Origin of the sequence: Streptomyces sp. MH60 (genome assembly GCF_002939385.1) — a bacterium.
Lineage (GTDB): Bacteria > Actinomycetota > Actinomycetes > Streptomycetales > Streptomycetaceae > Streptomyces.
This window is the reverse complement of the sequence record NZ_MULI01000007.1, coordinates 54735-110844: the sequence shown is the minus strand read 5'-3', so window position 1 is coordinate 110844 and position 56110 is coordinate 54735. Positions and strand designations below refer to the sequence as shown.

Below are 56110 nucleotides of genomic sequence, written 5' to 3'. Positions count from 1 at the left end.
GGTGCCAGGCGGCGTCCAGGCGGAGCACCGACTCGGGCCTCGGGCGGCCGGTGACCACCGCGGCGACCGCGGTGTCCGCGAACAGCAGCCGGACGATCAGGGACTCCAGGGTGTCGTCCGCGGGCTGGTAGGTCGTACTCAGCGCCTCGGAGATCACCACCAGGACCACCCGGTCGGGGTCCGCCGCCACCAGGTCCGCCGCCAGTGCCAGGGAACGGGTCCCGGCCACGCAGGCCCACTGGGTGGCCGGCAGCAGCGTGGCGTCGCCGCGCAGCGGCAGCCGGTTGGCCAGGGCCACGTCCAGACCGGGCAGCGCCGGGGTGGTGGAGTTGCTGGTGATCAGGCAGTCGACGTCCGCGGCGTCCAGCCCGGCGATCTGCAGGGCCCCGCGCGCCGCACGTTCCCCGTAGGACTGGACGGCCTCCCAGGCCGGGGCGGTGCGTTCCTGGACGGTCTGCGGCGCGGGTACCGCCCCGAGGGCGGCGATCACGCGGTCCGCGTCCTGCTCGGTGAACCCGTCGCGGGCCAGCGCCGCCCGGGCGGCCCCGAGGTCGGCGGTTCCCAGGGCGCCGCCGTTGCCGGGCGCGACGGCGGCCTCCAGCGGAAGCATCCAGCCGCGGGTCTCGATGCCCGTGCTGGCCGCTATGCCGTCGATCCGCGGCGCCCACGCCGCGTCCGGGTGCCGGTCGCGCACTTCCGCCACGATCTCGCTGGTCTTCACGGAGTGCTCGCCGTGTATCACGGCGGGAGCGCACAGGTAAGCGGCCACGATCGGCACCTTTCTACGGGGTCTGCGGTGAGCGGGGGGCGCAGGTGGATAAGGGGAACGGCGGGGGAGGAGGGGGCTGCGTCACGAGCGCTGTGGCATGGCTCACTTGACTGCGACGCGACCAAGTCGACGGCGGTGCGCGCGACTTCGCGCGGTACCTCTCCCGTCGAGCATGGCTGCGAAAAGGGCATTTCCGCAGTGACCCACGCAACTTGGGCGGGCGTGGGATGCGTGAGACGGCGCACACGCCGAAGGCCGCCCGTGCGGCGGACGGTCGTGCCCGGTGCTACCGGCCGGGCCGGTGAAGTGCCGTGATGCCGGCCAGGACGAGGGCGATCCCGGAGAGGAACTGCTCGCGGTCGTCATGACCGCGTACCTGGTCCGCCACGGCCCGGGTGAACGGGTACTCGTCCGGGTCGAGCCTTTCCCATGCCGTCGACACGGTGTCCAGGAACTCGTCCCGGTCCACGTCGTGCCCCGACGGGCCGGCGCTCGCGGAGTTCGCCGCGTTCTGGCCGGCGGCGCCGAGGATGTAGTGCATCAGCGCCGAGGACGCCGTGAACCAGTCGGTCTCGGGGACGCCCATCGCCCGGACCTGGCGGCCGAGGCTCTCGAAGATCCGCGGCGCCACCGTCCCCCAGGGGGTGCGGGAGAGCTGCGTCGCGAGCTGCGTGGCCAGCCACGGGTGTGCTTCGGTCGCGTCGAACAGGCCGAGCGCGACGGCGCGGACCGCGTCCTCGGGCGAGTCGGCGGTGCCGGCGGGGTCGACGGTCACGGCGGCGGCGACGACCGCGTCCGTGGCGGCGGCGAGCAGTTCGGCCTTGCCCGTGATGTGCCAGTAGATCGCCCCGGGTCCGGTCGAGAGGCGCTCGGCCAGCGCGCGGAAGGTGAGGCCGCGCTCGCCCACGGTGTCGAGGAGTTCGACGGCGGCCCCGACGATGCGCTCCCGCGAGAGGGGTTCCTGCCGCCGTTCCGGACGACGCGACCTGGTTGCCATGCCCCACATCCTAGACCGTCTGGAACGCCGTTCCAGCTTGACAGGCAATGGAACGTCGTTCCACTCTGGACTCGCTGGAACGCCGTTCCAGTCCGGTCCGACTCCTCGGCTCCCCGGCCCCCCCGGGGACCGTGATCAGGAGGTATGCAGCATGACCACGCACGTCACGATCGTCGGCGCCGGACTCGGCGGCCTCACGCTCGCCCGCGTTCTGCACGTCCACGGAATCCCGGCCACCGTCCACGAGGCCGAGACCTCCCCGACGGCCCGCGCCCAGGGCGGGATGCTCGACATCCACGACGACAACGGCCAGCCCGCCCTGCGGACCGCGGGGCTGTTCGAGGAGTTCCGCGGTCTCGTCCTGGAGGGCCGTCAGGCGAGCCGGGCCCTCGCCCCGGACGGGACGGTCCTGTACGAGGAGGGCGACGACGGCACGGGCGGCCGCCCCGAGGTGATGCGCGGCGAACTGCGGCGCATGCTGCTCGACTCACTCCCGGCCGGCACCGTCCGCTGGGGCCACAAGGTCCGTGCCGCCCGCCCCCTCGGCGACGGCCGCCACGAGGTGGCGTTCGCCGACGGCACCTGTGTCGTCACGAGCCTGCTGGTCGGCGCGGACGGCGCGTGGTCCCGGGTGCGACCGCTGCTGTCCGACGCCGCACCCGAGTACGTCGGCATGTCGTTCGTCGAGACCTACCTGTTCGACGCCGACGTCAGGCACCCGGCCACCGCGAAGGCGGTCGGCGACGGTGCGATGTTCGCCCTCGCACCCGGGAAGGCGATCCAGGCCCACCGGGAGAGCGGCGGGACCCTGCACGCCTATGTGGCCCTGCGTAAGCCGCGGGAGTGGTTCGACGGCGTCGATCTCGCCGGGGCGGCGGGCGCGGCGCGGGTGGCGCGGGAGTTCGCCGGATGGGCACCGGAGCTGACCGCGCTGATCACCGACGCCGACGCCGCACCGGTCCTGCGTCCGCTCCACACCCTTCCCGCCGCGCACCGGTGGGAACGGGTGCCGGGAGTGACCCTGCTCGGTGACGCGGCCCATCTCATGCCCCCGTCCGGCGAAGGCGCCAACCTGGCCATGTACGACGGCGCCGAACTCGGCAGGGCGCTGGCCGCGCACCCCGGTGACGCGGAGGCCGCGCTCGCCGCGTACGAACGGGACCTGTTCCCGCGCGGTGCGGCGGAGGCCGCCGACGCGTCCCGGCTGCACGCGCTGATGTACGGCGACGACGCACCGTACGCCCTGATCGACATGTTCGCCGGATCGGAGTAGCCGGGGGGCGCGGCGGTACCGGGCGGCTGACCACCGCCCGGTACCGGTCGGGTCGGACTCAGGCGGACGTCGGCGTGTCCGTGGGCAGCGTCCGGGTGGCCCGTCCGCCGTCGTCACCCCGCCGTGGGCGGAGGCGGGAGGCCAGACTCCAGCGGCCCGGACCGACGGCGGCGACCAGGAGGAAGGACCAGCAGAACATGGCCGCCGACTCCCCACCGTTCTGGATGGGGAAGAGCCCGTCCGGCTGGTGCTCCACGAAGTAGGCGTACGCCATGGACCCGGAGCACAGGATGGCCGCGGTGCGGGTGGCGAGGCCGCACATAACCAGTGTGCCGCCGACGAGTTGCACCACGGCGGCCCACCAGCCGGGCCATGCGGCGAAGCCGGGCGCTGCTCCGTGCGGTCCGCCCAGGACGTCGAACAGGGTGGCCGCTCCGTGGCAGGCGAACAGCAGGCCTACGACGATGCGGAACAGTGCGATCACGTGCTCCCTGCGTTTTTCCAGCGCTTCCAACGGTGGTGCTCCTCTCTTGCGCAGCGGCCGCGGGTCGGGACCGGGCGGCCGGTGGGGATGGTGCGCAGCACGGGGGCTGGGTCCGAGGGCGTCCCGAGGGAGGGGGAGACGCACGACCCATTCGACCTTTAACCATCGCGGGCACGCTTGTCTAGACCAATAGCGCAACGAGTTGCGCGCCGGGGTCGCCGCGCCAAATGGGCGCTGCCTCTTGGTGGTTGATGTTGCACAGGCCCTTGACCGGACCGGCTTCGCCGCTATGGTCTAGACCTGAATTCGACGGCCACGGCGCACAGCCCGCCCCGGACGTGAGCCACCAGGTGAACTTCGGCGGCTTCACCGGCCGTCAGAAGGTACTGGCCGTCTGGAACGTGGCGGACACCGGAAACGCCTTCTACTCCTGCATCGACGTCAACATCGGCGGCAGCGGTGGGGGCGACGGCGACGGCGAGGGCGACCCGGGAGCCTGTGACGGGCCGGCGTGGAACGCCGGCAGCGTCTACAGCGGCGGCGACACCGTCTCCCACGGCGGACACGACTGGCGCGCCAAGTGGTGGGTGACCGGCGAGGAACCCGGCACCACCGGCGAATGGGGCGTCTGGGAGGACCTCGGAGCTTGCGCGGCCGCCTGACCGCGCGGGCGCCGGCGCGCACCGACCGCGGCGCGCGCCGCTCCCCGCCGCCCCCGTCGGCCCCCGGCGCTCGCCGGTGACGAACAGGTCCCCTTTTCCGGAAAGCCGGTAAAATAATTGAAACGCGGAAAGGGGGCCGTGATGGATCCGTGGCTGATCTGGCTGATCGTTTCGGCGGTCCTGATCGTGGCGGAGATCTTCACCCTGACCGCCGCGCTCGGAATGCTGGGAGTGGCCGCACTGATCACGTCCGCATCCGCGGCGGCCGGCCTTTCCACGCCTTTGCAATTCCTCGTGTTCACGGTCGTCTCCGCGGTCACCCTTCTCTTCCTCCGCCCCGTTGCGCTGCGCCACCTCGTCCAGCCCCAGACCCAGCGGTTCGGAGTGGACGCCCTGATCGGCCAGGCCGCCTACGTCGTCTCCGACGTGACCGGAAGGGACGGCCGGGTCCGCATCGGCGGAGAGGAATGGACGGCCCGTTCCTACGACGAGACGCTGGTGATTCCCCGGGGTGCGACCGTCGACGTCCTGGAGATCAGCGGCACCACCGCATTCGTCTATCCCCGGGAGTGACCATGGAAGCCACGGCTTTCCTCATCGCCGGTGTGATCGTCGCGCTTCTCGCCGTCTTCACCGTGGTGCGGGCGGTGCGCATCGTGCCGCAGGCCCGCGCCCGCAACGTCGAACGACTCGGCCGCTATCACCGCACGCTGAAGCCCGGACTCAGCGTGGTCATCCCGTACATCGACCGCGTCTATCCGGTGATCGACCTTCGCGAACAGGTGGTCTCCTTCAAGCCTCAGCCGGTCATCACCGAGGACAACCTGGTCGTCGAGATCGACACCGTGCTGTATTTCCAGGTCACGGACCCGCGCGCGGCCTTCTACGAGATCGCCAACTTCCTCCAGGCGGTCGAGCAGCTCACCGTCACCACCCTGCGCAACGTCGTGGGCTCCATGGACCTGGAGAAGACCCTCACCTCGCGCGACACCATCAACAGCCAATTGCGCGGGGTGCTCGACGAGGCCACCGGAAAATGGGGGCTGCGGGTGAACCGGGTGGAGATCAAGGCGATCGACCCGCCGCAGTCCATCAAGGACGCCATGCAGAAGCAGATGCGGGCCGAGCGGGACAAGCGGGCCGCGATCCTCGGCGCGGAGGGCCAGCGCCAGTCGCAGATCCTCACCGCCGAGGGCGACAAGCAGGCCGCTGTCCTGCGCGCCGAGGGCAACCGCACCGCCGAGATCCTCAAGGCGGAGGGGCAGTCCCGGGCCATCGACGAGGTCTTCCAGGCCGTGCACCGCAACGACCCCGACCCCAAGCTCCTCGCCTACCAGTACCTCCAGGTGCTGCCCCAGCTGGCGCAGGGCTCGGGCAGCACGTTCTGGGTCATCCCCAGCGAGGTCACCTCCGCGCTCCAGGGAGTGTCCCGCGCCTTCACCGAAGCGCTGCCGCAGTCGCCGGCCACCCGGGAGAACCCGTCGACGGACGAGGGAGCCGCCCAGGCGGCCAACGACACGGCGCAGGCCGCGGAGGCCGCCGCCCAGGCACTCGCCGACGCGGCCAGGGCCAACGGCGTGCCCACCGAGGGGATGCGGCCCGCCCCGGTGACCGAGGACCGCTGAGCCCCCATCCGTCGTGAGCGGCAGGGTACGGGGCGCCGTAAGGTGGAGGTACAGGCATGCGGAAGCTCTCACGAGCGTGGGTGTGGGCGTCATGAACGGTCAGACGCAGAAGACGACAACGACGCGGACCGCCACACGGCAGGTCGACGCGATGTACGAGGACACCTGCCCGGTCTGCGGCCACCGTGTCCCCGCCGAGATCCACCGGCACAAGACGCTGGGGATCTACGTACCGGCCTGGGGCCCCGGCACCTGCCGCAACCCGGACTGCGGAAAGCCCGACGGCGACACCGTCAGCCGAGCGCCGGGCCGGTGACGGCACGGCCCTCGGCGTCGTAGGGCCAGACGTTGGTGCGGCAGCCGTGCAGGCCCTTGATCTGCTGCATCATCACGGGCGCCGGACGCCCCGCCCCGGGGCAGCTCTCGTGGCCGTGGCCGAGGAAGTGCCCCACCTCGTGGTTGATGATCAGCGCCCGGTACGACGTCACGTCGTCCGCGTAGTACTGCGTGGCCAGCAGCCACCGTTTGAGATTGACCATGACGTCCTGGCCCACGTTGCAGTTGACCTCGCCACCGGTGTCCAGGCCGTACCGACCGCATATGTCGTCCACCGTCCCCGCCGTGGCGAGCCGTACCCGGAAGTCGGACGCGCCCCCGGACACCCGGCGGAACCCGACCTTCCCGTCGGCCGTCCAGCCCCGCTCGTCGGCCAGGACGCGCTCCACCTCGGCCGCGACGTCCTGCGCCGGGATCCCGATGCCGTCCTCGACCTGCACCACGTACGTCAGCGTCCGCTCGCTCCCGCCGACCCGGTCACCGCCGCCGCCCGCGGTGGCGAAGGTCCCGGGTCCGGACGCCGGAATCGAGTCGGGATCCGGCTTCTCCTCCTTCCCCTTCTCGTCCCCCTCCTCCTCCCTTTCCTTCTGCCTCTCCTTCTCCTTCTCCTTCGCCGGCGCGGCCGTGGGCCCGTCCTTCGGCGCCTCCTCCGTCCCGCCGGCCGTGGGCGACTCGGGCGCCCGGGTCGCCGCACCGGCCGTGTCGGTGGAGCCGCCGGAGGGCTCCGTGGCCCCCTTGAAGGCCAGACCACCGGCGAGCACCAGGACGGCCCCGGCCGCGAGCCCCGGCCACAGCAGGCGGGGGCGGTTACGGCCTCGGCGGCGGGAGCGGCTGCCGCCTCGGCGGCGGCCCGTGGCGGAGGACGGCGGGGGAGTCGGTCGACGGCGCTCGTTCATGATCACAAAGGGTGCCCGGAGCGTGTGATCGTCCGTGGACGGCTTTTGGACCGCTGTGTAACAGCCGTCACCCGCGCGTGGTCTCCCCTCCGTACGCACGCATACTGAGCTGCATGCCACGGGTCCTGATCATCGAAGACGACCGCGCCGTCCGGGACGGCGTGCGACTGGCCCTGCGCCGACAGGGGCACGAGGTCGCCGCGGCCGCGACCGGCGAGGACGGACTGGAGCAGCTCCGGTCGTTCCGTCCCGACGCGGTGGTCCTCGACCTGATGCTGCCGGGCATGTCCGGCCTGGAGGTGTGCCGTCGCATACGCGCCCACGACCAGGTGCCGATCATCATGGCCACCGCCCGCGGCGACGACACCGACATCGTCGTCGGACTGGAGTCCGGAGCCGACGACTACGTGGTCAAACCGGTCCGCGCCCGCGTACTGGACGCACGTATACGCGCCGTGCTGCGCCGCGTGGGCGGCACGGCGGACGACCAGGGCCCCGCGTGCACCGAACACCACGGCGACCTGGTCATCGACCGGGCCGGACTGACCGTCACCCACCAGGGACGGCCCGTCGCACTCGGCCCCTCCGAACTGCGGCTGCTGCTCACCCTGTCCGCCTCGGCCGGGCAGGTGTTCAGCCGCCAGCAGCTCCTGGAGGCCGTGTGGGAGCACAACTACCACGGGGACGCGCGGCTCGTGGACGCCTGCGTCAAGCGACTGCGAGCCAAGATCGGTGAACCGCCGGGCAGCCCGCGTTACGTCCACACCGTGCGCGGCTTCGGCTACCGGTTCGGGCCCCGGTGAGAGTTCCCCGGGTGCTGCGGGCGCTGATGGGGCTGCGCCTGCGGCTGGTGGTGACCTTCACCCTCGTCGCGGTCGTGGCCACGGTGACGACCGGCGCGCTGACCTTCCGTGAGGCGCGGACCGGGATCCTGCAGCAGAGCCAGGACACGGTGATCGAGGAGTTCCGGCACCGCGTCAACGCGCTGGTCCCCAACTACCGGTTCCCGCCCGACGCGGCCGGCCTGGAGTCGTTCGCCGGCGACGTGTCCAGGGGCGGGCGGTCACAGCCGTGGCGGGTGCTGGTCGCCTACCGGGAGGCGAGCGCGACGTCCGTCCCCGGGGACGCCTTCGGGGAACTGTCCCCGGCCATGCGCGAGTCGGTGCGCTCCCGCCGGGCCACCGTGTTCCAGCGGGTCTCGCACGACGGCCACTCCTCGCTGGTCGTCGGCATGCCCGTCACCTTCGCCGGCCAGTACACCACCGAGCAGCGCGCCTCCGGCCTCGAGGTCTACCTCACGGTGCCGCAGCAGGAGGAGCAGGGGTACGTCGACGCCCTGGTCACCGCCATCGAACGCGCCACCGTACCGGCCCTGGCCCTGGCTGTCCTGATCGCCCTCCTGGCCGCCCGCGGCGTGCTGCGTCCGGTGCGGGCGCTGCGCCGGGCGACCCGGAGCATCGCCGAGGGGCGGCTGGACACCCGGCTCGCGGTGCACGGCTCCGACGAACTCGCCGATCTCTCCCGCACCTTCAACGAGACCGCCGCGGCACTGGAGGGCTCGGTGGCGGAACTGCGGCGCATGGAGGCCGGCGCCCGCCGCTTCGCCGCGGACGTCTCCCACGAACTGCGCACCCCGCTGGCGGCGATGTCGGCGGTCACGGACGTGCTGGACGAGGACGCGGCCGGACTCGACGAGGACACCGCGACGGCCGTACGCCTGATCAGCGCGGAGACCACCAAGCTGGCCGCGCTGGTGGACGACCTGATGGAGATCTCCCGGTTCGACGCGGGCGCGGCCGCCCTGCATCTGGACGAGATCGATCTCGCCGAGTCCCTGCGCCGCACCCTCGCCTCCCGCGGCTGGCAGGACACCGTGGAGACCGGACTGCCGGAACCGGGCGCGCTGCGCGGCCGCGTCGACCCGCGCCGCCTCGACGTGATCGTGGCGAACCTCGTCGCCAACGCCCTGCGGCACGGCGCGCCCCCGGTCCGCCTGGACCTCCACGCCCAGGACGACCCGCACGCCGGAAGGCAGGCCGTCGTCACGGTCCGCGACGGCGGGGACGGCATACCCGAGAGCGTCCTGCCCCATGTCTTCGACCGCTTCTACAAGTCGGCCGACGCCCGCGCCCGGAGCGAGGGCAGCGGCCTCGGCCTGTCCATCACCACGGAGAACGTACGCCTGCACGGCGGTACCGTCCGGGCGGCCAACCACCCCGAGGGCGGCGCCGTCTTCACGGTCGTCCTGCCGGTGCCCCCGGACGCCACGGAGGACCCGACGCCGCCCCCGGTGAAGGAGGACCGCACATGAACCCGTCCGCGCGCGCCGTCCCGCTGCTGCTCGCGGCGCTGCTGCCGCTCTCCGGGTGCGGCATCCCCGAGACCGGAGTGGTCGAGGCGGGCGAACCCGCGACCGGCGTCCTGGACCCGGGCGCCACCTCCGTGCCGTCGCAGTCCGCGCCCGAGGCGGTGCCCCTGGTCAAGGTCCCGCTCTACTTCGTCGAGGGCGGGTCCCTGGTCGCGGTGGACCGCACGGTGCCGGGCTCGACCGACCTCGGCAGCACCCTGCTCATGCTGTTCAAGGGCCCCGACGACAAGGAGCGCAGGAGTGGGCTGACCACCGAACTGCCGCCCGCCGCCGAGGCGCCCACCATCCGCACCGACGGCACCGGCGTCAGCGTCCGGCTGCCGCGGAGCGCCGGGAGCCTCAGCGGCACCGCCGTCGACCAACTGGCCTGCACCGTCGCCGTCGCCCGGCTGCGCCAGGACCCGGCACTGGGGAGCGCGCAGGTGACCGTGGAGCAGCCCGGCGGCCGACTGGCCGGCCGCTCCAGCGACGACTGTCCGCTCGGCGCGGCCCCTCTCAGGAACGCCCCGGCCCCCGGGACCGGCGCAAGCGGCGGCGCGGCCGTCGGCGGGGGCGGCGGCTGACGGCTCGGGTCGGCTCACAGGCAACCCCAAGGATCTTCCTCCCCTCCTCCAACCGGGGGCGTCAGCAAGGACGTTGCCCCGGTCCGAGGTAGCACCGAGGTGTTGAGGAGCGGATTCTTGATACGTGCCCGAACGATATGGGCCGCCGCGACAGCGGCCCTGACACTGGTGGGCGTCGCGCCCGCCGCGGCCCAGGCCGCACCGGAACCGCCCGGCGGCGCCGCATCCCTGCGGGCGGCACCGGACGGCACCGCCGACCTGCCGCCCGGCTGGCGGATCACCGGCACCGGTAAGGCCAGATCCCTTCAGTGGCGCTCCCCGCGGCCCGTCCGGCCCGGTGACGCACGGGTGGAGTTCCACTCCGGCGGCCGCCTGCTCGGCGTACCCGAACCGGACCGCGACGGCAGGACCTTCCGCCTGCCCCTGGACGAGACCCGGCCGGCCGCACCGCACGGGCTGGCCGACCTCCAGGTCCGCGCCGCCGGCCGCCGGCTGGACCAGGAGCCGGGAGCCGCCGCCCGACAGCGCCGCCCCGCCGAAGCGCCCCCGGCGAAACTCCCGCCCCTGCTCCCCGCCGGCACCGTCGACCCGGGCCGGCCCGGCCGGTTCGCCACGACCACCGGCGAGTACACGCTCGACCCGGTCCGGCTGCCCGGCCTGTCCGCCCCGGTCGAGATGCGCGGCCTGGTCGTCGCGCCGAAGGGCACCACCGGCAAACGCCCCCTCGCGCTCTTCCTGCACGGCCGGCACGCCACCTGCTACGTCCCCGGCCAGGGTGAGGAGGCCGTCACGATCGACTGGCCCTGCGCCGACGGCGCCAAGCCCATCCCCAGCCACCGCGGCTACCTCCAGGACCAGAAACTGCTGGCCTCCCAGGGCTATGTGACCGTCTCGATCTCCGCCAACGGCATCAACGGCCAGGACGGCGACCTGGAGGACGGCGGCGCCCAGGCCCGCTCGTCACTGGTCCGCTCGCACCTGGCCCGCTGGGCCGACTGGGCCGCTGGGGCCTCCGCCGCCCCGGACGCCGTACGCCGGGGCCCGAAGGCCGACCTGTCCCGTGTCCTGCTCGTCGGCCACTCCCGCGGCGGCGAAGGCGTCGACCGGGCGGCGATGGACAGTCTGTACCCGCCGCCCGCGGCCCAGGACGGCCACCGGGGGCGGGCCCGCTGGAACATCCGCGGCACCGTGCTCATCGGCCCCACCGCCTTCGGCCAGAACCCGGTGCCCGACGTGCCGTCCCTGACGATCCTGCCGGGCTGCGACGGCGACGTCTCCGACCTCCAGGGGCAGCTCTACGTCGATGGCACCCGCGGCGTGAGCCGGGGCCGCGCACTGCACAGCGCGGTCCACATCACGGGCGCCAACCACAACTACTTCAACAGCGAATGGACGCCCGGCCAGGCCGCGGCACCCGCCTCCGACGACTTCTGGGCGGACCCCGAGGCACCCGACCCGGTCTGCTCGGTGGGCAGCCCCACCCGGCTCACCGCAGGGCAGCAGCACCGGGCCGGCGCGACCTACATCGCCGCCGCCGCCCGGCTGTTCGTCGCCGGTGACGACCGGGTGCGCGAGCTGGTCGACGGCACCGGCCGCCGCGCCCCCTCGGCCGACCCGGCCCGGGTGCTGACCCACGCGGTCGGCGCCGGACGCGGCGCCGGGTTCCTGCCGGACGGCGGCGTGAAGGTGACCGGCGGCGGACGCCTGTGCTCGGCGGTCGACCCCGACCCCGGTGTCGCCTGCCTCGGCGAGGACGCGCGCGGCTCCTCACCGCACTTCGCGTACTGGCAGCCGGAGCGCGAGACCGGCCGCGGCGCGGTCGCCCTGGACTGGTCCGCGCCCGGCACCGCGACCCGGGTCCGTCCCGGCACCCCCGTCTCCCTGAAGGGTGCCAAGAGCCTCGCCCTGCGCGTCATCGTGCCGCCGGGCAGCACCGGCACCCGGTTCGACGTGGCCGTCACCGACGCCACCGGCCGGCGTGCCACCCTCGGCGCCGTCCGCGCCGACGGACTCCCGGGCAGCGAACGCACCGCGTCCTACTGGGCGCAGGAACTGCGCGTACCGCTCACCGCCGCCACCCGCGCCGGAGTCGACCTGCGCCGCGTCACCGCGCTGGAACTGACACCCCGTTCGCGGGCGGGCAAGGCATGGCTGATGGACGCGTACGCCTGGCAGCCGGGCACGCCCCGGGTGCGCCCGGCCCCGCTGGCCCGCGTCGACGTCGGCCGGACGACGGTCGAGGAGGGCGACTCGGGCGTGCGCACCTACCACGTCCCGGTGCGGGTCTCCGGCAAGGGCACCGGCACGGTCCGGATGTACATGGAAGGCTTCGGCACAGCGGTCGAGGAGCGCCTGGTCACCGTGCGCTCCGGCAAGCCCTTCGTCGACGTGAGCGTGAAGGTGACGGGCAACCAGCGCTACGGCGGCGACGCGAACCACGACCTGTTGGTCAAGGCGGTACACGGCTCGGTCGTCGGCTCCTACGCCGGCGGCGTGACGGTGCGGGAGGACGACCCGATGCCGGAGATCAGCGTGACGCCCGTCGCCGACAAGGTCACCGAGGGGCAGCCGCTGCGCTGGCGGGTCTCGCTCTCGGAGCCCGCCGACACCGACCTGTACACGGTACTGGTACCGGTCCCCGACGACACCCGTCCCGAGCTGTCCACCAAGGACGTCGACCACGACTGGCTCCTCGAGACGGTGGGCGAGGTCCCGGCGGGGGAGGTCCCGCTGTCCCGGCTGGACTACTTCGCGCTCTGGGTCTCCGTCCCGTCCGGTGAGACGGAGACCGAGGTGGCGGTGCCCACCATCGGCGACGAGGTCGCGGAGCCCACGGAGTACATCGGATTCCAGAACACCGACGACGACGGTGAGCCGCAGGGACCGGTGCTGACCGGCACCGTGCTCGACGCCCCGTAACCCGAGCGCGCACGCGGGTGCGGGTCCGGAACCGTCCGGTCCGCACCCGCGTGCGCCAGGTGGCCCATCCGCCGGAAGCCCGGCCCCGGCCTCGGCGTGGTCGTGGGTCTGAGCCCACGGCGCCTGGGTACTCTCCGCCGCATGGCGGTGGACAGAAGGACCGAGTCGCCGCGCCGGACACCGGCCCGGCAGCGGACGAACCGCACACTGGGCCGGGCACTGGTGCGGTGGGCCACGACGACCGATCACAAGGTGATCGGCCATCTCTACCTGGCGACGTCGTTCGGCTTCTTCCTCTTCGGCGGCGTCCTGGCCATGCTGATGCGCAGTGAACTCGCCCGGCCGGGACTGCAGTTGTTCAGCAACGAGCAGTACAACCAGCTGTTCACCGTGCACGGCACCATCATGATGCTGCTGTTCGCGACCCCGCTGTTCGCCGGGTTCACCAACGTCATCATGCCCTTGCAGATCGGCGCCCCCGACCTGGCGTTCCCCCGGCTCAACGCGCTGTCGTACTGGATGTACCTGTTCGGCGGCCTGATGGTGGTGGCGGGGTTCCTGACGCCCGGGGGCGCGGCCTCGTTCGGCTGGTTCGCCTACGCACCGCTGAACAGCGCCACCTTCAGTCCGGGCCCGGGCGGTGACCTGTGGACGATGGGCCTGGTGGTGAGCGGCGTGTCGACCACGCTCAGCGCCGTCAACTTCATCAGCACCATCATCTGCCTGCGCGCCCCCGGCATGACCATGTTCCGGATGCCGATCTTCACCTGGAACATCCTGTTCACGTCGATCCTGGTGCTGCCGGCCTTCCCCGTGCTCACCGCCGCGCTGCTGATGCTGGAGGCCGACCGGAAGTTCGGCGCGCACGTCTTCGACGCGGCCAACGGCGGGGCGCTGTTGTGGCAGCACCTGTTCTGGTTCTTCGGCCATCCCGAGGTGTACATCGTCGCGCTGCCGTTCTTCGGCATCGTCACCGAGATCATCCCGGTCTTCAGCCGCAAGCCGATCTTCGGCTATGTCAGCCTCGTCGGCGCCACCATCGCCATCACGTTTCTCTCCGCGGTGGTGTGGGCCCACCACATGTTCGCCACCAGCGCCGTGCTGCTCCCGTTCTTCTCCCTCATGTCGTTCCTCATCGCCGTGCCGACCGGGGTGAAGTTCTTCAACTGGATCGGCACGATGATGCGCGGCTCGCTCTCCTTCGAGACCCCCATGCTGTGGGCGTGCGGGTTCCTGGTGACGTTCCTGCTCGGCGGCATGAGCGGCGTCCTCATCGCCTCACCGCCCCTGGACTTCCATCTGACGGACTCGTACTTCATCGTCGCCCACCTGCACTACGTGCTGTTCGGCACGGTCGTCTTCGCGATGTTCGCCGGCTTCTACTTCTGGTGGCCGAAGTTCACCGGCAAGCTGCTCGACGAACGCATCGGGAAGATCCACTTCTGGACCCTCTTCGTCGGCTTCCAGACCACCTTCCTCGTCCAGCACTGGCTCGGCGAGCAGGGCATGCCGCGCCGCTACGCCGACTACCTCGCCGCGGACGGCTTCACCACGCTGAACACCATCAGCTCCATCGGCGCCTTCCTTCTCGGGCTGTCCACCCTGCCGTTCCTCTACAACGTGTGGCGCACCCACCAGTACGGCGAGAAGGTCGAGCAGGACGACCCCTGGGGCTACGGCCGTTCCCTCGAATGGGCCACCAGCAGCCCGCCGCCGCGCCACAACTTCACGTCGCTGCCCCGGATCCGCTCCGAGTCCCCGGCGTTCGACCTGCACCACCCCGACGTCACCCGACACGATCAGAGGCATGTGCAGTGAGGACCGAATCCCGTCTGTTCACCGGTGTGGCGGTCTTCTTCGGCTCCGAGGCGGCGCTCTACGGCTGGTGGTCGCGCGAGCCCGCCGGCACGGCCGCGCTCGTCATCGCGTTCCTCATGGCCTCGCTCGTCGCGTTCTTCCTGCGCGTGCAGTACCGCAAGCGCGGTCTGCGGGCGCAGGACCGTGGTGAGGGCGAGGTCGTGGACACCGCGGGTCCGCTCGACTTCTTCCCGCCGCGCAGCGCCTGGCCGATCACGACCGCGCTGGCCGCCGTGGTGCTCGCGCTCGGCATCGTCTTCGGTCTGTGGCTGGCGCTGATCGGCTTCGGCCTGCTCGCCATGGGGGCCAGCGGGCTGGTCTTCCAGTACGCCGACCGGGGCGTTCAGCGCTCCGGCTCGCCCGAGTAGGCGTCCGGTTCCGCCGGTTCCGCCGGTGCCCCCGCCTCCGGTGCCGACCCCCGCTCCGGCTCCGTCTCCCCGACGTCGACCCGGTCGCCGTAGTACCACTCGCTGAGCGTCGCCCGCAGCCGGCCCACGTGCGGGGCGTCGCCCTCCTTCGCGGACGGCGCGAGCGGCGCGGGCAGGCTACGGGCTCGCAGCACGTAACGCTCCTCGGGGTCGAGGGGCCCGTGGCTCTCGGCGTAGCCGCCCGCGAGGGTCTGGTGCACCTCGCCCGTCTCCTCGCCCTCCGTCAGGCGCTCGTGGTCGCGCTCCTGCAGGGCCAGGCAGACCCGCTTGGCCACGACGAAGGCCAGCGGCGGCGCCAGCACCAGGGAGACGCGGAAGATCCAGGTGAGCAGGTTCAGCGAGACGTGGAAGGTGTGGGCGAGGATGTCGTTGCCGCCGGCCAGCAGCAGCACACCGTAGAAGACGATCGCGGCGACGCCCAGTCCGGTGCGTACCGGCTTGTCCCGGGGCCGGTCGCACAGGTGGTGTTCCTCGTGGTCGCCCGTCACCCACCGCTCGAAGAACGGGTAGGCGTACAGCACCGCGAACAGGGCGCCCGGCAGCAGGACCGCCGGCACCAGCACGTTCCACATGACGGTGTGGCCCGCCACCGCCGTCTCGAACGGCGGCATCAGCCGCAGCGAGCCCTCCAGGAAACCGACGTACCAGTCCGGCTGCGAGCCCGTGGAGACGATGTCGGGGCGGTAGGGGCCGTACGTCCAGATCGGGTTGATCTCGGCCACCGCCGCCAGCACCGTCAGGAGACCGAAGACCATGAAGAACAGGCCGGTGGAGTTCGTCATGAACTGCGGGAACAACGGCTTGCCCACCGCGTTGCGGTTGGTGCGCCCGCGGCCCGCCCACTGGGTGTGCTTCAGATAGAACACCAGGATCAGATGGAGCGTGACCAGCGCGACGAGCAGCGCGGGGAGCAGCAGGATGTGCACCGAGTACAGCCGCGGCACGATGTCGTGGCCGGGGTACTCGCCGCCGAACACGAACATGCTGATGTACGTCCCCACCACCGGAATGGACAGCATGATCCCCTGCGCGATGCGCAGACCCGTCCCGGACAGCAGGTCGTCCGGGAGCGAGTAGCCGGCGAAGCCCTCGGCGAGCGCCAGCACGAAGAGCGTGACGCCGATCAGCCAGTTGACCTCACGCGGTCGGCGGAACGCCCCGGTGAAGAAAATCCGCAGCAGATGCACCCCGATGGCCGACAGGAACACCAACGACGACCAGTGGTGCACCTGCCGGATCAGCAGCCCGCCGCGCACGTCGAAACTGATGTCCAGGGTCGAGCGGTACGCCTCCGACATGCTCATGCCCAACAGAGGTTCGTACGAGCCGTCGTAGACGACCTCCGTCATCGAGGGCTTGAAGAACAGCGTCAGCCAGACCCCGGTCAGCAACAGCACGACGAAGCTGTACAGGGCGATCTCGCCCAGCAGGAACGACCAGTGTTCCGGGAAGGCCTTGCGCAGCAACCCCCCGCCCTCGGAGACGGGGAGGCGCCCGTCGGCCCAGTTGACGGTGTGTTCGCCCGCGTGGCGGGCCCGCGCACCGGCGCGGGCCCTTCTCCTCTGCAACAGCACGGCGCATGGGTTCCCCACCGCCGGTGCCGGAAACTACGCTCCGACTGGATACGGTCACCCCTCGGCTTGCCCCGCTCGTCCGGAGTGCCGTGCGACACGGTCAGCGTCCGCCCGGGCCGCCGCTGCCGAACGAGCCGCTGCTGCCCTCGTCCCAGCGGGGCCGCTCCTGGTCGGAAGCGGTACGGCTGCCCTGGTGCCCCATCTCGTGCGGCAGCGTGCGTTCGTCGCTCCGCGGCATCTCGTTCGGCTCCCGACGCTCCCGCTCCTCGTGGACGGGACCGTCGTCGGGCATACGGGGCTGTTCCTCGGGACGCGGGGGCGGCGGCTCCCGGCGCTTCTGCCGGCTGCCGAAGGCGAACGCGCCGATCAGTACGGCCACCACCACCACGGCCGCGACGATCAGCCAGACGGGAAAACCGCCGGAGCCGCTCGCGGCCAGATCCATCCATGCGTTGGTCATGGAGCGCGGGTACCCCCCGGTTCGCGCGACCAACCTGCTCACCGCGACGCCGACGGCCCGGACCCCTGGGAAACACCGGGTCCGGCGGTTTGGCGCGGCAACCGGCGGCAACCCGCGCGGTGTGACATCGACGACGACTTCCCAGCAGGAGCTGTTCCGCTTCCTCGAGGACCGCTTCGCCTGCGCCCAGGCGTGCACCGAGTGCGCCCGGGCCTGCGCCCTGCGGGCGAGCCTCGTGGACCCGGACGGGACCGAGAACCAGGAACTCGTACGGCGCAGGGGCATCATGTGCGCGGAGGTCTGCGACGCGACCTGCCGGGTGCTGTCCGAACAGAACCAGGTGGACGAGTCCGCCATCCGCGCCCAGCTGGAGTGGTGCCGCCAGGTGTGCCTGGAGAGCGCGCACGTCTTCGACGACCACCCGGGCGCCGAGGAGAGCGCGCGGGCCTGCCGCGACTGCGCCCGCGCCTGCGGAGAGTTCCTCGCCACCCTGCGCTGAGGCCCTGGGAGCGCGAGGCGCGACGCGTTAGCCTGCCCGTATGGCGGCGACGGACGGCGATCCGGGGCTCTTCGGGCCGAGCTCCGTGACCTGGCAGGCGCACGGCGACCCGATGATGTGGGTGGCCGGCGTCCGCGCCCTCTACCTCCAGGCCCTGCACCCGCGTGCCGTGCGCGGCGTGATGCAGAACAGCGACTTCCGGCGCGACGCCTGGGGCCGCCTGATGCGCACCGCGGGTTTCGTCGGCACCACGACGTACGGCACCACCGAGGCCGCCGAGCGGGCCGGGGCGCGGGTACGGAAGATCCACCGCATGCTCGGCGCCACGGACCCGGAGACGGGGGAGCGCTACGGCGTCGACGAGCCCGCCCTGCTGCTGTGGGTGCACTGCGCCGAGATCGGCTCCTACCTGCACGTCCTGCGCCGCTCCGGATTCCCGCTCACCGACGCCCACGCCGACCGCTACCTCGCCGAACACCGGCACAGCGCCCGTCTCGTCGGCCTCGACCCCGCCTCCGTACCCGCGAACCGGGCCGAGCTGGCCGCCTACTTCGCGCGGGTACGGCCCGAACTCGAAGCGGGAGCGGAGGCGCACGAGGTGGACGACTTCCTGCTCCGCCCGCCCGTCCACCCCCTCCTGGTCCCCGCCCGCGAGCTGCTGTGGCGGCGGATCGCCTCTCTCGCGTACGACTCACTACCGCCTTACGCGCACGAGCTCTACGGCAGACCCGCGCCCCCGCCCGCCACCGTCACCCGCCGACTGCGGGCCGCAGGCACCCTGCTGCGCCGGGTCCCGGCACGTCTGCGCTGGCAGCTGCCGCCCAAACACATCCTGCGCGCCATGGCACGGCTCGGTCCGGCCGCGCGCCCCGCGCCATACAAAATCGGACGACAGGCGGCCATACTGGACCGGCCAGGGGAGGGCGGGGCGGACTGAACCACGGGGGCGGGGCGAAGTCATGGGGGACGACACGCTGATCCAGGGCAGGTACCGGCTGCTCGAAAGGATCGGGCGCGGTGGCATGGGCGAGGTGTGGCGGGCGCGGGACGAGTCACTGGGCCGCCGCATAGCCGTCAAGTGCCTCAAACCACTGGGCACGCGGCACGACCATTCCTTCACCCGCGTCCTGCGGGAGAGATTCCGGCGCGAGGCCCGGGTTGCCGCCGCGCTCCAGCACCGCGGGGTGACCGTCGTCCACGACTTCGGCGAGTGGGACGGCGTGCTCTTCCTCGTCATGGAATTGCTGGAGGGGAACGACCTGAGCCGGCTCCTGGAGGAGAACAAGGGCCATCCGCTGCCGGTCGCCGACGTCGTCGACATCGCCGAACAGGTCGCCTCCGCGCTCGCGTACACCCACGAGCAGGGCATCGTCCACCGCGACCTCAAGCCCGCGAACATCGTGCGGACCGCCGACGGCACCGTGAAGATCTGCGACTTCGGCATCGCCCGGCTCGGTCACGACGGGGGCTTCACCGCCCGGCTGACCGGCACCGGCATCGCCATGGGCACCCCGCACTACATGTCGCCCGAACAGATCGGCGGCGACGAGGTCGACCGGCGCAGCGACCTGTACTCCCTGGGCTGCGTGCTCTACGAGATCGCCACCGGCGTCCCGCCGTTCGACCTCGACGACGCCTGGGCGATCCTCGTCGGCCACCGCGACACCGAGCCCGCACCGCCCCGGACCCGGCGCGCCGAACTGCCCGGCTACCTGGACCGGATCATCCTGGACCTGCTGGCCAAGCGGCCCGAGCAGCGCCCGGACGACGCCCGCGAACTGGGCCGCCGGATCACCGCCGGACGCGCGGCACCGGCACCGGTGCCGGCCCTGGCGACCGCCCGGCCGCGGACGCCCCAGCCGGTCGGGGTCCGCACCGCGCTGCCGTCCTGGACCCGCGGCATGACCACCGGTCACAAGGCGACCGGCACCGCCCTGCGCGCCACGCCCCCGGACCCCGGGGCGGGCCTGTCCGGCGCGTGGCTCCCGCGGCCCGCCGGCGACCCGCCCGTCGGCGCCGGCGCCACCGGGGCCGCCCCGGGCGAGCCGCCGGACCCGGCGCCCGAGACCGTCGCCGGGCTGGCCGCGCGCCACCGGACGGGACTGAACCTGGGCCGGCTCGGCCGCTGGGAGGAGGCCGGCGAGGTGCACCGCGCGGTCGCCGCCGAGCGCGAGCGCCTGCTGGGCCCCGACCACCCCGACACGCTCGCCAGCCGCTACGAGGCCGCCTTCGCCCTCGGCCGCACCGGTCACCCCGCCGAGGCGCTGCGCGCGTACAAGGGCGTCGCCGAGGCCAGGATCAGGACGCTGGGAGCCGATCACGCCGACACCCTCGCCGTCCGTCAGGAGATGGCCTACACCCTGGGCCGACTGGGCCGCCACACCGACGCCCACAAGGTGTACACATCGGTCCTGACCGCCCGCGAGCGCACCATGGGCGCGGACCATCCCGACACCCTGCGCTGCCGGCACAACCTGGCCTTCAACCTCGGGCGGCTCGGCCGTACCGGGGACGCCCACCGGACGGCCCGCGAGGTGGCCGCGGCCCGGGCCCGCGTGCTCGGCCCCGACCACCCCGACACCCTCGTCACCCGCTACGAGGTGGCCTACGAACTCGGGCGGCTGGACCGCTGGCAGGAGGCCCTGGCGACCTATCGCGACGTCGCCGGTGCGCGCGCGCGAGCCCTCGGCCCCCATCACCCCGACACGCTCGCCGCCCGTTACGAGACGGGCGTCGCCCTGGGCCGCCTCGGCCGCTGCGCCGAAGCGCTGACCGTGTACGAGGAGCTGATCGACGACCGCGCCCGCGCCCAGGGACCCGAGCACCCCGAGACCCTGCGCGCCCGGCACGGCCTGGGCGTCAACCTCGGCAGGCTGGGCCGCTGGGAGGAGGCCCTGACCGAGGCCCGCGAGGTGTGCGCGGTCCGGGCCCGCGTCCTGGGCCCGGACCACCCGGACACCCTGGTCAGCCACCGCGAGGTCGCCGTCGCCCTGGGCTGGCTCGGCCGCTGGTCCCCGGCCCTCACCGAGTACCGCCTGGTCGCCGCCGCCCGCGAGCGGGCCCTGGGCCCCGACCACCCCGGCACCCTCGTCGCCCGCGACGACGAGGCGCACTGCCTGGAGAGGCTCGGCCGCGCCGCCGAGGCCGTGGACCTGTACCGCAGGGTCGCGGCACTGCGCGGGGCGGCACGCTGAGCGCGGACGGTGCCCGACGGCGGGCTGGCCGCCCTCGATCGGGCCGTGTTACCAAGAGCCATGACGACCCCGCCCCGCACCTCCCGCACCTTTGACGCCGTCATCGTCGGCGGCGGCCACAACGGCCTGGTCGCCGCCGCCTACCTGGCCCGGGCCGGGCGCTCCGTACTGGTCCTCGAACGGCTGGACCACACCGGCGGAGCGGCCGTGTCCACCCGGCCGTTCGCCGGGGTCGACGCACGGCTGTCGCGCTACTCGTACCTGGTCAGCCTGCTGCCCAGGAAGATCGTGCGGGACCTCGGCCTGGACTTCCGGGTGCGTGCGCGCACCGTCTCCTCGTACACGCCCGTGGAGCGCGCCGGGCGGCCCACCGGGCTCCTCGTCGGCGGGGGCGAGCGCCGCACCCGCGAGTCCTTCGCCCGGCTCACCGGTTCGGAGCGGGAGTACGCCGCGTGGCAGCGCTTCTACGCCATGACCGGCCACGTGGCCCAGCGGGTCTTCCCGACCCTCACCGAACCGCTGCCCACCCGGGACGAACTGCGCCGCCGGGTCGACGACGAGACGGCCTGGCGGGCCCTGTTCGAGGAGCCGGTCGGGGTCGCGATCGAGGAGCACTTCGCCGACGACCTGGTCCGGGGCGTGGCCCTCACCGACGCGCTGATCGGCACCTTCGCCGACGCCCACGACCCCTCGCTGGTCCAGAACCGCTGCTTCCTCTACCACGTGATCGGCGGCGGCACCGGCGCCTGGGACGTGCCGGTCGGCGGCATGGGCGCCCTCTCCGACGCGCTGGCCGGCGCGGCCCGCGCCGCCGGTGCCGTGCTCGCCACCGGTCACGAGGCGGTGCGGATCGACGCGGACGGGCACACCGCCGAGGTCACCTACCGCTCGGCCGACGGCGAGCACGTCGCCGCCGCCCGCCACGTCCTGGTCAACGCCTCCCCGCGGGAACTGGCGGCGCTCACGGGCCAGGCGCCGCCCCCGCCCGCCGAGGGCGCCCAGCTCAAGGTGAACATGCTGCTGACCCGGCTCCCGCGGCTGCGCGACCCCGAGGCCGACCCGCGCGAGGCCTTCGCCGGAACCTTCCACATCGCCGAGGGCTACGGCCAACTGGCCGCCGCGCACGCCCGGGCGGCCGCCGGTGAACTGCCCGACGCGCCGCCCTCCGAGATCTACTGCCACTCGCTGACCGACCCCACGATCCTCGCCCCCGACCTGGCCGCCAGGGGCATGCACACCCTCACCCTGTTCGGTCTGCACACACCGGCCCGCCTCTTCGCCCGGGACAACGACGCCGTACGCGAGGAACTGCTGAAGTCGACCCTCGCCCAGCTCGACGCCCACCTCGCCGAGCCCCTCGCGGACTGCCTGGCGACCGACGCCGACGGGCGGCCCTGCGTCGAGGCCAGGTCGCCGCTCGACCTGGAACGCGACCTGCGCCTGCCCGGCGGGAACATCTTCCACCGCGAGCTGTCCTGGCCCCACGCCCAGGAGGGCACCGGCCACTGGGGAGTGGAGACCGGGCAGGCGAACGTCCTGCTGTGCGGCGCGGGCGCCGTGCGCGGGGGAGGGGTGAGCGGGGTGCCGGGACACAACGCGGCGATGGCGGTGCTGGACGGCACCGGGGGCTGAGGGCGCATGCGCGGGGCGGGGCTGGGTACCGCGACATAACGGAAATTCCGTACCCGACACCCGTACGACGAAGGAGCCCGTCATGGCGGACCTCAGCCCCATCGACCTGCAGAAGGCCCTCAACGGCATGGACTACCCGGCGGACAAGAAGTCGCTGGTCGACCGCGCCCGCAAGAACAAGGCCGACGACAAGGTCGTCAGCCGTCTCGACGGTCTGAAGGAGAACAGCTTCGACGGACCGAACGAGGTGCAGAAGGCCGTCTTCAACGGCTAGCGGACCCGCCCGGTCCCCGAGACCCGCCCGGTCCCCGGGCGCCAGGACCGGCTAGTCGGCCGACGCCGTCCACCCCACCGTGTCCACGCGCGCCGCGTCCGCCGGGCGTGCGTCGTGGAACAGGACGTCGCCGGCCGCCTCCACGCGCAGCCCGTCGACGTACGCCCCGCGTCCCACGTACAGCCGGTCGGTCGTGTACCGCCAGCGCAGGGCAAGGCCGCGCGCCGCCGGGAGTCCGGCGCTCAGCCGGTGCCAGACGCGCCCCGACCAGCCGGTGGCCGAGCCCTCCGGGTGCTCCCGGGGCGCCTCGCCGGGGCGCGTGGTGGTGAACGGCACGGGCCTCCACCCGGCGCCGCCGTCGGTCGACGCCTCCAGGACCAGGGTGTCCGACCCGGGCTCGGTGTCCCACCACAGCGCGCAGCGCAGCCGGGCCCGGCCGGCCGACGTGTCCAGGGCGGGCAGCGCGAGCGTGGCCGTGGCGGAACTCGCCGTCCCCGAGAACCACGCCGTACGCCCGTGGGCCGGACGGACCGGCACCGCCCGCGCCAGGTTGGTGCCCGCCGCCACCCGCGGAGCAGACCCGGAACGCCAACCGCGCACCGGGTGGACGGAGTTGCCGAGCACGACGAGGAACGAGTCGGTCGTCGGGTCGAGCACCAGCGAGGTGCCCGTGAAACCGGTGTGCCCGGCCGTGCGCTGTGTCGCCATCGCGCCCATGTACCAGTGCTGGTACAGCTCGAAGCCGAGGCCGTGCGCGTCGCCCGGGAAGTCGGTGTTGAAGTCGGTGAACATCAGCTCCACCGACTCCGGCCGCAGGATGCGCTCCCGGCCGTAGGAGCCGCCGTTGAGCAGCGTACGACCGAGGACCGCGAGGTCCCACGCCGAGGAGAACACCCCGGCGTGACCGGCGACGCCACCCAGGCTGAAGGCGTTCTCGTCGTGCACCTCGCCCCACACCAGACCGCGGTCCAGGCCGGACCACGGCTTGCGGGCGTCCTCGGTGGCGGCGATCCCCGGCCGCCAGGAGGCGGGCGGGTTGTAGCGGGTGCGGGTGAGACCGAGCGGCTTCGTGATCTCGTCGCGCAGCAGCACGTCCAGGGCGCGGCCCGTGACCCTCTCCAGCACCAGCTGGAGCGAGATCATGTTCAGGTCCGAGTACAGGTACGCCGTGCCGGGGGCGCTCACCGGCGCCTCGTCGTAGACGAGCTGGACCTTCTCCTCGTACGTCGGCGCGCTGTACAGGGGGATCCACGCCCGGAAGCCCGAGGTGTGCGTGAGCAGGTGGCGGACCGTCACGCCCTGCTTGCCCGCCCGGCCGAAGTCCGGCAGGTACGAGGCGACCGGCGCCTCCAGCTCCAGCGCGCCCCGCTCCAGCTGCTGCACGGCGAGGATCGAGGTGAACAGCTTGGAGATCGACGCGAGGTCGAACACCGTGTCCCGGGCCATCGGGATCTGCTCACCCGCCGGGAACTCCACGCCGGTGTCGCTCGCCTCGTCGTAGGCCCGGTAACGCACCGCCATGCCGATCGGTTCGTGCAGCGCCACCGTGCCGCCCCGCCCGGCGAGCAGCACGGCGCCCGCGTACCACGGGTGCACGGGCGACGGGCCGAGGAACGTCTCGGCGTCGGTGACGAGCTGACGCAGATGGCCCGGGAGCAGTCCGGCGCGTTCCGCCGTGCCGTGCCGCAGGGTGGGGCGGCGGCCCCGGTCGGAGGCGGCCTGTGCCGGCCCGGCCGCGAACGGGGCGATGGCCAGGGCACCTCCCAGGGCCAGGGCTCCGGCGCCCAGTTGACGCCGTGTGAATCCGTTCGTCGCCTGACCGGCCATCGAAGAGTCTCCCGCCGCCGAAGCTGAAAGTATCTTTCCCGGATCGCCGTGCGGAGTGAAACTTTCCTGTCAGTGACGGGTCGTGTCAATGGGGCGTACGGAGCGGATGCGAGGAGCCGACGGGCCGGACGCACCGCTTGACCCGCCCCCGCCACCGGCCGAGGATCAGGACATGACGCCCGGACACGGCAGCACCGGCAGCACCGGCAGCACTGTCGACGGGGTGCTGCGGCGCAGCGCCCGACGCACCCCGGCACGCGTCGCGGTGGAGTACCGCGACCGCTCCTGGACGTACGAGGAGCTGGACACCGCGGTCTCCCGCGCGGCGAGCGTCCTGCTGGCCGAGGGGCTGTCCCCCGGCGACCGGGTCGGTGCCTACGGCCACAACTCCGACGCCTACCTGATCGCGTTCCTGGCCTGCGCCCGCGCGGGCCTGGTGCACGTCCCGGTCAACCAGAACCTCACCGGCGACGACCTCGCCTACCTCGTCGGCCAGTCCGGCAGCACCCTGGTCCTCGCCGACCCCGGCCTCGCTGCCCGGCTCCCCGGCGGGACCCGCACCCTGCCGCTGCGCGACACCGACGACTCGCTCCTGGCCCGCCTCGCCGCGGCGCCCGCGTACGACGGCCCCGAACCGGGCGCCGAGGACCTGGTGCAGCTGCTCTACACCTCCGGCACCACCGCGCTGCCCAAGGGCGCGATGATGACCCACCGTGCGCTGGTGCACGAGTACCTGAGCGCCATCACCGCCCTCGACCTCGGCGCCGGAGACCGCCCCGCGCACGCGCTCCCGCTCTACCACTCGGCGCAGATCCACGTCTTCCTGCTGCCCTACCTCGCGGTCGGCGCGACCAACATCCTCCTGGACGCGCCCGACGGCGACCGGCTCTTCGACCTGATCGAAGCGGGCCGCGTGGACAGCCTCTTCGCACCGCCGACCGTGTGGATCGGCCTCGCGAACCGCGCCGACTTCGCCACCCGCGACCTCGACGGCCTGCGCAAGGCCTACTACGGCGCGTCGATCATGCCGGTGCCCGTCCTGGAGCGGCTGCGCGCCCGCCTGCCGAACCTCGCCTTCTACAACTGCTTCGGCCAGAGCGAGATCGGTCCCCTCGCCACCGTCCTCGGCCCGGACGAGCACGAGGGCCGCATGGACTCCTGCGGCCGCCCCGTCCTGTTCGTCGACGCGCGCGTGGTCGACGAGGACGGCAAGGACGTGCCCGACGGCACACCCGGCGAAGTCGTCTACCGGTCCCCGCAGTTGTGCGACGGCTACTGGGACAAGCCCGAGGAGACCGAGGCCGCCTTCCGCGACGGCTGGTTCCACTCCGGCGACCTCGCCGTACGGGACGCGGACGGCTACTACACGATCGTCGACCGCGTGAAGGACGTCATCAACTCCGGCGGCGTCCTGGTGGCCTCCCGCCAGGTCGAGGACGCCCTCTACACGCACGACGCCGTCGCCGAGGCGGCCGTGATCGGCCTGCCCGACGAGCGGTGGATCGAGGCGGTCACGGCCGTCGTCGTCCCGCGCGGCGAGGTCACCGAGGACGAACTCATCGCCCACGCCCGCGAGAAGCTCACCGCGTTCAAGGCACCCAAACGCGTGCGGTTCGTGGACGCCCTGCCGCGCAACGCCAGCGGAAAGATCCTCAAGAGGCAGCTGCGGGACCGCTTCGCCGGCTCCTGACCCGACAACTCCGTTGCGCGGCGCGGCGGCGACCGGTGAGGATCGGCGCCGTGCAGACCTTCACCGCGTACGACGGGACACGCCTCGCCTTCCACGTGCGGGGCGAGGGCAGCCCGCTGGTCGTGCTGCCGGGCGGACCGATGCGCGCCTCCGCCTACCTCGGCGGCCTCGGGGGCCTCGCCGAACACCGCCGGCTGGTCCTCCTCGACCTGCGCGGTACCGGCGACTCCGCCGTCCCCGAAGACCCGGCGACGTACCGCTGCGATCGGCTGGTGGACGACGTGGAGGCACTGCGCGAGCACCTCGGCCTCGCACGCGTGGACCTCCTCGCGCACTCGGCCGGGGGCAGCCTCGCGATGCTGTACGCCGCCCGCCACCCGGCACGGGTGTCCCGCCTCGTCCTGGTCACCACCACCCCCTGGGCCCTGGACATGCCGCCGACGGCCGAGGACCGGCTCCGGGCGGCGCTCCTGCACGCGGACGAGCCCTGGTTCGAGGAGGCCATCGGACCCTTCCGGGCCTGGCTGGCCGGGACCGGCGACTTCGATCCGGTGTTCGCCCCCTTCTTCTTCGGCCGCTGGGACGACACGGCCCGCGAACACGACGCGCGTGCTGACGAGGAGAGCAACGACGAGGCCGGCGACGTCTACCTGTCCCCGGAGGCTTTCGACCCGCCCGCCACCCGCGCCGCCCTCGCCCGCTGCCCCGCCCGGGTCCTCGTCCTCGCCGGTGAGCGCGACGGCGGCCCCGACCCGGACCTCGCCGGCCGCCTGGCCGAGGTGTTCCCGCATGCCGAGCTGGCCGTCCAGCCCGGCGGCGGGCACTACCCGTGGCTGGACGACCCGCGGTGGTTCGCCCATCGGGTCGCCGCCTTCCTCGGGCCGGACGGATCTCCCTCGCATCTCTTGGCAAAGCACTCCCCACGTGGCCTGTCGGCGGTCCGACCCGGTCGCTAGGCTGGCCGCGCACGACGCAACCGGGAGGAGCACGGACGTGGCCGAGAGCACCACCCACCAGCGCCCGCTCATGGGCTGGGACAAACCCGAGCTGGATCTCAGCAACGCGCAGTGGCAGTCCAGCAGCCGGGGCCCGGGGGATGTCCAGATCGCCTTCGTCGAGGGGTTCATCGCCATGCGGAACAGCGGCAGCCCGCAGAGCCCCTCCCTGATCTTCACCCCGGCGGAATGGGGCGCGTTCGTGTCGGGAGCGCGGGAAGGGGAGTTCGACCTCACGTAGACACATCGGGGTGCGCCGACCGGCCGAACCCGGGTGTTCGGTCCGCCGCCGGGGGGAAGTCCGTACTCCGGAGGTGAGGACCCATGAGCACCCTGCCGGTCATCGCGGCGGTCGACGGCTCCGACGACGGCCTGCGCGCCCTGGACTGGGCGCTCGACGCCGCCCACCGGCGCGAGGCACCCCTGCGGGTGGTGCACGTCCGCCAGTACGCCGCCTGGGCCCAGACCGACGTCCTCGTCGCGGGCCCGCCGGACACCGCCGAGGACCCGGCGCTCGACCAGGCACGCGCGCACCTCCAGGGGCGGGCCTTCGCCGTGCCGACGGAGTACGTGGGCATGGAAGGCGTACCGGGCGCCCTGCTGCCGGAGCTGGGCGCCGACGCCCAGCTGCTGGTCCTCGGCTCCCGCGGCCGGGGCGGCTTCACCGGCCTGCTGCTCGGCTCCAACGGCATGGCCGCCGCCCGCGACGCCGAGTGCCCCGTCGTGGTGGTGCCCCGCCCCGGGCGCGAGGGCCCCGGCGAGACACCCGCCGAACCCGGACCGCGCGTGGTGGTCGGCCTCCACGTGGACAGCCCCGACGACGCCACGCTGACCTTCGCCTTCACCGAGGCCGAGCTGCGCGGCGCCCGCCTCCAGGTGGTCGCCGCCTACCCGTGGCCGGTGCAGACCTGGGCCGCTGCGGGTCAGATGATGCCCCTGGTGATCGACGAGGTCTCCGTCGAGAGCGAGACGCGGGTCCTGGCCGACGGCCTGCTCGCCCCCTACCGCGGACGCCACCCCGGCGTCCGGGCCGACACCCACGTCGTGCCCGGCGACGCCGCCGGAAACCTGGTCGCGGCCGCCAGGGACGCCGACCTGGTCGTCGTCGGCCGTCACCGCCGGCGCCTGCTGGCTCCCGCCCGCATGATGGGCTCGGTCACCCACGCCGTGCTGCTGCACGCGGCGGCCCCGATCGCGGTGGTGCCACCGGCTCCCCCGGAGGAGTGACAGCCGGCCCGTCCGGCGTGCCTATCATCGGCCCCATGCAGGACTCGCCCGGCACGGACACCCGGATCGCGCTCGACCTCGCGCTGACCGTACGGCACGACGGACACGGCGGGATCGCCGACGACCTGGCCGACCCCGCCGGACTCACCGCCTGGGTCTCCGCGCACCCCGGCGTCCTGCCCGACACCGCGGTCTTCGCGGCCGACGCGCCCGCCCTGGCCGCCGTACGCGACGTACGGGCCGCCACCCGGGCCCTCTTCGCCCGCGCCGTGCGCCCCGGCGAGCCGAGCCCCGCGGACGCCGCCCGGCTGCTGCCCGTACCCCAGGCCCTGCGGCTCCTGAACGAGGCCGCCGCCCGTACCCCCACGGTCCCCGTCCTGGCCTGGACCGACGCCGCCGAGCCCGTCGTGCGCGCCGCGCCCGCGCAGGGCACGCGGGCCGACCTCGCCGCCGCCCTCGCGCAGGCCGTGATCGGCTTCCTCGCGGGGCCCGACCGGCAGCGGCTGCGGGCCTGCCACGCACCGCGCTGCGTGCGCTACTTCCTCAAGGAGCACCCGCGTCAGGAGTGGTGCAAGCCCTCCTGCGGCAACCGGGCCAGGGTGGCCCGCCACCAGGACCGGCACCGGCGGACCGCGTAGCCCGGCCGGGCGGCCGCCCGCACGTCGCCCGGGGTCCTCGGCCACGTACCATTGCGGCATGTCGTTCCTCCGCCGCCGCAGCGCCACACCCGCCGGGCCCGACTTCGACGTACTGGCCATGGACCCGGGCGACTGGCCCGGCAACCTCGGCGCCGGTCTGCTGCCCGCGCCCGACGGCAGCTGCCAGGGCGTCTTCCTGCGCTACGACCTGTTCGGCGGCCGCGGCCCCGCGATGATCATCGGCAACCTCCCGGACGGCTCCCCGGCCCGCGAGGTCCCCGAGGGCGAGATCCCCTTCGAGGTGGCCCAACTGCTGCTCGCGCTGGAGAACGACGAGGAGATCACGGTCGTCGGCGCCGAGGACGTCCCCGTGATGCAGGGCGACAACCTGCTCATCGTGCGCCGCCTCAAGCTCTCCGAGGGCAGGATCTCCTGCGTGCAGTTCGACCGCAGCGACGGCGTCCTGGTGACCATCGCCGCCTGGGACCGCCCCATCACCGACGACCTGTACGCCCTGCTGAAGCCGCTCCCGGCGGAGCTTTTCCAGCAGGGCTGAGACCCGGCCCCCCGTCCCGGCGCTACCGCACGGCCGAGACCGTCACGTCGGCGGCGCGCACGTACGCGACCCGGTGGCCGTACTGGATCTCGTAGTACTGGTCCTTGCCGGTCACCACCCGGTGGGAGGCCTCGTCGAAGGTGACCGCGTAGTAGTACTCGCCGGGCACCTTCTCACCGACCACGTACTTCTGCCCGGCGGACAGGGTGTACGGCAGTGGCGACACCGCCTGGGCGGGCACGTCCGCCGGGTAGGCGGCCTTCTCCGGATACGCGCGCCCGTACACCGGGACGCTCTCCAGACCCTTCCTCGGAGTGAGCACCCGTCCCGACGCGGGCACCGCCGCCGGGCTCCCGGCCGGGTTGTGGAACCACGCCTTCTGACCCAGGTACCAGATGGCCGTCCAGTCGCCCCAGCGGTCGGCCACCGCGTACTGCTGGCCCGTGGAGACCCGGGAGGACAGGTCGTTCACCCCGGTCGTGGGGGTGGTGCCGAGACCGATGTCCTTGATCAGCGGCGCGTTCGCGTCGTGGTCGGAGTACAGCCGCACCTCGCTGGAGCCGTGCTCCGGGCAGGGCACTCCCGCCGTCTCGCAGCCGGTGTACGCGGGCCGGTTGGCGTCGTAGTCGGGGCGGATCGTCACCAGGGTGGACTTCTTGCCGGCGGTCGGCTCGAAGGGGCGGCCGAGCAGCTGGAAGTAGTGCCGCCAGTCCCAGTACGGGCCCGGGTCGGTGTGCATGCCCGGGATCGTCGCCGTGGTGGTGCCGGGCACGTTGTCGTGGCCGAGGACGTGCTGCCGGTCCAGCGGGATGTCGTACTTCTTCGCCAGGTACTTCACCAGCCGCGCCGACGACCGGTACATCGCCTCGGTGTACCAGGTGTCCGGTTCCGTCAGGAAGCCCTCGTGCTCCAGGCCGATCGACCCCGCGTTGACGTACCAGTTGCCCGCGTGCCAGGCCACATCCTTGGCCTTCACATGCTGGGCGATGTGGCCGTCGGTGGAGCGCAACGTGTAGTTCCAGGACACATAGGTGGGGTCCTGGACCAGGTTGAGCACACCGTTCCAGGTGCCCTCCGTGTCGTGGACGACGATGTAGCGGATGCGCTGGGAGGCCGGCCGGCTGCCCAGGTCGTGGTTGCCGTAGTCGCCGTCGCCGAACTCCTCGTACGGCGCGGGAACCCACTCGCAGGACACCGACGTCGGGCACTCCGTGCCGGCCGCGGACGCGGCGCGCAGGCCCGCGTCGCCCAGCTGCGAGACGTCCGGCGCCACGTCGGGGCGGGCGGCCAGGGAGACCCGCTGGCCGGCGTCCGTGGTGCGCCGCTCACCCGTACGGATGATGTCGTACACGTCGTTCGCGTACGCCGCCGCCGTCGCGGAGTCCTCCGCGCCCGAGAAACGGGCCACCGCCGCGTACCAGTTGGCCGGGTCGGCACTGAGCGGCTCACCCAGTTCCCGCTGCGCGGCGGCGAGCAGCGCGGCACCGCCGGACACGTTCGCGGCCGGGTCCGTGCGCAGCGCCTCGGCGCTCAGCCCGGTCAGCTCGGCGGCCCTCGGCAGTGTGGTCAGCCGGGCCGGCAGGCCGGCGGACGGCGCGGGGGCGCCGCCCTTCGGGTGCAGTGCGGCGCGCGCGTCGTCGCCGCGCGGGTCCTCGGAGCCCCCGCCGTGGTGCGACGCCCCGGCCAGGGCGGTGCGGGCGTCGGTGAGGTGCAGCGGGCCGTAGCCGCCGGTCACACTGGGCGCGCCGCCGTGCGCGTCCCAGCGGGTCTGAAGGTAGGAGACGCCGAGCAGGACGCTCTGGGGCACGTGGTACTCGGCCGCCGCGGTGGCGAACGCCCGCTGGAGGCGGTCCGGGGCGGGTGGCGCGTCCGGGGACACGGCGGCGGACGGTGCCGCGCCGAGCAGCGGCAGCAGCAGAGCCGCGGTGGCCAGGGCGGGCACGACGGGGGATCCTCGCAAAGCGGCCTCCTGTGACGGTCGGGCATGACGGGGCGTGGCGGGGGTGCGGGGCCGGGCGTGGGTCAGTGGTACCCGGCGGTCGGACGATCCGTCAATCATGCCGTCATGGCGGCGATTTCCCACGTCAGCAAGGGGTTCGGCGAGTTTCGTGGCGGCGGCCCACCGGCCTGCACGGCGTCAGTGGCGTACACCAATGGCCTCTGCACACACCTGGGGGCGCACACGCGAAAACCGCGGTGCGCCCCACCTGGGGGCGCACCGCGGACCGTCGTCTTCCTCTCGTCCCTGCCGTCAGCGCGTGCCGACCGCCGCCCGCACGGCCCGCCGGGCCATCTGGCAGTCGTCGTGCAGTCGGCGCAGCAGCAGCCGCTGCTCCTCGCCGGTCGGCGCGGCACCGGGATGGGCCGGCGCCGACGGTGCCGCGACCGTGTCGTGCATCGAACGCTGCACGGCCGTCTCGTACGTGCGGATCTCCCTGGTCAGTACGAGCATCAGGTTCACCAGGAAGGCGTCACGCGCCGCCGTGCCCGAGGACTGGGCGATCTGGCTGATCTGACGGCGGGCCACCGGGGCGTCGCCGAGGACCGCCCACAGGGTCGCCAGGTCGTAGCCCGGCAGGTACCAGCCCGCGTGCTCCCAGTCCACCAGCACCGGACCGGCCGGTGACATGAGGACGTTGGACAGCAGCGCGTCACCGTGGCAGAACTGGCCCATGCCCTGGCGGCCGCCCGCGTGGGCGATGCCGTGCAGCAGCTTCTGCAGGTCGCCCAGGTCCCGGTCGGTGAGCAGCCCCAGCTCGTGGTAGCGGGAGATCCGGGCCGCGTAGTCCAGCGGCGCGTCGAAGGTGCCGGCCGGCGGCCGCCACGCGTTGAGTCGGCAGACCGCCCCGATGGCCGCCCTGATGTCGGCCCGGGGCGGGGCCTCCAGGGGGTGCCGCTGCAGCGCCGCCACCCGCCCGGGCATCCGCTCGATGACCAGCGTGCCGTTGTCCGGGTCCGCCGCGATCAGTCTCGGCACCCGCACCGGGGGGCGCTGCCGGACGAACGAGCGGTATGCCCCTATCTCGTGCCGGCTGCGTTCCGCCCACGCGGGGGAGTGGTCCACTAAGCACTTGGCCACCGCCGTGCTGCGTCCGGTCGTGCCGACCAGGAGCACGGACCGCCCGCTGCGCCGCAGTACCTGCACGGGGGAGAACTCGGGGCAGATCCGGTGCACGGCGGCGATCGCCGTGCGCAGTTGGGCCCCTTGGGGGCCGGACAGGTCGATTCTTCCGCTGAGCGGCTGGGTGCCGGGCCCCGCGCCGAGCCGCGCCCTGCCGGCCCCGAGCACCGGGGCCGCCGGACGCGCGGGGGCGAGATAGGGGCCGCCACCCGCCGTCGGGCGGGGGTGCAGCGAGCGCTGCGGGGCGGACACGGAGGACGATGCTGCGTACATGGGCGAGACAGATCCCTTCGTGTGCCTGCTGTGCCTGTCTGAAGAAGTACCGGTCAGGTCCGGCCCGTTCGCCGGCGGAGGGCGCTTCTCCCGAAAGCCGTCGCGCCGCCCGACCGGCCGCCCGGGGCCACCCTGGGGAGTACCCCCACGGCGACCGGGTCGGGGTGGCGCATTCCTACCTGACACCCGGCCGCCCGTGGCACACCATCTGGCGCACCCTGGCGAACGGTGGCGAATAGTCGCCCGGCAACCTGCACGGGGCTACTGTCAACTCAGCCGAGAACCTGGGGGCTTGACGTGAGCGGAGAACCCAACACCCGTCTTTCGGACCTGTTCGGCCTGGCCGGCTGGTCCAAGGGCGAACTCGCGAGGCTGGTCAACCGGCAGGCGGCGGCCATGGGCCACCCCCAGCTGGCGACCGACACCTCGCGGGTGCGGCGGTGGATCGACATGGGAGAGATCCCGCGCGATCCGGTGCCGCGGGTGCTGGCGGCCCTGTTCACCGAGCGTCTCGGCCGTGTCGTGACCATCGAGGACCTCGGTCTGGTCCGGCACGGGCGTGCGGGGAAACGGCCACCCGGCGGGAGCGAAGAACATCCCGACGGCGTGCCGTGGGCGCCCGAGCGGACTGCGGCGGTCCTCACCGAATTCACGGGAATGGACCTCATGCTCAACCGACGCGGCTTGGTGGGCGCGGGCGCCGCGCTCGCCGCGGGCTCCGCACTCAGCAGCGCCATGCACGACTGGCTGCACACCGATCCGGCCCTGGCGGCCGACGCTCCCGTCCCCCACCAACCCCTGCACGCCGACCCCGCCGGGTTCGACCGTTACGAGGCCGCCCCCATCGGGTCGCAGGAAGTGGAGGAACTGGAGCGCTCGGTCGAGGTGTTCCGCGCCTGGGACGCCGCCCGCGGCGGCGGTCTCCAGCGCAAGGCCGTGGTGGGCCAGCTCAACGAGGTGGGCGGCATGCTCGCCTACCACCACCCACCCCATCTCCAGCGGCGCCTGTGGGGCGTCGCCGCCAACCTCGCCGTCCTCGCGGGCTGGATGTCGCACGACGTCGGCCTGGAACCCACGGCCCAGAAGTACTTCGTCATCGCCGCGCACGCCGCGCGCGAGGGCGGCGACCGGCCCCGGGCGGGCGAGGCGCTCTCCCGGGCGGCCCGTCAGATGGTGCACCTGGGGCGTCCCGACGAGGCACTGGACCTCATGAAACTCGCCCAGTCCGGCTCCGGCGAACAGGTACTGCCACGTACCAAGGCCATGCTGTACACCATCGAGGCCTGGGCGCAGGCATCCATGGGCAAGGGCCAGGCGATGCGCCGCACCCTGGGACGGGCCGAGGACCTCTTCGTCTCCGACAAGGCGGACGCGCCGACCCCGGACTGGATGCAGACGTTCAAGGAGGAGGACCTGTACGGCATGCAGGCCCTGGCCTACCGGACGCTCGCCGAGTTCGAACCGGGAGCCGCCGCGCACGCCCAGCACTACGCGGACAAGGCCCTGGCCCTCAGGATCGACGGTCGGCAGCGGTCGAAGATCTTCGACTACCTGTCGATGGCCTCCGCCTGCTTCATCGCCGACGACCCCGAACAGGCGGACCGGTACGCGCGTCTGGCCCTGGTGTCGATGGGGTCCAACTCCTCCCAGCGGACCTGGGACCGGCTGCGCCAGATGTACCGGCTCACCGCCGAGTACGCCGGTTTCCCGAAGATCCAGGAGCTGCGGGAGGAGATCAAGCTGGCCCTGCCGAAGGACAAGTCACCCGGCAGGTCGCCCAAGGGGAAGGGGCCGGGCGGCAGCATCGCGCCGGCGTAGGCGACGACGCCCTTCACGCGGGACTCCCGCAGTTCTTACGGCGTCACCCGGGCCATCAGCACACAGGCGTCCCCACGACCCGGAAGCCCGCCGAGTTCCCGTGTCACGATCCGTGCGCCGTCCTGGGCGGAGCCCGCCCCGGTCAGGCGGGGGGCCAGTGAGAGGAGGAGCTCCACGGCCGCCGGTTCGAGTGCCCCGGTGTGCAGGAGCAGCAGGTCGCCCGCTTCCAGGGTCGCCTCGGCCTGCCCGGACGGCCCGTCCTGTCCGGTCAGTCCACGCCCCGTTCCGCCGCGGAAGAGCAGCGGGGCGGGGCCTGAGGCGCGGGCCCAGGTCAGGGTGCGGGTGTCCGGCCGGAAGCCGCAGTACACGGCGTCGTGCACAGGCGGCAGGGCCGTGGTCCGGAGCAGTTCGGCCAGCCGGTCCCGGAGCCGCGCGGGCCGGGTGCCGGCCAGCGCCAGGCCGCGCAGGGCGCCGATCAGCACCGCCGGGCCGTGTGCCTCGGTCTCCGGGCGACCGAAGTCGCCGACGGTGAGCAGGGTTTCGTCGCCGGCCCCGAGCGGACACGCGTCGTACCACCCGTCGTACCGGGGCCGCAGAGCAGTCGCGGACGTCGGCGGGAGGTGAGCGGCGGCCAGGTCCAGGCCGGGCCGTCCCGCCTCCGGGAACCGCAGCAGACCGTGCCAGGGCGGCGGCGGAGGGTGCCGGAGCGAATCATGGGTCTCGCTCACCGCCCGCTGGCTGCGGCGCAGTTCGCTCACGTCCCGGAGCACCGCCCACATCGAGGCGGTGCTGCCGTCGGCGTCCAGGACGGGCTCGCCCATCATGTGCACGGTGCGTACCGTTCCGTCGGGGCGCACCACGCGGAACTCGCCGTCGATGGGCCGGCCGTCGACGAGACAGTCCGTGACCATCGCGGTCAGCTTCGGGCGGTCCTCGGTGAGTACCAGGGACGGGAGTTCGTCGAGGCTGAGCGGGACGGACGCGGGGTCGCGGCCGAGGATGCCGAAGAGTTCCCCGGACCACTCGGCCTCGTCCGTCAGCAGGTTCCACTCCGCGCTGCCGACCCGGCTGAGCAGGGAACCGGCGCGGGGCGCGGGTGCGGGACCGTCCCGCAGTTGCGCCAAGTGCGCGTCAAGGTCGGTGAGTTGGTGCAGCGCCAGATCGTACAGAGCACGCTGCCAGCGGCCCCGGGAGTCCGTCGTGTCGTCCTGGCTGTCCCGCCGTACGGCGTCCACGTCGCCCCGCAGCCGCCGGGCCTGCGATATGAGCGCCTCGACCGAGCCGGGTCCCGGTGGCTGGGCGGCCGGGTGGTCCGCGGAGAGATGGGACGACATGACGCACTCCGATGTGCTGACGGTACGACCAAGGGGAACCGAGGCGGACGGAAGGACCGTTACGACTGTTGCACAGCCCGCCATGCCCCGTAAGGGATTCGGCGACACACGATACGGTGGTGCTTCCGGCATATGCCACAGTCTTCCCGGGGTGACTCGGCTACGCGCCCGGCGTACCCGTGGTCCGGGGCAAGTCGTAGGTCCGCTACGGGACTTGAATGGGTTAGGACTCCCAAGGCGTCGTCGCTCTGACGTTCGCCGGACCCTTGTTCTATGCCGGGTCGTGGAGGGCCGGACGGGGCGCCAGTTCGACCGGCACGCGGGCGCCCGTCTCCAATGCCCGCACCCCGGCCTCGGCGACCGCCGCCGCCGCGTACCCGTCCCAGGTGCCCGGCCCGGTGACCCGGCCCCGACGGGTGGCGTCCACCCAGCTCCGCACCTCGCGGTCGTAGGCGTCCGCGAACCGCACGAGGTAGTCCTGCGCCACCTCCTCCCGCGCGCCGCCCGCGGCCGTCACCACCATGGTGTGCGCCGCGCCGATCCGGGCGCTGCCCGCCTCGCAGACGGCCTCGCAGCGAACCTCGTACCCGAAGCCGCAGTTGACGAAGATTTCCACGTCCACCACGGCGCCGCCCTCGGTCTCGAAGAGCACGAACTGCGGATCGAGCAGGCCCTCGGGCGCACCGGCCGACGGCCGCGGACGCAACACGGTCACCGCGCTCAGCTCCTGGCCGAGCAGCCAGCGGGCCGCGTCGATCTCGTGCGAGACGGAGCTGTTGACCAGCATCGCCGAGGTGAAGTGGGGCGGAGACGAGACGTTGCGGTGTACGCAGTGCAGCATCAGGGGCCGACCCAGCCGCTCGCCGTCCAGCAGGGACTTCAGCCGCTGGTACTCGGCGTCGTACCGTCGCATGAACCCGATCTGCGCCAGCCTCCGGCCGAGGCGCGCCTCCGCCTCGACCACCCGCAGCGCACCCGCGGAGTCCGGCACCATGGGCTTCTCGCACAGCACCGGCAGCCCCCGCGCGAAGGCGGCCAGCAGGGCCTCCTCGTGCGCCTCGCCGGGCGAGGCGATCAAGACCGCCTCGACACCCGGCGCGTCCAGGGCGGCCTCGGCGTCCGTGTGCACGACGACCCCGGCGATGCCGCCCACGGCCTCCTTCGCCCGCTCGGCGTCGGGGTCCGCCACCGCGGCGACCCGGGCGCCACTCACCACCCGGTCGAGGCGTCGTATGTGGTCGGCACCCATGTGTCCCGCACCCAGGACCGCCACACCCAGAAGTTCACTCACGCCGCGCCCGCTCCTTCGCCGTCCGCCGCGCACCCGCGAGCAGCGGGTACGTGTACGGCGAACAGGGTTTCATGCGCGTCAAGAGCCACGGGCGGCGAGCGGTCGCCGGGCCGGGGGCGGCCGTCAGTACCGCAGCACCCCCGCGATGCCGTCCGCGTCCCCGAGCGCCCCGTCCGGCACGAAGCGGACGTCGGCGCCGGTCTCCAGGCACTGCTCCACGATCTCGTCCACGATGTCGTCGCGGGCGTCGAGGTCGCCGTCGCCCGCCGGGAGCAGGTGCTCGCCGTCGTCGCGCATCGTCACCTTGAAGCCCTCCTCGACGGCCAGCAGCCGGACGCGGCCCGTGTGGGCGCTCTCCCACAGCTCGTCCACCCCCGCCGCGAAGTCCTTGCGGCCGCGGGCCGCGTCCAGTTCCCTGGCCACGGCCTCGACCTGCCCGCGCGCCTCGTCCTCGAGCACCGGCCGCACCGCCTGCCACACCGCCTCGGCGGTGCCGTGCGCGAGCCCGCCGTGCGGGACGAGTACCGCGTCGGCGGCCAGTGCGCCCGCCTCGTCGAACAGGGACAGCGCCGGCTCGGGACCGGTGACGTACAGCGGCCGGGGATGCGCGCGCAGCACCCTGCCCATCGCGGCGTCGGCGTCGCGCAGGAACCTGCGGGTGCCCTCGTCCCGGAAGGTGCTCGGCGCGTCACCGATCCGCTCCTGGCGCTCGGGGTCGAAGTCCTCCGCCGGCCGGTCCAGCGGAAAACCGCCGAGGTGTGCCTCCACGACCCGGTCCGCGCCCCCGTTCCACAGCTTGACGCGGTCGGCGGCGACCGACAGCACCCAGAACGGCCGCTCGGCGGCCTGTGCGGCGACGAGGTTGCGGGTCAGGAAGGTGTCCGAGAGGACCACGCGTTCGGGCACGGAACGGCTGAGCGTCCAGACCTGGTGCTCACCGGGGGCGGCGAAGATCGCCAGACCGTCCTCGGCGTACGTCAGGTCGATCTCGGCCAGTGCCCGGTCGAGTTCCCGGGACACCTCCGCGCGCCGGTCGCGGCTGACCGCAGGGTCCTCCTCCAGCTGCTTCTTGGCCGCGGCGACCGCGTTGCGCAGCCGGACGCGGTCCTGGGCGTTGTCCGGCTCGCGGCGGTGCGTCGGCGTCAGGACGGACACGGCCGGATACGGGCGGGGGCGCCGCAGTTCGGCGAGGGTGGCGGGACTCAGATCGTGCTCCATGTCAGCACGATAGGCCCCACGGGCATATCAGGCATTCGGAGCAGATCGCCGCTCAGTCGGACCCGGTGCCGACGGCGGACTCGGGGCCGCAGGAGCTGCCGTCCGGCGGCAGCGAGCCGTACAGCAGGAAGTCGTCGACCTTGCGGTGCACGCACTCGGAGGACGCGTAGCCGGTGTGTCCCTCGCCCCGGTTGTCCAGGACCACGGCGGAGGGACCGAGCCGGTCGGCCGTCTCCACGGTCCAGCGGTACGGCGTGGCCGGGTCGCCGCGGGTGCCGACCAGGAGCATCTTCGCGGTGTCGAGGTCCCTCACGTCGTCCCGGACGTAGTCCGTGCCCTTGGGCCGGCCGTAACACATGAGGACCTGGGTGAGCCGGTACCGGCCGAAGACCGGTGAGGCCTCCTCGTAGCGTGCGCGCAGCCGGCCGAGGGACGCGGTGACCTGGGCGGCGGTGGGACGGTCCGGGTCGTCCGCGCAGTTGATCGCCATCAGGGCGGCCGGGAGGTTGTCCATGGGGACGTCCTCCTCGTCGGTGAGGCCGGCCCCCCTGTCCCCGCGCACCGGCTCCAGGACCGGCGCACGGCCGCCCGGCTGGCGAACCGGGAAGGTGACGCCGCCCGACGAGAAGCCCTCCAGGCCGCGGGTGTCGCCGTCCTCGAGCAACTGCGCGAGTGCCCGCTCCAGCGACGGCCACAGTTCCCGGCTGTACAGCGCCTGACCGATCGCGCCGACCATGTCCTGTCCGGTGAAGGGCTCACCGAAGGCCGACGGCACCGGGTCGGAGTCGAGCGAGGCGACCAGGCGCTCGACCTGGTCGCGGGCGTTGCGGGCGTCCCGGCCGAACGGGCAGGCGATGTCCTCGACGCACCAGTCGAGGAAGTTCTCCAGCGCGGTCTGCTGCCCCCGGGCCCCGGCCAGCCCCTGCTCGGTCAGCGGTTCCGTCAGCGTGTCCACCCCGTCGAGGACCATCCGGCCGACCTGGTCCGGGAACCGGGCCGCGTACACCGCCCCGAGCCGGGTCCCGTACGAGAAGCCCAGGTAGTTGAGCCGGTCGTCGCCGAGTGCCCGGCGCATCACCTCCATGTCGCGGGCGGCGTCGACCGTGCCTATGTGGGGCAGTACGGGGCCGGAGTACTTGGCACACTCGGCAGCCGCGTCCCGCAGCCGCTTCAGCACGTCCTCGGGGTCGCTCATCCCCCCGTCCCCGTCCGTCGCCTCCATGATCTTCAGGGTGGCCGGTCCGCAGGACACGGGGGAAGAGCGGCCGACGCCGCGGGGGTCGAAGGTCACCACGTCGTAGCCGTTGGTGAGGTGCATGAACTCCTTGCCGCCCACGGCGAGTTCGCTGACGCCGGAGCCGCCGGGTCCGCCGAAGTTCAGCAGGACCGAGCCTCGCGAGTCACCAGTCGCCCGGTACCGGGCCAGGGCCACGTCGAGGGTCGGCCCCTTGGGCCGCGAGTAGTCGAGGGGGACGGTGACCTTGCCGCACTGCAAGTCCTTCGGCATGTCCATGCCCTCGCAGGCCGACCATGTGACCTTCTGGTCGTAGAACCGGGACATGCCGGGTCCGGCGTCCCGCGTGGTCGCGGTGGTCGCGGTGGTCGCGGTGGTCGCGGTGGCTGCGGCGTCGGCCGCGGGCAGTCCCGCACCCAGCAGGGCCAGCCCGAGTGCCCCGGTGACCGCGCGGCGCCGGACCGAGGGCCGAGTCTCCAGCTTGGCCTGCATCGATGCCTCCCGGGCGCCCCGTCGCGGACCGGTGGTCGGCGCCCTCGCTCACCATAAGCGGGCTTCCCGGCCGGCGCCTCCGGGCGACGGCGCACCGGACGGCGCACCGCTTGTTCGATGAAAGGCCCACTCGATGGGGTGAAAGGCCGATAAGCCATAACTCGGATGGTGCGCCCGCGTTTTAACCGGTGCGGGCGACTGCCCGCGACCATGTCTGGAAGGCAGGGAACCTCATGAGAAGGGTTACCCGAAACGGTGTGCTCGCCGCCGCCGCCTCAGGCGCGCTGGCCGTGACGATGCCGGCGTGCGCGGCGTTCGCGTCCGACGGTGCCGGCGCCGACGGGTCCGCGGCCGGTTCGCCCGGGCTGATCTCCGGCAACACCGTCCAGCTCCCGGTGGACGTGCCGGTCAACGTGTGCGGCAACACCGTGAACGTGGCGGGGCTCCTCAACCCGGCCGCGGGCAACAGCTGCGCCAACACCGGGGAGACGGGTGCGTCCGACACGGGTGCGTCCCACACGGGTGGGTCCCACACGAGGGCGCCGCACACAGGGGCGTCGCACCACGGCGCGGGCGCCTCGGGCGGTACGTCCGGCGGCGCGGTCGCCGAGGGGAGCGGAAAGGATTCCCCCGGCGTGCTCTCCGGCAACGGCGTGCAGCTGCCGGTGCACCTCCCGGTGAACGTCAGCGGCAACAGCGTCAACGTGGTCGGCATCGGCAACCCGGCCGTCGGCAACGAGTCGACGAACGACTCCGGTGACCGGCCGGAACCCGCACGGCCCCCGGCGGAGCCGGAGCCGTCCGCCCCCGAGGAGGAGCGTGCCGGGCCCGAACCGTCCCCGCACGCCGCCCCGCCCCGGGGAGAGGTGTCTCTCGCCCACACAGGGGCGGACCACACGGTGCCCGCCCTCGCCGGTGGCGCCGCACTCGTGCTGGGCGGAGCGGCCCTCTACCGGCGCTTCCGGCCGGGCACCGAGAGCTGACCGCGGCCGGGGCGCCCGCCCGCCGTCCGGACGGGAGGGCGCCCCGGCTCAGACGCGTCCCGCGTGGAAGCGCCGGTGCAACGCGTGGATCTCCTCCGTGAGGTGCGGCACCGGGCCCTCCACGGTCACGCCGGGCGCCACCTCCCGCACCGGGAGCGGCCGCACCGGTGCTGCCGGGACACCCCACTCCGTCAGCCACGCCACCAGTTGCTCCGACGAGGCGACGTACACGATGCGCCCCAGGCCCACCCACGCGTGTGCGGCGGCGCACATCGGGCAGTGCTCGCCCGACGTGTACACCGTGGCCGCGGCCCGTTCCCCGGGGGTCAGCCGGGCGGCGGCCCAGCGCGCGAGCTCGAACTCCGGGTGACGGGTCCGGTCGCCGGAGGCCACCCTGTTGTGGTCCTCGGCCAGCACCGTGCCGTCCCCGCCCACCAGCACCGACCCGAACGGCTCGTCGCCGGCCTCCAGTGCCTCGGCCGCCAGCTCCACACAACGGCGCAGGTGTGGCAGTTCGGCGTCCTTCACGGCCATGGCGCACCACCCTCCTCGTGAATCGATCATTCCGCCCAGCCTAGGTCCGTCCCCCTGTCTCCCAGGCCCGGCCACCTTGCTATCAATAATCACGGGCGTTAGAGTCTCTAACGAAAGCGAGTAACAGTAGCGCAGCGATCGAGACAAGAGGAGCGCCATGTCCACCGCCACTCCGCAGCCGCCCGCCCCGCACGTCGTCCTGGGATCCGGCCCCGCCGGCACCGCACTCGCCCGTGAGCTGGTGCGCAGGGGTCACCCCGTCCGCCTGGTGGACCGCGCGGGCACCGGCCCCGCGATCGAGGGCGTCGAGCGGGTCGCCGCCGACGTCGGCACGGCCGACGGTGCCCGTACCGCCATACGGGACGCCGCCGTCGTGTACCACTGCGTCAACGTCGCCTACCACCTCCAGGTCGAGGTGATGCCCCGGGTCCAGGAGGCCGTCCTGGCCGCCGTCGAGGCGAGCGGCGCCCGACTGGTGGTGCTCGACACGCTCTACCCGTACGGCGAGACCGGGGGAGCGGTGATGACCGAGGACAGCCCCTGGAAGGCGACCAGCCGCAAGGGGCGGATGCGCGCCGAACTGGACGAGCGGTACCTCGCCGCCCACCGGTCCGGCCGGGCCCGCGTGGTCCTCGGCCGCAGTGCCGACTTCGTCGGGCCCGGCGTCCTCAACTCGTCCCTGGGCGCCGCCGTCTTCCCCGGCGCGCTCACCGGCGGGGACGTCGTGGCGATGGGCGACATCGATCTGCCGCACAGCTACACCGGCATCCAGGACGTGGCGGCCGGTCTCGCGACCCTGGGTGAGCGTTCTGACGGCGACGGCCGCGTCTGGCACCTGCCGACCGCGCCGGCCGTCAGCACGCGCGAGATCCACGCGATGATCGAGAAGCGGGTGGGCGGTCCGCTGAACGTCGTCGTGCTGGACCGGCCCCGCCCCTTCGGCCCCTTCGACGAGCAGTTGATGGCCGAGTACGAGGAGATGTTCTACCAGCACACGGAGCCGCAGATCATGGACTCCAGTGCCTTCGAGCGATTCTTCGAGGCGGCTCCGACGCCGCTCACGGACACCGTGGACGCGACCGTCACCTGGTACGAGGCATGGCTCCGCAGCCGGTGACGGTCAGCACCTCATCGGCCCGGACGTGACCGGGACCGGTCCAGCGCGGCCACGCCGACCGCGGCCAGGCCGATCTGGATGAGCCACTCGACCCAGTCGACGCCGTCGGTGTCGGCCACGTCGAACGCCGAGGCGATCCCCGAGCCGACGAGCGCCGCCACGATGCCGACGAGGATCGTCCACAGGACGCCGATGCGCTGCCGCCCCGGAACGACCAGCCGGCCCAGCACACCGATGACGACACCGATGACGATGGCGCTGATTATGCCGTCGATCTCCATCTCCACCCCTTTTCGTCAGGATCTCCGCTGCAGTGCGTCTGCCCGCTGCGGACGGGTGCAGTCCGAAGCGGGCGGACGAGACACGGGCGACGGGCCGGCCCGCGAGTGCGGGGCCGGCCCGTGCCGTTTCCTTCCTGTGCGTCTAGGGCCTGCGTGGCGCGCTCCGCGCCGCCGTTCCGGCGCAGACCATGCCCAGAATCAAGGCCAGGGCGCCGATGACGATGTTGTTCCAGATGACACCGGCGTCCGGGCTCGTGCCGACGATCCAGGGCGAGATGATCATCCAGACTCCGATCGCGCACATGGCCCAGCTGAGGCCGTACATGCGCTCCGGGGCGCGGGTGAATCCGAGGGCCAGCAGACCGATGGCGATGCCCACGATCAGATTGTGGGCCACGAGTGAGGGCTGGCTGGTGGTGAAGTGGAGTATCCACGGGGACACGGCACAGTAGAGGCCGAGCAGGAACACCGGCCCGTCCACGAGTGCCACGTCGCGACCACCGAGCACGCGCGCGTAGCGCGCCTGCATCTCCGGGGCGTCCGGGTGGCCGGTGATGTCACCTCGGGAGTGCGAGACGTTGGCCATGAGTCGTCTCCTTTGACTTGCGGGGCCGACCGCTTCTGGTGCGGTGTGCGGTAGCGCCGTATAAGAGCATTGTGCTCTTATTTCTCCCTTATGTGTAGTGGTGGGCGGGTCAGGATTCTGACGGCCCGCTTTGTCACACCCATGTGAATTCCGGTGACCGGGACGTGAGACGGCTCCGGTTCTCCTTGACCGTCCTCCAGCGCGGCTGCCACGATCGTCGGCATGACCACGCGACCGGATCTCACGCGGCGACGCCACGTCGACCTCGCGCGCGTCTCCAGCGCCTCCTGTCGCACCGCGGCCTGATCCCGCCGATCCGCCGCCTCGTCGCGCCCTCGCCGCACCGGCCCGGCACCGTCCCGCGCGCGACGTCCCGCATCACCTGAACCCGGCCGCACCGCGGCCGGTTGGGCCCGCTGCCCGCCCATGTCCCGGTCGACGTACCCCCGCTGGGGGCTCCGCCGGGCATGCCGCCGCGCCCGCCCACCGCGGACCCCCGAAAAGAGGACCCATGGCCACCGTCCTGTCCGTCTCCGGCAGTCCCTCCGCCTCCTCCCGCACCAACCGGCTGCTGCGCCACCTCGACGACCGCCTCACCGCGCGGGGGCACGAGGTGATACCGCTCGACGTCCGCACCGTCCCCGCCGAGGCCCTGCTCGGCGCGGACTTCGGTCATCCCGCGATCACCGGGGCCGCCGAACTGTTCGCCCGGGCCGAGGGAGTCGTCGTCGGTACGCCCGTCTACAAGGCGTCGTACTCCGGGGTCCTGAAGGCCCTGCTCGACCTCCTTCCGCAGTACGCCCTCACCGGCAAGACGGTGCTGCCGCTCGCCACCGGGGGTTCCACCGCCCATGTCCTGGCCATCGACTACGCGCTCCGCCCGGTGCTCAACTCCATGGGCGCGGCGCACGTCGTGCAGGGCTGGTTCACCCTGGACCGGGACATCACGGCCCACGAGGACGGCACGGTCACCGTCGCCCCGGGTGCCGCGGAGGCCCTCGCCCACGTGGTCGACCAGTTCTCGGCGGCCCTGGCCGCCCGCCCGGCCGTCCCCGTGCCGACGCTCCCCGCGCTGGCCGCGGCGAGCTGAACGACCCGCGACGCCCCCGGCGGGCAGCGCCGGGCCATGACGCCCGAGGCCCCGCCCGCCCCTCGCCGCACCCACGGGGCCGTCCCGCCCCGCACCGACCGACCGCACCCTGAACGGAGACCCGTGTCGAGCCTGACCTTCCACTGGTTCCTGCCCACCAGCGGTGACAGCCGCGATGTCGTCGGGGGCGGCCACGGCGCCCCGGCCACCGACTCCGGGCGCAACCGGCCGCCGACCGTGGCCTATCTGACCCAGATCGCCCGCGCCGCCGAGGACCTCGGCTTCGTCGCCGCGCTCACCCCCACCGGTGCCTGGTGCGAGGACGCGTGGCTGACCACCGCGATGGTCTCCCAGGCGACCGAACGCCTGAAGTTCCTGGTCGCGTTCCGCCCCGGCTTCGTCTCGCCCACGCTGGCCGCGCAGATGGCGTCCACCTTCCAGCGGCAGACCGGCGGACGGCTCCTGCTCAACGTCGTCACGGGCGGCGAGAGCCGCGAGCAGCGGGCCTACGGGGACTTCCTGGACAAGGACGCCCGTTACCGCCGTACCGGCGAATTCCTGCACGTCGTACGGGAGTTGTGGGCGGGCCGGACGGTGGACCTGAGCGGCGAGCACCTCCGGGTGGAGGACGCGAAGCTCGTGCGGGTGCCCGATCCCGTGCCCGAGGTGTACTTCGGCGGCTCCTCCGCCGTCGCCGGAGAGGTCGCCGCCCGGTACGCCGACGTGTACCTCACCTGGGGCGAACCGCCCGAGCAGGTGGCCGCCAAGATCGCCCGGCAGCGAGCCCTGGCCGCGAAGGAGGGCCGTACGCTGCGGTTCGGCATCCGGCTGCACGTCATCACCCGGGACACCGCGGAGCAGGCCTGGGCCGAGGCGCACCGGCTGCTCGACGGCTTCGACCCGGAGACCGTACGAGCCGTGCAGGCCGGCCTCGCCCGCAGCGAGTCCGAGGGGCAGCGCCGCATGCTCGCGCTGCACGGCGGGTCCCGCGACGCTCTGGAGATCCACCCCAACCTGTGGGCCGGTATCGGTCTGGTGCGCGGCGGCGCGGGCACCGCCCTGGTCGGCAGCCACGAGGAGGTCGCGGACCGGATCGCCGAGTACCACGCCCTGGGCGTCGACGAGTTCGTCCTCTCCGGCTACCCGCACCTGGAGGAGGCCTACTGGTTCGGCGAGGGCGTCCTGCCGCGCCTCGCCCGCCGGGGACTGTGGCGCCACCCGGCCCGGACACCGGCCGGCCACGACGCGGTGCCGTTGCCGGTCGCCGTCTAGGACGGGGCGAGACAGGGCGCGACGGAGCGAGACGGGGCGCGACGGGGCGCAGGGCCGGCCCGTCGGCCCCGCACGCCCCTGTGTCAACTCCGCGACAGGCCAGTCGGATTGGATTGGTCTACACCCTTGACTGGTACAGACCAACGCGGTTGAGTGTGCCCCACACCCCCCTCCACGGCCGCCCCCACGCCGTGGCCGGTCCGACCGGCACGTGCGCACAAGGTTCCGCTCCGCCCTGCCCCGGTACGGGAGCGGCCGTGCTCCGCAGAAGGAGACAGACCTGTGTCGAGGCGCCGTATATCCGCCGTGGTGACCGCACTCGCGCTCGCGGGCGCAGTGCCGTTGCTCATGCCCGCCGACGAGGCCTCCGCCGCCGCGTGTTCGAGCTACCCCGCCTGGTCGGCCGACGCGAACTACAACACCGGCGACATCGTCCGCTACACCGACGGCAAGGCCTACATCGCCGAGCACGCCAACCCGGGCTACGACCCGCTCATCAGCACCTGGTACTGGGACCCGTTCGCCTGCGACGGCGGTTCGCAGACGCCGGTCGGCAACTTCGTGGTCAGCGAGGCCCAGTTCAACCAGATGTTCCCGGGCCGGAACTCCTTCTACACCTACAGCGGCCTCACCGCCGCGCTCAGCGCCTACCCCGGCTTCGCCAACACCGGCAGCGACACCACCAAGAAGCAGGAGGCCGCGGCCTTCCTCGCCAACGTCAGCCACGAGACCGGCGGACTGGTGCACATCGTCGAGCAGAACACCGCCAACTACCCGCACTACTGCGACTGGAACCAGCCCTACGGCTGCCCGGCCGGCCAGGCCGCCTACTACGGGCGCGGGCCGATCCAGCTCAGCTGGAACTTCAACTACAAGGCCGCGGGCGACGCGCTCGGCATCGACCTGCTGGGCAACCCCTGGCTGGTGCAGAACGACGCGGCCGTGGCCTGGAAGACCGGCCTGTGGTACTGGAACACCCAGTCCGGGCCCGGCACCATGACCCCGCACAACGCGATGGTCAACGGCGCCGGATTCGGCCAGACCATCCGCTCCATCAACGGCTCCCTGGAGTGCGACGGCAGGAACCCCGCGCAGGTCCAGAGCCGGGTCACCAAGTACCAGCAGTTCAGCCAGATCCTCGGCGTCTCCCCGGGCGCGAACCTGTACTGCTGACCCCTGCCGGGTGTGCGAAACTCCGCCGATGACCTCGGAAACGATCACCGCGGAGTCCGCGGGCACCTGGCACCTCGGCGACCTGCCCGTCCGGCGCGTCGGCTTCGGCGCGATGCGGCTGACGGGCAGCGCCGCCTTCCACCTCGGCACCCCGAGCGACCGCGGGCGCTCCCTCGCCGTGCTGCGCCGGGCCGTCGAACTCGGCGTCAACCACATCGACACCGCCGCCTTCTACTTCTCCTCCCTGCGCTCCGCCAACGAACTGATCAACAGCGCGCTCGCGCCCTACGCCGACGACCTGGTCGTCGCCACCAAGGTCGGCCCGTACCGCGACTGGTCGGGGGAGTGGGGCACCTCCGCCCGCCCCGAGGACCTGCGCGCCCACGTCGAGGAGAACCTGCGCCAGCTCGGCCGGGACCACCTCGACGTCGTCTACCTGCGACGCATGCGCCAGGACTCGATCGCCGAGCACTTCGGCGCCCTGGCCGGGCTGCGCGAGGCGGGACTGATCCGCCACCTCGCCCTGTCCGACGTGGAGCCCCGGCACCTGGCCGAGGCGCAGGCCATCGCGCCGGTGGTGAGCGTCCAGAACCGGTACGGACTCGGCTTCCACGACCCCGCCACCGACGCGCTCCTCGACCAGTGCCGCGCCCAGGGCATCGCTTTCGTGCCGTTCTACGCCATCGCCGGCGAGGCCGGACCGCGGGGCGCCGGCACCGCCCACGAGGAGGAGGTGCGCGCGGTGGCCCGGGCGCACGGAGCGACCCCCGCGCAGGTGAGGATCGCCTGGACCCTGCACCAGGGCCCGAACGTCCTGGCCATCCCCGGCACCGGCAACCCGGACCACCTCGCGGAGAACGTCGCCGCGGGCGCGCTGCGCCTCACCGACGCGGACCTGGCGCGGCTAGACGGAGCCCGCAAGGGCTGACGCCCGCCATAGGACCGCCGCGCGCCCGCCATAGGGCGCCGTCCGCCCGCCGCACGGCCCCCGGTCTCGGGCGGGACTTGGCGTCCGGGGAGTTTTACGTATAACCTCTCCCGTCAATCGCCCGTCCCGGAAGGTGCCGATGACACGCATCGCCCTGGTCGCCCTCGTCGTCGACGACTACGACGAGGCGATCCGCTTCTACACCGAGGCCCTCGGCTTCCGCCTCGCCGAGGACACGCCCCGGCCCGACGGCTCCCGCTGGGTCGTCGTCGAGCCCGGAGATCCGGGCGCGGGCACCGCCCTGCTGCTGGCCCGCGCCAAGGGGGAGGCCCAGCGTGGCCGGATCGGCGACCAGACGGGCGGGCGCGTCGGGTTCTTCCTGCACACCGACGACTTCGCCCGCGACCACGCCCGCATGACCGCGGCCGGCGTGACCTTCCTGGAAGAGCCCCGGCACGAGCCCTACGGCTCGGTCGCCGTCTTCCAGGACCTCTACGGCAACCGGTGGGACCTGCTCCAGCCCGCCGCCCCCTGACCGTCCCCGCAACTCCACCCACCCGTCCCCGCATGCACGCCCAGAACCGCCGAGGAACCACCGCACATGTCATCTACGCGCATAGACACCGAGACCCTCCGCCGCCTCCCCAAGGCGGTCCTCCACGACCACCTCGACGGCGGACTGCGCCCGGCGACCGTCGTCGAGCTGGCCGAGGGCGTCGGCCACACGCTGCCCACCACCGACCCCGACGAGCTGGCCGCCTGGTACTACGAGGCCGCCAACTCCGGTGACCTGGTGCGCTACATCGCCACCTTCGAGCACACCCTCGCCGTGATGCAGAACCGCGAGGGCCTGCTGCGCACCGCCGAGGAGTACGTCCTGGACCTCGCCGCCGACGGCGTCGTCTACGGCGAGGTCCGCTACGCCCCCGAGCTGAACACCGGGGGCGGCCTGTCGATGAGGGAGGTCGTGGAGACCGTCCAGGAGGGGCTCGCCGCGGGCATGGCCAAGGCGGCCGCCGCCGGGACGCCCGTCCGGGTCGGCACCCTGCTCTGCGGCATGCGGATGTTCGACCGGGTCCGCGAGGCCGCCGACCTCGCCGTCGCCTTCCGGGACGCCGGTGTCGTCGGCTTCGACATCGCCGGCGCCGAGGACGGCTTCCCGCCCGCCGACCACCTCGACGCCTTCGAGCACCTGCGCCGCGAGAACGTGCCCTTCACCATCCACGCCGGCGAGGCGCACGGACTGCCCAGCATCCACCAGGCCCTCCAGGTGTGCGGCGCCCAGCGCATCGGCCACGGGGTCCGCATCACCGACGACATCCCCGACCTCGCGGCGGGCAAGCTCGGCCGGCTCGCGGCCTGGGTGCGCGACCGCCGCGTCGCCCTGGAGATGTGCCCGACCTCCAACCTCCAGACCGGTGCCGCCACCTCCATCGCCGAGCACCCGATCACGGCGCTCAAGGACCTCGGCTTCCGGGTCACCCTCAACACCGACAACCGCCTCGTGTCGGGCACGACGATGACGCGCGAGATGTCCCTGCTGGTCGAGCAGGCGGGCTGGAGCGTCGAGGACCTGCGCACGGTCACCGTGAACGCCCTCAAGAGCGCCTTCGTCCCCTTCGACGAGCGCAAGGCCCTCATCGAGGACGTGGTCCTGCCGGGCTACGCGTCCGCGCTCTGAACGAGCCCGCGCACATAGGCGGCCTGTCCGACGTGCTGGAGATCGTCGGACAGGACGCTGACCAGCCGCACGGCGAGCGTGACCGGCGGGTCCCAGTTGTCGTCCACGACCCGCTCCAGGTCCTTGGCGGTCAGCGAGGCGAGGGCCGTGCGGGTCTGCTCGTGCACGGCGTCGTAGTAGCCGGTCAGCAGGTCGCCCGAGTCGACCCGCACCTTCGCGACCTCGGCGGAGCTGTGCCCGTACCCGGTGTCGTGGCGGGGCAGTCCCAGGCCGAAACGCTTCTCCCACTCGCCGGTGAGCCACACCTGGTCCAGCCCGAAGGCGTCCGCGACGTGGTCGTCCTGGACCCGGGTGAGGTGCCAGACCAGCCAGGCGACGGAGTTGGCGTCGGAGCCGGGCCGGGCGTTCAGGCCGTCGGGGTCCAGGCCCTCGACGGCGGCGTGGACTTCTTCCTGGATACGGCCGTAGCCCTCGATGAGGATGTCCTTCGCATGCATGCGTCCACCATCGCGCAGTCCGGCCGCCCGCGCCCCCCGTTCACGCGCTTCCCGTCTCCAGCAGCCCCATCAGCGCCCGCGCCGCCGGACTGGTGGCCTGCGCGGGCGGGAGCAGCGCGATGGTCTCGTACTCCGTCCCGGCCGCGTCCTTGAGCGGCAGCGAGGTGAGGGCGGCCCGCTTGTGCCGGAAGTGCCGCGGCACGACCGCGATGCCCAGGTTCTCGTCGATCAGGTCCAGCAGCCCGTGCACGTCGTTGACCTCCAGCGGCACGGTCCGCCGGACGCCCGCCGCGGCGAAGACGGCGTCGGTCACGCGGCGCGGGCCCCAGTCCGGGTGGAAGTCGACGAAGACCTCGTCGGCCAGGTCGTGCGGGGTGAGCACCGCGCCGTCCGCCGCGAGCCGGTGGTCGGGGTGGCACAGCACCGTCATCGGCTCGCCGGCCAGCGCCACCGAGCGCAGCTGGTCCGTGTCCGCCTGGGTGCGGTAGGCGAAGGCCAGGTCGAGCCGCCCCGCTGCGACCTCCTCCGCCAGCTCCCCGGAGCCCGCCTGCCGCAGCCGGATCTCCACGTCCGGGTGACGCCGCCGGAACGCCGCCAGCAGCCCGGCCACCGGCACCCCGGCGATGCACTGCTCGGCGCCCAGCGAGAGCGTCCCGCGCAGCACCCCCTGCACCGCGGCGACCGCCTCGTGCGCCGACCGCACCTGGGCCAGGATGCGCTGCGCCTCGCCCAGCAGCGCCCGCCCCGCCTCCGTCAGCGTCACCCGGCGGGTCGTACGCACGAACAGCGGGGCCCGCAGCTCCCGCTCCAGCGCCCGGATCGACGCCGAGAGGCCGGACTGGGACACCAGCAGCCGTTCCGCCGCGCGGGTGAAGTGCTGGTCCTCGGCGACCGCCACGAAGTGCTGGAGATGACGCAGTTCCATGATTGAGAAGCGTAACCGCGCAATCCCATCGGATTCTTCTGTTGGACCACTGCCCGCAGGTCACGACAGAGTGGAGGACGGTTCCACCCAAGCCCCGAACCTCGGGGGCCAACCCCTCTGGAGTCGCGTTGTACACCGCACACCCCGACCGCTACGCGGAGATGCCCTACCGGCGCACCGGACGCAGCGGCCTGAAGCTCCCCGCGCTCTCGCTCGGCCTGTGGCACAACTTCGGCCCGGACCGCCCCGTCGAGACCCAGCGCGCCATCCTGCGCCGCGCCTTCGACCTCGGCGTCACCCACTTCGACCTCGCCAACAACTACGGTCCGCCGCCCGGCTCGGCCGAGTCCGCGCTCGGTGAGGCCCTCAAGGCCGACTTCGGGGCGTACCGCGACGAGCTGGTCGTCTCCACCAAGGCCGGCTACCTGATGTGGCCCGGCCCGTACGGCGAGTGGGGCTCGCGCAAGTACCTGCTGTCGTCCCTGGACCAGAGCCTGTCCCGGATGGGCCTGGACTACGTCGACATCTTCTACTCGCACCGCCCCGACCCGGAGACTCCGCTGGAGGAGACGATGGGCGCGCTGCACACGGCGGTGCAGCAGGGCAAGGCGCTGTACGTCGGCGTCTCCAACTACTCGCCGGAGCAGACCCGGGAGGCCGCCCGCATCCTCGCCGAGCTGGGCACCCCGCTGCTGATCCACCAGCCGCGCTACTCCATGCTCGACCGCCGCCCCGAGACCAGCGGGCTGCTGGACGCCCTCGACGAGCTGGAGGTGGGCTCCATCGCCTACTCCCCGCTGGAGCAGGGCCTGCTGACCGGCCGCTACCTCAACGGCATCCCCGAGGACTCGCGGGCCGCGAGCGACAGCCCCTTCCTGAACTCCGACGCCGTCACCGAGGAGCTGGTCGGCAAGCTGCGCGCCCTGAACGACATCGCCGCCTCCCGCGGCCAGTCGCTGGCCCAGCTGGCCCTGGCCTGGGTGCTGCGGCAGGGCAGGGTGACCTCCGCCCTGGTCGGCGCGAGCAGCCCGCGGCAGCTGGAGGACAGCGTCGCGGCCATCGGCAACCTCGACTTCGACGCCGACGAACTGGCCCGCATCGACAAGGTGGTCAAGGGCTAGGCGGTCGCTCGAACGGATGCGAGCCGGGTCGGGAGGCGGTACACCGCCTCCCGACCCGGCTCGCGTACGTGCCCCGGCCTCCTCACGCCCCCGCGGGAACCCGGTCCAGGAAGCCGAACACCGACCGGATGCGGTCCTCGCCGTCCAGGGTGATGACGTCGAACCCGGCCACCGGCGCCGAGCCGTCGGCATCGCTCACCAGCTCCCAGGAGAAGCGCGCCGTGTCGTGGTGCCCGTCGACCGCACCCGACAGCCGGAAGGAGAAGCCGGGGAACTGCTCGTGCGCCGCCGTCATCACGGCCGCGATCTGCTCGTGGCCGCGCACGTCGGCCAGGGGGTCGGTGTAGCCGCCGTCCTCCGTCCAGGCCGCGGCGACCGCCTTGGCCACCGCGTCCGGGCCCGCGTTCCAGGCTTCGAAGTAGCGGGCGACGGCGTCCTCGTAGCGACGGGTGGGTGTGGACATGGCGATCAGCCTCCAATGAGGTGGGTGCGCTGGTCAGGGGCCGGATCCCGGTCTCGGTGACCCGGCAGGACCACCCTGCCCGCGGCCGTCGGCACCGTCGATTACCCGCGGGGTCATGCACACGGTGCCGCGGTGGGTGCGGCGTTTCGGCCAACCGTCGCCGCGAATATGCCAGGAGACTGGCCGGAAATTCATGGTGACAGTGGTTAAGGAGTGAACATACTCACCACTAGGGCCTCTCACACCATGCGACAGCGCCCTCACGCACAGCACACGAGCCGCACGGACGCGCCGCCCGACCGGCAGGCGGGCGTGACGGGGAGGGCAGCAGTGCACGACGAGTTCCTGTGCCATGTCACCGCCTACGGTGTCTGTGACGGCCGACGCATCGGTGTTCCCCTGGGCACCTACCGGGCGCCCACCCTCGCCCTGGCCCTGTGGTGGCTGCGGGACCGGGCGTCGTGGATCGCCGAGCGGCTGGATCCGCAGCCCGACGCCCCCCACTTACCGCGCGGCGCCCTGACTCCCGTCGGCGACGACGCGCCCGACGTGCCGCGCATGCTGCGCGCCTGGTGCGCCGACGACGTACAGCAGGAGCTGGTCGCCGACGAGCTGGCCGCGGGGCACCTGGTGCGCGTCGCGACCAGTGACGAGACCACCGAGTACGAGCTGATGGCCGAGTCCGTGGACGCGCTGCGCATGCAGCGGGCCGCGCCGCTCCTGGTCGTCCCCGTCGCCTGAGTCCCTTGGTGCGCCGCACCCGCCCGCTTCAGGACCGGACCCGCCCGGGCCGCCCGCCCAGCCACCGCGCGAGCAGCGCGCCCAGGAGCCCGGCGACCAGGCCCCACAGCAGCGCGAGACCCACCGCACCCCACAGCTGCGGCCGCAGGAACAACTGTCCGGAGAGCCCGCCGCCGAGGTCGCCGATGCCGAGCACCGACAGTCCGTAGTGGGCGGAGATCCGGCCGATCAGGCCGATCATGAGCACCGTGAGGGCCAGGGCGACGGCCATGCGCACGGCGTGCAGCCAGACCGGCAGCCGGGCCGGGGAGCGGGACGCCATGAGGAATCCGGCCGCCAGGACCAGGACCGCCGCGGCGACCAGGAGCCACCACATCCGCCCGTCGCGCTCGGCGAGCGTGCCCACGTTCACGGTCGAGACGTCCGGGGTGCGCAGCACCTCGTCGAGCACCCGCGGCATCGGGAGCCCGAACGGCCCCTCCACGCGTCCGTTCCAGGTCGCCCCGAGGCCGATCGTGAGCGCGGGCCAGGCCAGGTTCGGCAGTCCGAGCAGCAGCACGGCGAAGGTGTCCGCCGGACGGCCCCGCGTCCCGGCGACGACCAGGGCGACGACGACGCCGACGACCACGTAGGCGAGCAGCAGCGCGACCATCGCGTACGCGGCCGGCCGCACCGACGTCCGCAGCCGCAGCAGCCGCCCGGGCAGCGGCGCCCGGCGCGAGGCCAGCAGGGCGAGGACGAGCACACCCGCCAGCCACAGCAGACCGAAGAGGACGGTCAGCGGTACGTCCGTGGTGAAACCGATCTTCGGGCTGACGCCGAACAGGTCGCCGAGGTCGTTCAGCAGGCCCTCCCCGAGAGAAACTTCGAAGGTCTGCCGCGCGGCGAACGCCGTCCCGAGGAGGGCGAGCAGCCACAGGACGGCGATCCGCCCGGCCCAGCCGGCCAGTTCCGGGACGCCGGTCACGGCCCGGTGGCGCAGCGGCCGCAGGAAGCCCCGGGCGATCACCAGCGCCCCGGTCAGGGTGACGGACAGCGGCATCACGGTCAGCCCGGCGTCGGTGGCCGCCAGCTCGCCCGTGTCGCCCGACATCTCCAACGCCCCGCCCACGGCGGTGACGACGGTCGCCACCACGACCCGGGGGAAGGCGTTGTCGGGCAGGTCCGCGGCACCGGCCGCCCACAGCCCGAGCGCGGCCACGACCCCCATGGCGACCAGCCCGGCCAGCACCGTGCCCAGCGCCTGCGCCCAGCCGTGCCGGGCGACCGCCCGGCCGGAGGTTCCGGGAGACCCGGGGGGTACGGGCGGCATGGGAGGTACGGGAGGTACTGCGGGGGTCTGCGGACTCACGGTGCCACGCTAAGCAGCCCCCGCCGGGCACGCCCGCCGACAGGGCCGTCCGCGTCGGACGGCGGGCACGGGCTCCGCCCGCACCGGCCGGTGTTCAGACCGCCCGCACGACCAGGGCGTAGTCGCCGAGGCCCAGCAGCCGGTCGGCCGGCAGTTCGCCGCGGGTGGTGAAGAGCGCGAGGAGACGGGCGGTGCGGGTGTCGAACGCGACGTCCAGCACCGTGCCCCGCCCGGTGCCCGTGTCGGTGAGGATCCGGCGGCCCAGCAGGTCGTGGTGGGGCGGCGCCGCCTCGGAGGCGGCCGCGGACCGTACCCGGACGGCGCCCGGTCCCACCGCGCCCACCGCGTCCCAGGGCAGCGCCGCCTCCGGGCCGAACCGGCTGCCGCGCCACCGGACATGGCTGACGGACCCGGTGACGACGTCGACGGTCAGGGACGTCACGGTGCCCAGCGGGCCGCCGCCGTCCGGCGGCACCACCGGCAGCCCGCGCACCTCGGTGAACAGCATCACGGCAGCGAACCCCGCCACGGGCCCGGCACCCGCCCGACCAGGGCGGTGAAACCGGGCAGGTCGTCCGCGACGTGCCGGACGGCGTCCTCGGGAAGCACCAGTGCCCGGCCGGTGACCGTGAGCGTCTCGCCGCGCGGCACGTACACCCGGCGCCGGTGCCGGGCGGGTCCGGGCACGAACCGCCGGCTCGCCGCCACCCGGAAGCCGACGACCCGCCCACCGGTGCCGCCCTCCACCACGATGTCCAGCACCGTACCGATCTCCGCTCCCGCCTCGGTCAGCACTCTCGCCCCCAGCAGACGGGACCGCAGGTTCGTCCGGTGCGCCGTCAT

General features: G+C 73.1%; 55 protein-coding genes and 1 pseudogene (2 of these 56 only partly in view). 34 read left to right on the top strand and 22 right to left on the bottom strand.

Annotated elements, in window-relative coordinates:
* Positions 1 to 769, bottom strand: the 5' portion of a protein-coding gene (locus BZZ08_RS07730; RefSeq protein WP_104631383.1) for a polyketide synthase. Its footprint begins 416 nt before the window's first position; only the first 769 of its 1185 coding nucleotides appear in the window; its start codon is at positions 767 to 769; its stop codon lies off the left edge, out of view.
* A 286-nt stretch (positions 770 to 1055) separates the two neighbouring features.
* Entirely contained in the window at positions 1056 to 1766 is a 711-nt protein-coding gene (locus BZZ08_RS07725) for a TetR/AcrR family transcriptional regulator (RefSeq protein WP_104631382.1), read from the bottom strand.
* A 151-nt stretch (positions 1767 to 1917) separates the two neighbouring features.
* Here BZZ08_RS07725 and BZZ08_RS07720 point away from each other — a divergent pair, with 151 nt between their 5' ends.
* Positions 1918 to 3039, top strand: a complete 1122-nt coding sequence (locus BZZ08_RS07720) for an FAD-dependent oxidoreductase (RefSeq protein WP_104631381.1) — start codon at positions 1918 to 1920, stop codon at positions 3037 to 3039.
* A 58-nt stretch (positions 3040 to 3097) separates the two neighbouring features.
* Here BZZ08_RS07720 and BZZ08_RS07715 read toward each other — a convergent pair whose 3' ends face one another.
* Positions 3098 to 3553: a DoxX family protein gene (locus BZZ08_RS07715; protein WP_104631380.1), complete on the bottom strand. Its 456-nt coding sequence runs from the start codon at positions 3551 to 3553 to the stop codon at positions 3098 to 3100.
* 272 nt (positions 3554 to 3825) lie between these two features.
* Here BZZ08_RS07715 and BZZ08_RS07710 point away from each other — a divergent pair.
* The 4 genes and pseudogenes from BZZ08_RS07710 to BZZ08_RS07695 form a co-directional block, all read left to right on the top strand.
* Positions 3826 to 4185 (top strand): annotated as a pseudogene (locus BZZ08_RS07710) (carbohydrate-binding protein); the annotation flags it as partial.
* 141 nt (positions 4186 to 4326) lie between these two features.
* Complete coding sequence (locus BZZ08_RS07705) at positions 4327 to 4758, top strand: NfeD family protein (protein WP_104631379.1); 432 nt, start codon at positions 4327 to 4329, stop codon at positions 4756 to 4758.
* Positions 4759 to 4760: 2 nt separating this feature from the next.
* The gene (locus BZZ08_RS07700) at positions 4761 to 5810 is read left to right on the top strand and encodes an SPFH domain-containing protein (RefSeq protein WP_198601349.1); all 1050 of its coding nucleotides are present in this window, start codon (positions 4761 to 4763) and stop codon (positions 5808 to 5810) included.
* Positions 5811 to 5901: 91 nt separating this feature from the next.
* Entirely contained in the window at positions 5902 to 6126 is a 225-nt protein-coding gene (locus BZZ08_RS07695) for a hypothetical protein (RefSeq protein ID WP_133169157.1), read from the top strand.
* Here the strand turns inward: BZZ08_RS07695 and BZZ08_RS07690 are convergent.
* Positions 6104 to 7042: a DUF3152 domain-containing protein gene (locus tag BZZ08_RS07690; RefSeq protein ID WP_104631444.1), complete on the bottom strand. Its 939-nt coding sequence runs from the start codon at positions 7040 to 7042 to the stop codon at positions 6104 to 6106. The two genes, BZZ08_RS07695 and BZZ08_RS07690, sit on opposite strands and share 23 nt — an antisense overlap.
* Before the next feature lie 113 nt (positions 7043 to 7155).
* Here BZZ08_RS07690 and BZZ08_RS07685 point away from each other — a divergent pair, with 113 nt between their 5' ends.
* From BZZ08_RS07685 to ctaF, 6 genes are all read left to right on the top strand, one after another.
* Complete coding sequence (locus BZZ08_RS07685; protein WP_104631376.1) at positions 7156 to 7845, top strand: response regulator transcription factor; 690 nt, start codon at positions 7156 to 7158, stop codon at positions 7843 to 7845.
* 26 nt (positions 7846 to 7871) lie between these two features.
* Positions 7872 to 9353 (top strand): sensor histidine kinase, encoded by a 1482-nt coding sequence (locus BZZ08_RS07680; RefSeq protein WP_198601361.1) that lies wholly within the window; start codon positions 7872 to 7874, stop codon positions 9351 to 9353.
* Complete coding sequence (locus tag BZZ08_RS07675; RefSeq protein ID WP_241965402.1) at positions 9350 to 9973, top strand: hypothetical protein; 624 nt, start codon at positions 9350 to 9352, stop codon at positions 9971 to 9973. The genes BZZ08_RS07680 and BZZ08_RS07675 overlap by 4 nt, the downstream gene beginning before the upstream one ends.
* A gap of 117 nt (positions 9974 to 10090) precedes the next feature.
* Positions 10091 to 12892 carry a hypothetical protein gene (locus tag BZZ08_RS07670; protein WP_104631374.1) on the top strand — a complete coding sequence of 934 codons (2802 nt, stop codon included), beginning with the start codon at positions 10091 to 10093 and terminating at the stop codon, positions 12890 to 12892.
* 141 nt (positions 12893 to 13033) lie between these two features.
* On the top strand, positions 13034 to 14710 hold the full coding sequence (ctaD, locus tag BZZ08_RS07665) for an aa3-type cytochrome oxidase subunit I (RefSeq protein ID WP_446750241.1): 1677 nt from the start codon (positions 13034 to 13036) through the stop codon (positions 14708 to 14710).
* Positions 14707 to 15117, top strand: a complete 411-nt coding sequence (gene ctaF / locus BZZ08_RS07660) for an aa3-type cytochrome oxidase subunit IV (protein ID WP_104631372.1) — start codon at positions 14707 to 14709, stop codon at positions 15115 to 15117. Before ctaD ends, ctaF begins: the two co-directional genes overlap by 4 nt.
* Here the strand turns inward: ctaF and qcrB are convergent.
* Complete coding sequence (gene qcrB, locus BZZ08_RS07655) at positions 15093 to 16751, bottom strand: cytochrome bc1 complex cytochrome b subunit (RefSeq protein WP_104631371.1); 1659 nt, start codon at positions 16749 to 16751, stop codon at positions 15093 to 15095. The genes ctaF and qcrB overlap by 25 nt on opposite strands.
* 100 nt (positions 16752 to 16851) lie before the next feature.
* On the bottom strand, positions 16852 to 17211 hold the full coding sequence (locus BZZ08_RS07650; protein ID WP_104631370.1) for a DUF6479 family protein: 360 nt from the start codon (positions 17209 to 17211) through the stop codon (positions 16852 to 16854).
* A gap of 121 nt (positions 17212 to 17332) precedes the next feature.
* On the opposite strand from BZZ08_RS07650, the gene BZZ08_RS07645 reads away from it, so the two are divergent.
* From BZZ08_RS07645 to BZZ08_RS07625, 5 genes are all read left to right on the top strand, one after another.
* Positions 17333 to 17710 carry a four-helix bundle copper-binding protein gene (locus BZZ08_RS07645; protein WP_104631443.1) on the top strand — a complete coding sequence of 126 codons (378 nt, stop codon included), beginning with the start codon at positions 17333 to 17335 and terminating at the stop codon, positions 17708 to 17710.
* A 40-nt stretch (positions 17711 to 17750) separates the two neighbouring features.
* Complete coding sequence (locus BZZ08_RS07640) at positions 17751 to 18647, top strand: oxygenase MpaB family protein (RefSeq protein WP_104631369.1); 897 nt, start codon at positions 17751 to 17753, stop codon at positions 18645 to 18647.
* 22 nt (positions 18648 to 18669) lie between these two features.
* On the top strand, positions 18670 to 20904 hold the full coding sequence (locus BZZ08_RS07635) for a serine/threonine-protein kinase (protein WP_104631368.1): 2235 nt from the start codon (positions 18670 to 18672) through the stop codon (positions 20902 to 20904).
* Between the two features lie 60 nt (positions 20905 to 20964).
* Entirely contained in the window at positions 20965 to 22536 is a 1572-nt protein-coding gene (locus BZZ08_RS07630) for a phytoene desaturase family protein (RefSeq protein WP_198601348.1), read from the top strand.
* Positions 22537 to 22618: 82 nt separating this feature from the next.
* Positions 22619 to 22810: a DUF2795 domain-containing protein gene (locus BZZ08_RS07625; RefSeq protein WP_052837259.1), complete on the top strand. Its 192-nt coding sequence runs from the start codon at positions 22619 to 22621 to the stop codon at positions 22808 to 22810.
* Between the two features lie 51 nt (positions 22811 to 22861).
* Here the strand turns inward: BZZ08_RS07625 and BZZ08_RS07620 are convergent, their stop codons facing one another.
* Positions 22862 to 24637 carry a serine hydrolase domain-containing protein gene (locus tag BZZ08_RS07620; RefSeq protein ID WP_104631366.1) on the bottom strand — a complete coding sequence of 592 codons (1776 nt, stop codon included), beginning with the start codon at positions 24635 to 24637 and terminating at the stop codon, positions 22862 to 22864.
* Between the two features lie 172 nt (positions 24638 to 24809).
* Here BZZ08_RS07620 and BZZ08_RS07615 point away from each other — a divergent pair, with 172 nt between their 5' ends.
* From BZZ08_RS07615 to BZZ08_RS07590, 6 genes are all read left to right on the top strand, one after another.
* A complete protein-coding gene (locus tag BZZ08_RS07615; RefSeq protein ID WP_104631365.1) occupies positions 24810 to 26327 on the top strand; it encodes an acyl-CoA synthetase in 1518 nt (505 codons plus the stop codon).
* Positions 26328 to 26377: 50 nt separating this feature from the next.
* Positions 26378 to 27283, top strand: coding sequence for an alpha/beta fold hydrolase (locus tag BZZ08_RS07610; RefSeq protein ID WP_104631364.1), 906 nt, complete (start codon positions 26378 to 26380; stop codon positions 27281 to 27283).
* Between the two features lie 37 nt (positions 27284 to 27320).
* Positions 27321 to 27563 carry a DUF397 domain-containing protein gene (locus BZZ08_RS07605; protein WP_104631441.1) on the top strand — a complete coding sequence of 81 codons (243 nt, stop codon included), beginning with the start codon at positions 27321 to 27323 and terminating at the stop codon, positions 27561 to 27563.
* Positions 27564 to 27646: 83 nt separating this feature from the next.
* Complete coding sequence (locus BZZ08_RS07600) at positions 27647 to 28549, top strand: universal stress protein (protein WP_104631363.1); 903 nt, start codon at positions 27647 to 27649, stop codon at positions 28547 to 28549.
* 35 nt (positions 28550 to 28584) lie between these two features.
* Positions 28585 to 29187, top strand: coding sequence for a CGNR zinc finger domain-containing protein (locus BZZ08_RS07595; protein WP_198601347.1), 603 nt, complete (start codon positions 28585 to 28587; stop codon positions 29185 to 29187).
* Positions 29188 to 29245: 58 nt separating this feature from the next.
* Positions 29246 to 29743, top strand: coding sequence for a hypothetical protein (locus BZZ08_RS07590; RefSeq protein WP_104631361.1), 498 nt, complete (start codon positions 29246 to 29248; stop codon positions 29741 to 29743).
* Between the two features lie 22 nt (positions 29744 to 29765).
* On the opposite strand, the gene BZZ08_RS07585 is transcribed toward BZZ08_RS07590, so the two are convergent.
* Positions 29766 to 31685: an N-acetylmuramoyl-L-alanine amidase gene (locus tag BZZ08_RS07585; RefSeq protein ID WP_104631360.1), complete on the bottom strand. Its 1920-nt coding sequence runs from the start codon at positions 31683 to 31685 to the stop codon at positions 29766 to 29768.
* A 309-nt stretch (positions 31686 to 31994) separates the two neighbouring features.
* Positions 31995 to 33137, bottom strand: coding sequence for an aminoglycoside phosphotransferase family protein (locus BZZ08_RS07580; RefSeq protein ID WP_198601346.1), 1143 nt, complete (start codon positions 33135 to 33137; stop codon positions 31995 to 31997).
* A 297-nt stretch (positions 33138 to 33434) separates the two neighbouring features.
* Between BZZ08_RS07580 and BZZ08_RS07575 the strand changes: the two genes are divergently transcribed.
* On the top strand, positions 33435 to 34955 hold the full coding sequence (locus tag BZZ08_RS07575) for a DNA-binding protein NsdB (RefSeq protein WP_104631359.1): 1521 nt from the start codon (positions 33435 to 33437) through the stop codon (positions 34953 to 34955).
* Positions 34956 to 34990: 35 nt separating this feature from the next.
* On the opposite strand, the gene BZZ08_RS07570 is transcribed toward BZZ08_RS07575, so the two are convergent.
* From BZZ08_RS07570 to BZZ08_RS07555, 4 genes are all read right to left on the bottom strand, one after another.
* Positions 34991 to 36289 carry a PAS domain-containing protein gene (locus BZZ08_RS07570; RefSeq protein WP_104631358.1) on the bottom strand — a complete coding sequence of 433 codons (1299 nt, stop codon included), beginning with the start codon at positions 36287 to 36289 and terminating at the stop codon, positions 34991 to 34993.
* Positions 36290 to 36560: 271 nt separating this feature from the next.
* Positions 36561 to 37580: a Gfo/Idh/MocA family protein gene (locus BZZ08_RS07565; protein ID WP_104631357.1), complete on the bottom strand. Its 1020-nt coding sequence runs from the start codon at positions 37578 to 37580 to the stop codon at positions 36561 to 36563.
* A 123-nt stretch (positions 37581 to 37703) separates the two neighbouring features.
* Positions 37704 to 38798, bottom strand: coding sequence for a baeRF3 domain-containing protein (locus BZZ08_RS07560; RefSeq protein ID WP_104631356.1), 1095 nt, complete (start codon positions 38796 to 38798; stop codon positions 37704 to 37706).
* A gap of 52 nt (positions 38799 to 38850) precedes the next feature.
* Positions 38851 to 40524, bottom strand: coding sequence for an alpha/beta hydrolase (locus BZZ08_RS07555; protein WP_104631355.1), 1674 nt, complete (start codon positions 40522 to 40524; stop codon positions 38851 to 38853).
* A gap of 233 nt (positions 40525 to 40757) precedes the next feature.
* Between BZZ08_RS07555 and BZZ08_RS07550 the strand changes: the two genes are divergently transcribed.
* A complete protein-coding gene (locus BZZ08_RS07550; RefSeq protein WP_104631354.1) occupies positions 40758 to 41507 on the top strand; it encodes a chaplin in 750 nt (249 codons plus the stop codon).
* Positions 41508 to 41555: 48 nt separating this feature from the next.
* Here BZZ08_RS07550 and BZZ08_RS07545 read toward each other — a convergent pair whose 3' ends face one another.
* Positions 41556 to 42041: a nucleoside deaminase gene (locus tag BZZ08_RS07545; protein WP_104631353.1), complete on the bottom strand. Its 486-nt coding sequence runs from the start codon at positions 42039 to 42041 to the stop codon at positions 41556 to 41558.
* Between the two features lie 157 nt (positions 42042 to 42198).
* Here BZZ08_RS07545 and BZZ08_RS07540 point away from each other — a divergent pair, with 157 nt between their 5' ends.
* Positions 42199 to 43158 (top strand): SDR family oxidoreductase, encoded by a 960-nt coding sequence (locus BZZ08_RS07540; RefSeq protein ID WP_104631352.1) that lies wholly within the window; start codon positions 42199 to 42201, stop codon positions 43156 to 43158.
* An 11-nt stretch (positions 43159 to 43169) separates the two neighbouring features.
* Here the strand turns inward: BZZ08_RS07540 and BZZ08_RS07535 are convergent, their stop codons facing one another.
* Positions 43170 to 43439 (bottom strand): GlsB/YeaQ/YmgE family stress response membrane protein, encoded by a 270-nt coding sequence (locus tag BZZ08_RS07535; protein WP_104631439.1) that lies wholly within the window; start codon positions 43437 to 43439, stop codon positions 43170 to 43172.
* A gap of 142 nt (positions 43440 to 43581) precedes the next feature.
* The gene (locus BZZ08_RS07530; RefSeq protein WP_104631351.1) at positions 43582 to 44025 is read right to left on the bottom strand and encodes an SPW repeat protein; all 444 of its coding nucleotides are present in this window, start codon (positions 44023 to 44025) and stop codon (positions 43582 to 43584) included.
* Between the two features lie 222 nt (positions 44026 to 44247).
* On the opposite strand from BZZ08_RS07530, the gene BZZ08_RS40085 reads away from it, so the two are divergent.
* From BZZ08_RS40085 to BZZ08_RS07500, 7 genes are all read left to right on the top strand, one after another.
* Positions 44248 to 44331 (top strand): putative leader peptide, encoded by an 84-nt coding sequence (locus tag BZZ08_RS40085; RefSeq protein ID WP_350891961.1) that lies wholly within the window; start codon positions 44248 to 44250, stop codon positions 44329 to 44331.
* Positions 44332 to 44536: 205 nt separating this feature from the next.
* Positions 44537 to 45115 (top strand): NADPH-dependent FMN reductase, encoded by a 579-nt coding sequence (gene ssuE / locus BZZ08_RS07525; protein ID WP_104631350.1) that lies wholly within the window; start codon positions 44537 to 44539, stop codon positions 45113 to 45115.
* A gap of 123 nt (positions 45116 to 45238) precedes the next feature.
* A complete protein-coding gene (locus BZZ08_RS07520; RefSeq protein WP_241965401.1) occupies positions 45239 to 46387 on the top strand; it encodes an LLM class flavin-dependent oxidoreductase in 1149 nt (382 codons plus the stop codon).
* Between the two features lie 282 nt (positions 46388 to 46669).
* Positions 46670 to 47560: a glycoside hydrolase family 19 protein gene (locus BZZ08_RS07515; protein ID WP_104631348.1), complete on the top strand. Its 891-nt coding sequence runs from the start codon at positions 46670 to 46672 to the stop codon at positions 47558 to 47560.
* Positions 47561 to 47588: 28 nt separating this feature from the next.
* Positions 47589 to 48488 carry an aldo/keto reductase gene (locus tag BZZ08_RS07510; protein WP_198601345.1) on the top strand — a complete coding sequence of 300 codons (900 nt, stop codon included), beginning with the start codon at positions 47589 to 47591 and terminating at the stop codon, positions 48486 to 48488.
* 139 nt (positions 48489 to 48627) lie between these two features.
* Positions 48628 to 49023 (top strand): VOC family protein, encoded by a 396-nt coding sequence (locus BZZ08_RS07505; protein ID WP_104631346.1) that lies wholly within the window; start codon positions 48628 to 48630, stop codon positions 49021 to 49023.
* Positions 49024 to 49089: 66 nt separating this feature from the next.
* Complete coding sequence (locus tag BZZ08_RS07500) at positions 49090 to 50169, top strand: adenosine deaminase (RefSeq protein WP_104631345.1); 1080 nt, start codon at positions 49090 to 49092, stop codon at positions 50167 to 50169.
* On the opposite strand, the gene BZZ08_RS07495 is transcribed toward BZZ08_RS07500, so the two are convergent.
* Together BZZ08_RS07495 and BZZ08_RS07490 are read right to left on the bottom strand one after the other, a co-directional pair.
* Positions 50151 to 50666, bottom strand: a complete 516-nt coding sequence (locus tag BZZ08_RS07495; protein WP_104631344.1) for a mycothiol transferase — start codon at positions 50664 to 50666, stop codon at positions 50151 to 50153. The genes BZZ08_RS07500 and BZZ08_RS07495 overlap by 19 nt on opposite strands.
* A 40-nt stretch (positions 50667 to 50706) precedes the next feature.
* The gene (locus tag BZZ08_RS07490) at positions 50707 to 51591 is read right to left on the bottom strand and encodes a LysR substrate-binding domain-containing protein (RefSeq protein WP_104631343.1); all 885 of its coding nucleotides are present in this window, start codon (positions 51589 to 51591) and stop codon (positions 50707 to 50709) included.
* A 128-nt stretch (positions 51592 to 51719) separates the two neighbouring features.
* Between BZZ08_RS07490 and mgrA the strand changes: the two genes are divergently transcribed.
* Positions 51720 to 52712: an L-glyceraldehyde 3-phosphate reductase gene (gene mgrA, locus BZZ08_RS07485; RefSeq protein ID WP_104631342.1), complete on the top strand. Its 993-nt coding sequence runs from the start codon at positions 51720 to 51722 to the stop codon at positions 52710 to 52712.
* Positions 52713 to 52794: 82 nt separating this feature from the next.
* Here mgrA and BZZ08_RS07480 read toward each other — a convergent pair whose 3' ends face one another.
* Entirely contained in the window at positions 52795 to 53175 is a 381-nt protein-coding gene (locus BZZ08_RS07480; RefSeq protein WP_104631341.1) for a nuclear transport factor 2 family protein, read from the bottom strand.
* A 330-nt stretch (positions 53176 to 53505) separates the two neighbouring features.
* Here BZZ08_RS07480 and BZZ08_RS07475 point away from each other — a divergent pair, with 330 nt between their 5' ends.
* Entirely contained in the window at positions 53506 to 53916 is a 411-nt protein-coding gene (locus BZZ08_RS07475; protein WP_104631340.1) for a hypothetical protein, read from the top strand.
* A 28-nt stretch (positions 53917 to 53944) separates the two neighbouring features.
* Here BZZ08_RS07475 and BZZ08_RS07470 read toward each other — a convergent pair whose 3' ends face one another.
* From BZZ08_RS07470 to BZZ08_RS07460, 3 genes are all read right to left on the bottom strand, one after another.
* Complete coding sequence (locus BZZ08_RS07470; RefSeq protein ID WP_198601344.1) at positions 53945 to 55228, bottom strand: streptophobe family protein; 1284 nt, start codon at positions 55226 to 55228, stop codon at positions 53945 to 53947.
* A 133-nt stretch (positions 55229 to 55361) separates the two neighbouring features.
* Entirely contained in the window at positions 55362 to 55778 is a 417-nt protein-coding gene (locus BZZ08_RS07465; RefSeq protein ID WP_104631438.1) for a PRC-barrel domain-containing protein, read from the bottom strand.
* Positions 55775 to 56110, bottom strand: the 3' portion of a protein-coding gene (locus BZZ08_RS07460; RefSeq protein WP_104631339.1) for a PRC-barrel domain-containing protein. The gene runs 249 nt beyond the window's last position; the window shows 336 of its 585 coding nt (coding positions 250-585); its start codon lies off the right edge, out of view — the gene reads right to left on this strand; it ends in the stop codon at positions 55775 to 55777. The genes BZZ08_RS07465 and BZZ08_RS07460 overlap by 4 nt, the downstream gene beginning before the upstream one ends.

Bases quoted from the DNA above. Each gene is read 5' to 3' on its own strand.
- BZZ08_RS07725 (WP_104631382.1), bottom strand. From the start codon at position 1,766: ATGGCAACCAGGTCGCGTCGTCCGGAACGGCGGCAGGAACCCCTCTCG.
- BZZ08_RS07720 (WP_104631381.1), top strand. From the start codon at position 1,918: ATGACCACGCACGTCACGATCGTCGGCGCCGGACTCGGCGGCCTCACG.
- BZZ08_RS07705 (WP_104631379.1), top strand. From the start codon at position 4,327: ATGGATCCGTGGCTGATCTGGCTGATCGTTTCGGCGGTCCTGATCGTG.
- BZZ08_RS07700 (WP_198601349.1), top strand. From the start codon at position 4,761: ATGGAAGCCACGGCTTTCCTCATCGCCGGTGTGATCGTCGCGCTTCTC.
- BZZ08_RS07695 (WP_133169157.1), top strand. From the start codon at position 5,902: ATGAACGGTCAGACGCAGAAGACGACAACGACGCGGACCGCCACACGG.
- BZZ08_RS07690 (WP_104631444.1), bottom strand. From the start codon at position 7,042: ATGAACGAGCGCCGTCGACCGACTCCCCCGCCGTCCTCCGCCACGGGC.
- BZZ08_RS07685 (WP_104631376.1), top strand. From the start codon at position 7,156: ATGCCACGGGTCCTGATCATCGAAGACGACCGCGCCGTCCGGGACGGC.
- BZZ08_RS07680 (WP_198601361.1), top strand. From the start codon at position 7,872: ATGGGGCTGCGCCTGCGGCTGGTGGTGACCTTCACCCTCGTCGCGGTC.
- BZZ08_RS07675 (WP_241965402.1), top strand. From the start codon at position 9,350: ATGAACCCGTCCGCGCGCGCCGTCCCGCTGCTGCTCGCGGCGCTGCTG.
- ctaD (WP_446750241.1), top strand. From the start codon at position 13,034: ATGGCGGTGGACAGAAGGACCGAGTCGCCGCGCCGGACACCGGCCCGG.
- BZZ08_RS07650 (WP_104631370.1), bottom strand. From the start codon at position 17,211: ATGACCAACGCATGGATGGATCTGGCCGCGAGCGGCTCCGGCGGTTTT.
- BZZ08_RS07640 (WP_104631369.1), top strand. From the start codon at position 17,751: ATGGCGGCGACGGACGGCGATCCGGGGCTCTTCGGGCCGAGCTCCGTG.
- BZZ08_RS07635 (WP_104631368.1), top strand. From the start codon at position 18,670: ATGGGGGACGACACGCTGATCCAGGGCAGGTACCGGCTGCTCGAAAGG.
- BZZ08_RS07630 (WP_198601348.1), top strand. From the start codon at position 20,965: ATGACGACCCCGCCCCGCACCTCCCGCACCTTTGACGCCGTCATCGTC.
- BZZ08_RS07625 (WP_052837259.1), top strand. From the start codon at position 22,619: ATGGCGGACCTCAGCCCCATCGACCTGCAGAAGGCCCTCAACGGCATG.
- BZZ08_RS07620 (WP_104631366.1), bottom strand. From the start codon at position 24,637: ATGGCCGGTCAGGCGACGAACGGATTCACACGGCGTCAACTGGGCGCC.
- BZZ08_RS07615 (WP_104631365.1), top strand. From the start codon at position 24,810: ATGACGCCCGGACACGGCAGCACCGGCAGCACCGGCAGCACTGTCGAC.
- BZZ08_RS07600 (WP_104631363.1), top strand. From the start codon at position 27,647: ATGAGCACCCTGCCGGTCATCGCGGCGGTCGACGGCTCCGACGACGGC.
- BZZ08_RS07595 (WP_198601347.1), top strand. From the start codon at position 28,585: ATGCAGGACTCGCCCGGCACGGACACCCGGATCGCGCTCGACCTCGCG.
- BZZ08_RS07590 (WP_104631361.1), top strand. From the start codon at position 29,246: ATGTCGTTCCTCCGCCGCCGCAGCGCCACACCCGCCGGGCCCGACTTC.
- BZZ08_RS07580 (WP_198601346.1), bottom strand. From the start codon at position 33,137: ATGTACGCAGCATCGTCCTCCGTGTCCGCCCCGCAGCGCTCGCTGCAC.
- BZZ08_RS07570 (WP_104631358.1), bottom strand. From the start codon at position 36,289: ATGTCGTCCCATCTCTCCGCGGACCACCCGGCCGCCCAGCCACCGGGA.
- BZZ08_RS07560 (WP_104631356.1), bottom strand. From the start codon at position 38,798: ATGGAGCACGATCTGAGTCCCGCCACCCTCGCCGAACTGCGGCGCCCC.
- BZZ08_RS07555 (WP_104631355.1), bottom strand. From the start codon at position 40,524: ATGCAGGCCAAGCTGGAGACTCGGCCCTCGGTCCGGCGCCGCGCGGTC.
- BZZ08_RS07550 (WP_104631354.1), top strand. From the start codon at position 40,758: ATGAGAAGGGTTACCCGAAACGGTGTGCTCGCCGCCGCCGCCTCAGGC.
- BZZ08_RS07545 (WP_104631353.1), bottom strand. From the start codon at position 42,041: ATGGCCGTGAAGGACGCCGAACTGCCACACCTGCGCCGTTGTGTGGAG.
- BZZ08_RS07540 (WP_104631352.1), top strand. From the start codon at position 42,199: ATGTCCACCGCCACTCCGCAGCCGCCCGCCCCGCACGTCGTCCTGGGA.
- BZZ08_RS07535 (WP_104631439.1), bottom strand. From the start codon at position 43,439: ATGGAGATCGACGGCATAATCAGCGCCATCGTCATCGGTGTCGTCATC.
- BZZ08_RS07530 (WP_104631351.1), bottom strand. From the start codon at position 44,025: ATGGCCAACGTCTCGCACTCCCGAGGTGACATCACCGGCCACCCGGAC.
- BZZ08_RS40085 (WP_350891961.1), top strand. From the start codon at position 44,248: ATGACCACGCGACCGGATCTCACGCGGCGACGCCACGTCGACCTCGCG.
- ssuE (WP_104631350.1), top strand. From the start codon at position 44,537: ATGGCCACCGTCCTGTCCGTCTCCGGCAGTCCCTCCGCCTCCTCCCGC.
- BZZ08_RS07510 (WP_198601345.1), top strand. From the start codon at position 47,589: ATGACCTCGGAAACGATCACCGCGGAGTCCGCGGGCACCTGGCACCTC.
- BZZ08_RS07505 (WP_104631346.1), top strand. From the start codon at position 48,628: ATGACACGCATCGCCCTGGTCGCCCTCGTCGTCGACGACTACGACGAG.
- BZZ08_RS07500 (WP_104631345.1), top strand. From the start codon at position 49,090: ATGTCATCTACGCGCATAGACACCGAGACCCTCCGCCGCCTCCCCAAG.
- BZZ08_RS07495 (WP_104631344.1), bottom strand. From the start codon at position 50,666: ATGCATGCGAAGGACATCCTCATCGAGGGCTACGGCCGTATCCAGGAA.
- BZZ08_RS07490 (WP_104631343.1), bottom strand. From the start codon at position 51,591: ATGGAACTGCGTCATCTCCAGCACTTCGTGGCGGTCGCCGAGGACCAG.
- BZZ08_RS07480 (WP_104631341.1), bottom strand. From the start codon at position 53,175: ATGTCCACACCCACCCGTCGCTACGAGGACGCCGTCGCCCGCTACTTC.
- BZZ08_RS07470 (WP_198601344.1), bottom strand. From the start codon at position 55,228: ATGCCGCCCGTACCCCCCGGGTCTCCCGGAACCTCCGGCCGGGCGGTC.